Here is a 45,931-nt window from a genome sequence, read left to right as displayed (position 1 = left end):
GTGTCGCCCTGGAACCCCTGGAAGCCCTGGAGGCCCTGGGTGCCGGTGTCGCCCTGGAACCCCTGGAACCCCTGGAGGCCCTGGGTGCCGGTGTCGCCCTGGAACCCCTGGAACCCCTGGAGGCCCTGGGTGCCGGTGTCACCCTGGAACCCCTGGAACCCCTGAAGGCCCTGGGTGCCGGTGTCACCCTGGAACCCCTGGAACCCCTGAAGGCCCTGGGTGCCGGTGTCACCCTGGAACCCCTGGAAGCCCTGGGTGCCGGTGTCACCCTGGAACCCCTGGAAGCCCTGGGTGCCGGTGTCACCCTGGAAGCCCTGGAACCCCTGAAGGCCCTGGTTGCCGGTGTCGCCCTGGAACCCCTGGGTGCCCTGGTTGCCCTGGTTGCCCTGGGTGCCCTGGGTGCCGGTGTTGCCCTGGAACCCCTGGTTGCCCTGGAAGCCCTGAAGGCCCTGGGTGCCGGTGTTGCCCTGGGTGCCCTGGTTGCCCTGGTTGCCCTGGAAGCCCTGAAGGCCCTGGGTGCCGGTGTTGCCCTGGAAGCCCTGGTTGCCCTGGTTGCCCTGGAAGCCCTGGGAGCCCTGGAAGCCTTGCGTGCCCTGGAAGCCCTGCGTGCCCTGTGGGCCCTGGGGGCCCGGGTGCTCATGACGCCCGTCGTCGTCCGCACGACTGGCCAGCCGCCATGTAGCGGTATTGAAGTGATCACTCACAGCGCCATTCGGACCCGGAACTCCGTGCGCGTAATCGACGTGGGACCTCTCGATCGCGTTGGCCACAGCGACCGTCGTCGAAGCCATGTTGACGACCATGGCAAGGGCACTTGCCGCCGAGAACATGGTGGCGGCCTTGAGACGAGATCTTCGGAGTGAATGAATCTTCATACTGGAAACCTCCTGCAGAACTGAGAGCGAACGCGCAGACAGTACGTCAACTTGCAAGCAAGGACGGGTGCATCACTCGGCCCGCCGAGTTTCACAACTATGTACTCACACCAATGGAACCGTCATCGACTTCCCTCGGCGGCGCCCAAATATCACCCAGCTGGCCTTGGTTCGTCAGACTGTTCGTCCGCCGACCGGCTCAACTGCTCTCCCTGTCTGTGCTCCTCGCGGCGAGAAGGTCTGGCGCGCTGCTGCGGATCTGCCGGGTTTCGCATTCCAGTGTGCAGAAAGTTGACGGTGTGTCATTAGTCTGGCCTTCATTTGTAGGATAAATGTCCGTCGGGTGATGAGTGCAAGGAGCACGATCAAGTGGCGCCACCGGATGGTGGCTTCCTGAGTCGAAGGGCAGGTTCCGTCTATTCGCGGCAGTGGCGAGACTGTGGAAGGGCCTCTCTGGCAAAGAAGATGAGTCAGGAATACTTGATGATTCATTGAGTCAAGGGTGGAGAGGGGGCGGTCCCGGTGGCCGGCACCAGCGATCACGGGGTTCCGGATCCGCAGGTGGAACCATGTTCGGAGAAGCGCCGCTTCTCGGCGGCATGCAAGCAGAGGACAGTGCCGAGTACGAGACTCTGGACAGGCGTTGTCAACCTGTCTGCCGTTCAGTTGCGTCGGGGCGTGTCGGGGTCGGTGCCGACGTCACTCACTGATTCCCAATCGGGTTTGTGAAGGACGAGCGTGACGGATGGTGAGCAGGTCACGCCGCTGCGAGACCGCGTTGGGGTGGCTCGGTCGTGAAGGTGCGGCGGTCGCGTATGAGGGCCCGGAGGGCGTCGAGGCGGCGCCTGGCGAGGGCGAGGACGGCCTGCTTGTGGGACTTGCCCTCGCTCCTCGTGCGTTCGTAGAACGCCCTGGAGACGGGGCAGCAGCGGGCGGCGGCCTGGGCGGAGAGGTAGAAGATCCGCAGGAGGCGACGGTGGTAGCGGTGGGGCCGGCGCATGTTGCCGCTGATGCGTCCGGAGTCCCTGGGAACCGGTGCCAGGCCGGCGACTCCGGCCAGACGGCCGGAGCTGCCGAAGGCGTCCATGTCGCCGCCCGGTGCAGGCGATGAACTCGGCGCCGACCAGGGTGCCGATGCCGGGCATGCTGGTGATGGCCTCGGCGTGCTCGTGCTCGCGGAACCTGGCTTCGATCAGGGCGTCGGTGGCGGCGATCTCCTCGTCCAGGGCCATCACCGCCCTGGCCAGGGTGTGCACCGTGACTCCTGCCCCGGCTGAAGCCGGGGGCTTCTCGCCAAGCCGGGCAGGGCGGCGCCGTTCAGCCCGGCCCGTAGAACGTTGGTGGCTCCCACTGTGTCAGCGTGCGCCGTGTGGCCGCACGCGACGCAATGGAATTTCTCCTGTGCCGGCCGGTTCTCCCCGGATAGGTGCCCGCATTCGGGGCAGGCCCGGGAGGTGTTGCGGGGGTCCACGGCGATGACTTCCCATCCGGCGCTCTCAGCCTTGGCGTGCAGGATCGTCAGGAACACCCCCCAACCAGCGTCAGCTATCGAACGGTTGAGTCCGGCCTTGGCTGCCGCGCCGTTGGGCAGGAAGACGCCCGGCCGGCCGGGGTCGGGCTTCGGCACGGGGGACCTGCTCATGTTGCGGATCCTGCGGTCTTCGTGCGCGATGAAGTCGCGCGCGGGCCAGGCCAAGGGCGGTCTTGTGGGCGTGGTCGAGCCGCTGCCGGCAGGCCTTGCGATGCACGGCGGCGACGCGTTGCACGGCTTCGCGACAACGGCTGGACCGGCGCCTGCACCGGGACAGGGCCTGTTGCGCGGCTTCGAGGTTCGCGGCAGCCTTCCGCCCGTGGCGGGGATCGGGTACGAACTCGCCGTTGGAGCCGGCGAGGAAGCCGGCTATGCCCATGTCGATGCCCACCACGCTGCCGGTCGCGGGAAGCGGCTCCGGCGCGGTCTGCCCGGCGGTGAGCACCACGAACCGCTTGCGGCCCTCGCGCTTGACCGGGATCGTCTTGACCTTGCCGACTGCCGGGCGGTGCCGGTTGACCTCGACGTGCCCAACCCCCTGGAACCGGACACGGGTCACCGGGTCGTGCGGGGTGGAGTCCCACCGGCAGCCGTCCCCGTCCCTGGGGAAGTCCACCGTGCCAGACCAGTTCACCCCCCGGAAGCGCGGATATCCGGGCGTCCGGCCGGACTTGACCCGACGGAAGAACACCGCGAACGCCTTGTCCAGCCGTCGGAGCGTGGCCTGCCGGCCGGAGAACGACCAGCGGCCCTGCCACTGCGGGTCGAACGAGCGGATCTCCTTGAACTGCGCTGACTGCATCCCGTACTTGATGCCGGTCTTCGAGACGTGCCGGTACGCGTCGCGGCGCTCCTGGAGAGCGCCGTTGTAGAGCGAGCAGTGATCCCGCAGCATCTTGGTCAGCGCTCGTGTCCGGCCCACGGCGGGCCGCATGAGGAACCTGTACGCACGGATCACCCGGCCCACCCCCCTTCCTGGCTGACGCGCGGTCAACATGCCACAGGTCACGGACGATGCGCACGATCACTCCGGCGCTCCGCGCCTCCGGACCGGGGATCGCATGCCCGCCCGGCCTGAAGGCCGGGATTCCCTGCGAAGATCAAGGGGTGGACGCCTTCACCAGCCCCGGGTCGCCGCCTCCTGCGGGTGTTCTATCTCTCCGTGCTCAGGTCGCCGCCCGCTGCTGCCCCACCCCCTAAACGTTCTACGAACGGAGAGAGTGGAGGGGAAGAGCCGCAAGCAGTCGCCCTCGCCAGGCGCTGCCTCGACGTGCTGTGGGCCCTCGTACGAGACCAGCGCGCCTTCACAACCGAGCCGCCAACGCGCGATATCGCACCGATGCGACTTGCCCGCCGCGCGTCACCAGAGTGCTTGACAAGCACCATTGGGAATCACTGGTCCTCGTCCTGGCCTTGGCCATCTGCGCGGTCCTGGCCGGAGTCAAGTCACTTGTGGCGATGGCGGAATGGTCCGCCGACGCCTCACTCCCGCCGCTCTGCGCAACCTCGCCATCGGCGCACTCGGACTCACCGGCCACACCGACATCGCCGCGGGCCGGCGGCACCACGCCCGCGACATCGCCCGCCCACTCGCTGTCCTGGGCATCACGTGATCAACCCGGAGGCACCGCGAGAACGACGCAGCCCCGAGGACGGGCCGCTCGCCGTTGCACGGAAGGTAGCCATCCGCCCGTCGACCGCGAAAATTCCTCCGGCCGGGGACGAAGAGCAACTTTCCGACACTGGTCACCGGATCCTGCACCAGGGGTGGTGAAGTCATCTGCTGGCGTATTGAACTCATGTCTCATCAACGAACGGCGTCCCACCCGGCATGTGCGGCAGACACGCGTCGTTCCATATTGAACGCACCTGATGCTCATCGAAATTACCCAGTGGCGTGCAGGGTAGGATTTTATTGATTCAATCCTCCTGCCTAGAGATTCTGTCGCAAATCGCTGCCAGGGGGTGCTCGTTGAAATTTCTCAGGGGCGCACAGCGAGCTGGCAGGTTGATTGGCAGGCTGGGGAAGAGCAGCCATTATCCGGGATCGAAGATCGGCGCGCAGATGGTGGGTGCTGTCAAATGTGAGCCTCCCTGCCGTGCCCATGCCAGAAGATCCCTTTGTGCCCCCGAAAAATGGAGCAGATGGTCTCATGTGAAGTAATTTCCGGGCAAGCGGAAGGGCTTGCTGGCATGTGCATGCAATGGATGCTCAAGTTGACAACACCCTCGGTGCAGCTCGTGCCGAACATACTGTTCATACCGGCCAGCCGGATCAGCCGCACGACCGACAGCCTTTGAGCGCGCCCGGCCCGCGGATGTACAGGGAGGGCCCCGCGGTCCAGGGTGGATTGTCGGCGCCCCCCATTTGGCGTACATACCGGGCGGGGGAGTACGTCGTTGTGGTCGTATGCATGAATTGACTATGCCAGATGCATGTGCACCGGAGGCGCGCAGCTGCAGGTTGCTGGGGATATGGGTCTTCAGCGAGTCGTCCTGCGGAACTGCTCGGACCTGTCGGCGGACCTCGTGCGGACGATCTCCGATCGACAACGACTTCCACCAGCGATGCGGCGCCCTTCCAGTACCGGCTGGAATGTGAACCCCGCATGAGAGCAGCGAGATCCGGACCAGACACGATCGTGGGCGTGGGGCATGCGGGGTCGGAGATGCGCCGGCCGAGTTCTTTCCCTCATTCGGTCCTGTGATGTACGAGGGGTGTGAGGACCACCTGTGGGCCGTCACCTGCCAGCAGGACGGCCGGCAGCTCGGGAAGGCCGGGTTCAGGAGTCCACCGTTGCCCTGTCCGGACACCGACTCACTCGACCCGTCGGAGCCCGTGGGGCCCTTCACTCCGCGCCCGCGTGAGCCGGGCGACGGGTCCGCGCAGCCCGAGGTCGCTTTCGATGCGGCCGTTCGCCGTTCGCCTGCTCTTCACCGGCGCCCCCCGGTGGTGTTGTGGCCGCAAGTGGTGGGCGCGCTGGCCAGGCTGCTGACCGTGCTCACCGTCACCTCGGTGTGCCTGCTGGGCGGAATGCTCTCCTACGATCCCTTGCGGGACCTGTCGCTGTCCCGGGTGCCGCCCGGCGTTGCCCACCTGTGGCCGGCCGTCGTCTACGGACCGTGGCTGGCGGGTTCCCTGTCGATCCTGCGTGCCGCCATGGGCGGACGCCGGATCGCGCATGCCTGGGTCGTGGTTGTGGTGTTCTCCGCTGTAGCCACCGCGCTCTGCATCGCCCACACCGCCCCGACGATGCCCGACTTGATCATCGCCGGCCTGCCCCCGTTCACATCCCTCACCGCCCTGCACCAACTCGTCCGCCAGATCACCGCCACCCGTCGCGCCCGCCCGGCCCCCTCGCACAAGGCACCCACTCCAAAAACCCCACGACACAGATCCCCGCACTGAGCCAACCCCGGACCCGGCGGGCAACGACGTTGCCCAAGCCTCCGCTCGGCACAGCCCGGCCGGTGGCGGCGGCACAGCGGGGGGCAGGCACGTGGAGGCGCCCCAGGCACCGGGTCGCCACCCGGGCGGAAGCGGGCTGGGTCCGTTGCTGCGCTTGATGCCCGTCGGCGACCGCCGTCGCGCCGCGCGCGTGCAGCCTGTCCTGCGGTGTGGCGGCGTGTAAGGCTCCTGATTGCAGTAAGTTGTCCGACCCGTTCCTGTTGGTGAGGCATTTGACCGGCCTGTCGAGATACACGAGGAGTGTCTTGGTGCACCTGCGGATCGCCGCCACCTGGTCCTGGCCCCACGAACTGACCACCGCGTTCGCCCGCCTCGCGGCGCTGTCCCGCCCGGCAACCTGACCCGGCGACACCGTTGCCGGCCTCCCATGACCCGAGGTCCGAGGAGGACCTGACCGCGCGTCGCACCCTCGGCGTACCCACGCCACCCGCCTGGGCCACCTGAAGTTCCACGCTGCGGTTGGACACCTGGAGACTGGGACGTGTGAACCCGGGGAAGCAGTTTCAGGTGGGAACCAGGAGCGACATGACCTTCTAAGCTCTCTCGAAGGTAAGGACCAGTAACAAGCGGTGGCCCGGGAACGTTCCAGTTCCCGGGCCACCGCTGGTCTGATCAGTCCTGGTCAATCGGTGTTCAGCTCATTGCCCCGCTCTGTTAGGCAGCGTCCGACCGGCGCCTGCGGGCGCTGCCGCAACGGACCAGGAACGCGCCAAGGCCCAGCAGGGCGCTTGCGGAGAGTCCGGCGGCCTTGATCGGAACTCCAGCCCCGGTGTGGGGCAGGGAGCCTCCGCTGTGACCGGATGCGTGCTCCGGAGGCCGGGGGTGCGAGATCTGCCCGTTCTCGTGGCCGTTCTCGTGGCCGTGCTCGTGCTCGTTCCCGGGTTCACCGCCCTGGCCGTGCTCGTGCCCGTGTTCGTGGCCGTGCTCGTGCTCGTTCCCGGATTCACCGCCGTGGCCGTGCTCGTGGTAGCTCGCGGGCTCACCGCCGTGCCCGTGCTCGTGGCCGTGCTCGTGGCCGTGCTCGTGTTCGTGCTCGTTCCCGGGATCACCGCCGTCGCCGTGTTCGTGGCCCGAGGGATGGTCGCCTGTGCAGCCGCCGTGGTCGTGGTCCTCGCACGGGGTGCACGCGACGATGGTGAGCGTGTTGCTGGTGGCAGTCACGGTACCGCCGTCGGGGGTGGTACCGGTGACCGTCGCGGTGTCGGTGATCCTTCCGGCCGCGACGTCTTCGCGGGTGGTGGTGTACGTGGCGGTGCAGATGGTGGAGGCGCCCGGCGCCAGCGTGGTCATCGGGCACGATACCGTCGGCGAGCCGGGGAGCGTGTCCGTGACGGCGAGCGAACTCAGCGGCTGTCCACCGGTGTTGGTGACGGTGAAGGTGAAGTGCAGCAGCTGGCCGGGGGCCGAGAACGCAGTCTCCTCGACAGCTTTGACGACCTTGAAGCCGGCGAACGGCGTCGTCGTGACACCCTGAGTGGTGGTGGTGATTACCTCGCCGGACGGCGTCGTGCCCGACACTGTCGCCGTGTCGGCGACCTTGCCTGCGGCCACGTCCGCGTCGGTGGTGGTGTAGGTGGCGGTGCAGTTCTCCGAGGCGCCGGGTGCCAGCGGGCCTGTGGGGCAGGTGACCGTCGGCGCACCGGGGCCGGTGTCCGTCACCGTGATGTTGGTAAGCGGCGTGGAGCCGTTGTTGGTCACGGTGTAGGTGTAGTGGATCGTCTGCCCCGCCGCGGTGAACCGGGCCGGGGTGGCGGTCTTGACCACCGACAGTGCTGCCAACGGGGTGGTGACCGTGTTGCTGGTCGCCGTCACCGTCTGCCCGTTCGAGTCGGTGGCGGTGGCGGTGCCCTGGTCGGTGATCGTCTTGGCTGCGACGTCGGCTGCTGTCGTGGTGTAGGTGGCGTGACAGGTCGTGGACTCGCCGGGCGCCAGCTGGTTGGTGCCGCAGCCGGAGACGACGACACCAGCCGTCGCATCGGTCACGTGCACGTTGGTCAGCGGCGCCTGGCCGGTGTTGGTGACGGTGTAGGTGTAGTGGACCGTCTCGCCGGGGGCCTGGAAGGCCGGGTCGATTGCCGACTTCGTGATGGACAGCGCCCTGAGCGGGATGGTCAGCTGGCCACTGGTGCCGGTCACGGTGCCCTCCTCGTCGGGGAGGGTGGCGGTGATCGTCGCGGTGTCCGTGATCCTCCCCGCCGCCGCGTCCGCGGCGGTCGCGGTGTAGGTGGCGGTGCAGTTCTCCGAGGCGCCGGGCAGCAGCGGGCCTGTGGGGCAGGTGACCGTCGGCGTACCCGGGCCGTTGTCCGTCACCGCGATGTTGGCCAGCGGCTGGGTGCCGTTGTTCTTCACGGCGTACGTGTAGTGGATCGTCTGTCCCGCGACGAACGAACTCTCAGCCGCCGTCTTGGTGATGGACGGGGCAGGAGCCGAGCCTCCGCACTCGACGTGCCCGACGATGACATTGGCTGCGTTGAAGGTCGGCAGCAGCACCAGGTGCACGGCGTTGACCGTGAGCACCCCGTTGGCGTCCGTCGACTGCTCGTTGAGCGTGAGTTGGCCCAGGCCGGCGATGGTCACGCTGGTATTGGGTGCCGCGTGTGCCTGGAGGGTGAGCGGGGGGAGGCTGTCGACGGTGACGGTGCCGCTGGCGATCACTCCGGACCCGGTCGCCCCGCTGGGGGTCGCGTTGCAACTGGAGTTGATACCGGTGAGGTCCAGGGAGCCGATGGGGCCGAAGTTGGCCGCGAGGTGCTCCACCGTGGCGGAGGCGCTGGAGGTCCCGGCTGCGGGGTTCCCGGCAGTGGTGGCGGTCAGGGTCGAGCTCGTGACGAACGGCCCGGCGGTGAGGCCGACCTGGGTCGTCGTACCACCGGGCGGGTAGTTCGAGACCGGCACGGGCGCCACGGCGACGATCGTCCCGATGGCATCAGCCGAGGCGACATACGCATTCGCGATCGGCGATGGAAGGGCGGCATAGGCCGGTGTGGCGAAGCACATCGCACCGACGAGGCCCGAGAGCGCGGTGATGCTGGTGCCGCGCCTAGTGTATGAACCCATAGGAGATCCCTTGTGTGGCGGAGTGGGCGAGCCGGTCGTGTCTTGACGGCCACCGACGGCAGGAGAGACGACGCGGTCCTGTGGCGGGGTCGGGAAGCTGACCGCGAGCCCGGCCCGGCTTATCTTCGCCATACGGACCGGTGACTCCTGAGCATCCGCCTCAAGAAATCTGGCGCGTCACCCGAGAAATCACTTGAGCGGCCTAATAATCCAACAACACTTCACTATCAGCACAGGTCACAGGCCATGTGAAGCCCGTCAGCCACTCGCGCCCGCACAGTACGCCGGCCCGGGTGAACCTATCGCCCGGGCCGGATGCGTCCAACGCCGGCAGACGCGGCTGCGCGACGGCTGCACCGGACTCGAACTCCGCGGCCTGATGCCGCTTCCACAAGGCCGCCCGCATCCGCACGGCCGGTGACCAGCAACAGGACGACTCGACCATGAGGCACCAGTCCGTGCCGCTGGCGATGTTGGTGGACCTGTCTTGATCGTCGATCAGCCACACCTCGACCGGGCCGTCGGCGGGTCGCCCGTCGTGCGTGTGCCACGACGCCGGCACTTGGACAAGCCGGCTGCCGACCAGAGACGAGGGGCCGATGCCGGGTCCGTGCAGTGAGCAGGCCCGGTCCAAGAGCTCCGTCCGAGGACCGTACCGCGTCCGTCAGCGCCGCCTCACCTGCTTAAACGGGACAGCCCTTAGCCAGGACCAGGCGATGCTGGACGTGTTCCGCCGGATCCCGTTCCACAACGTCCGCAAGCGCCGCTCAACGCTCGGCCATCTCAGCCCGATCCAGGTCGAACATCAGACAGCGATGTCCCGCAGGATCACGCTCGCCGCATAAAGCTCCGGTGCCCACGTCCCCGGGGGAGGGACCAGTCAGCAGAGGCCGACCGTGATGGTTTTTCAGTGTGCTCGTCGAAATGGGCCGACCAGCAGTCTCACGACTATGCGGAGTGAGGTTGCACGTCCTGCGTAGAGCGAGTCAGCACCGGATATTTCGGGCTGTATCTGATTATTTGTTCCCAGACCGATATTGACTGGACTGCGGAGCCAAGAACGGAGATGAGCCGATGGGCGCTGTGCACCACGCGGGAATGGCGGGGGTCCGCCTCCTGCGGGCGCGGGTAGCACCGCGATGTTGCGTGGCACTCACGGTCGCCGCGCTGCTGCTTCCGCTGGCTGCCCGGAGTGCGGACGCTGCACCTGAGCCGAACCCGACCGCAGCTCCCGGCTCCGACCCGCCGGCCGACTCCAAGACAACCCTCGCCCTGCTCGGTCAGGTCCAGCAGCTTTACCAGAACTCCGAGACTGCCACGGAGCAGTACAACGCCACAGTCAGCAGACTCGCCGAGCAGCAGAGCAGGGTCGACGACCTCAAGAGCAAGGTGGAGCGCCAACAGCGGTCGGTGGACGCCGGAATCGATGTCGCGGCACAGCTCGCCGCCGCCCAGTACCGCAACGGCGACGCCTCAGCCTATGCGGGTCTGCTGTTCTCCAAGAACCCGTACGAGACGGTTGAGATCGCACAGCTGCTGGCCGAAGCCAGTCGTTCCCAGTCGGCCCTTCTGGCCCGGTTGAGGTCGGAGCGGTCGGCCTTGGACTCACTGAAGAAACAGGCCGAGGACGCCCTCGAGCAGTCACGGACGCTGGCCGCCCAGCAGGAGCAGGCGAAGGCCGAGGCCGCGAAGCAGCTGGCGGCGGCCGAGCGCCTGGTCTCTTCCCTGACCAGCGCGCAGCGCGCCGACCTGGAGCGTTTGGAGAAAGCCGAGGCAGACCAAGCACAGATGGCTCTTCTGGCCTCGGGCGTGCTCGGCGAGGGCGAACGCACCCCCTCACAGGCGGGACGCGCGGCTGTGGCCTACGCGCTGGCACAGATCGGCAAACCATATGTGTGGGGTGGCGCGGGCCCGGATGGGTACGACTGCTCCGGGCTCACCTCGCAGGCATGGTCGCACGCCGGCCGGCCGATCCCGCGCACCAGCCAGGAGCAATGGGCGCAGCTCCAGCACGTACCGCTGAACCAGCTGCGGCCGGGCGATCTGGTCGTCTACTTCTCCGGGGCGACGCACGTTGCGATGTACATCGGCGACGGCCTGGTCGTACAGGCCCCGCACACCGGGGCGTTCGTCAAATTGTCGCCAATCGGCGGGATGCCGATCCTGGGTCCGGTCCGTCCCGATCCCAAAGCTGCGGTGGACGACAAGGACGGGACGTGGGAGGTCCCCGACATCCCACAGGACACCGGCGAGTGACCCCGAATCGTCGCGGTCACGCCCGGTGGAGTGGTGCAAGAGTCGGCCACTCGGTGATCCCTCGACAGCCCGTGCGGTGAGGGAAATTGGGGTCAGGCCGGCGTCGGTTTCCTCCTCGATGAGGTGAACGCGGCAGCGGCCGAAGGCCTCGGGACCCATGTAGCGGCGCTGTTCGGCCCATTCGTCGCTCCGCCCGGCGAGCGCGGCCCAACGAGAGGGATGATGGCGGCGCGGTCGGGGAAGACGCCGACGACGTCGATGCGTTGGCGGATCTCCTTGTTCGGTCGTTCGTGGGGTTGGAGGACCGGATCGTGGCGACGGCTTTGGCCATCCGGGTTCTCCTTCAGGAGCGCGGCGAACGGCAGACTGTCAGGTACGGTCGTCGTGCAGGTCTCCTCCCTTCGTGACGTCGGACATCTCGAAGGATCAACCGGCGGCCGTCTCGCTTGCAGACGCCACACACCGAACCGGGACCAAACCCCCGGAACGCGCGGAACCCGTACACCACTTCCCTGGACGCAGCCCCGACCTGACACACCACTACTGGACGTCGGTGTCGAGTCGGTCGTCGGCTGGTGGCCGCCTGGCAGGTCGGCGGCCGCGGAGCGATGGTCTCCAGAACGCGGGATCGGCGTGCGGGCGAGCGCCAGGTGCTCGATCCGAACCAGCGGCAGTGCGCCCGGCAGGTGCTGCGCGACCACCGTCCGCAGCGGTCCGGCGTCCACCCGGTCAGGGTGGACGCCGGACCTGTGGTGTTCCGGTGCGCGGGGGTCAGTCCGTCATGACACGTTCAGAGCTGTGTCGTCGATGACGAAGCTGGTCTGCAGTGAGGCGTCTTCCACACCGGTGAATCTCAGAGTGATCGTCTTGCCGATGTACGGGCACAGGCTGAAAGACCGCTGGGTGTAGCCGGCGACGGCGTTGAGGTTGGAGTAGGTGGCCAGGGTCGAGACGGTGGTGCCGTCGATGAGCTCGACCTTGAGCGTGTCGTGGGCGGTGGTGCCGGTGTCGGCAGTGTCGATGTGCAGCCAGAAGGACAGGTTCGCCGTGGTGCAGGCAGGTCCGATGGACACCTGCTGCGCCAGTGTGTCGGTGTGGGTGGTGCCGTAGCCGTCGAGCCACGCCTTCCAGGAACCGGAGTGCGGGGGTTCGCCCGTGGAGTTGTCGACCACTCCGGGGGTGGCTGTCCAGGGCGCGGTGTCGTTCTCGAAGCCCGGGTTGCCGAGGAGTTGCTGCGCGGTGCACGGGGTGCCTCCGCCGGAGCCGACGAAGGCGGCGGTTCCGTGGGGGGTGCCAAGACCGGTCGGGCCGTCGTAGCCGGCCCGGGCCGTGCACAGGTAGGTGCCGCAGCTGCCGTTGGCTCCGCTGGTCACGTCGTACAGCGAGGACAGGTGGGTGTAGGGATAGGCCGACGGATAGGTGCTCGCGGTCGGGGTGCCGGCCAACGCGTATACGCCGGCGATGAGTGGGGCCGAGACGCTGGTGCCGCCGTACACCTGCCAGCCGGGTGCGCTGTACGTGTCGTACACCGCTACTCCGGTCGCCGGATCCGCGACGGCGGAGACGTCTGCCACGGTGCGCCTGGGACAGCCGCTGTCGCTCTGCCAGGACGGCTTGGCATCGTAGGCCGAGCAGCCCGATCCGGTGCCGACTCCACCGAGGGGCGTGCCCCAGACCGTCTCGCTCCAGCCCCGGGTGGTGGCGGAGCGGATCAGCGAGGTGCCGCCGACGGCGGTGACGTACCTCGACGCCGCGGGGTATTCCACCCCGTAGCCGGCGTCGCCGGCCGAGACGGTGATCGCCACACCCGGATGGTTGAAATACTGGCTGTCGAACGTGGGGTCGTACGAACTCTCGGAGCCGCCGTAACTGTTTGATACGTATTTGGCGCCGAGCCTCACCGCGGTGTTCACCGCCGTGCCCAGGTCGCTCAGCGAGCTGCTGTTGGCCTCCACCAGAAGGATCTTGCAGCTCGGGCACACCGCGCTGACCGTGTCCAGATCCAGCGATGTCTCGCCCGCCCATGCGGCGTTCGGCGCGGGCAACGGCGACGTCGAGCCATTCTCGTTGATCTTGCTGAAGCAGCCGTTTGCGGTGGTGCAGGGGGCGAGACCGTATTGTGCACGGTAAACCGCCAGGTCTGCCTCGGCATTGGGATCGTCGTACGCGTCGACCACGGCGACCGTCGCCCCGGCACCGCCGGTGGCCGGCAGGCTGTAGGCACTGCGCAGGTCTGATGGGCCGTAACCTGGCGGAACAATGTTCGGTGCCGACGCGAGTGGAGAGATGTCGGTGCGCACGAGTGCATGGCATCGCATCGCCTCGGGCTGTGTGGGTGCGGCGCACAAGTGTCTGAACTGCACGGAGTCCGGGGGCGGAGCTGCTGCGGCGGCAGGGGCGGCAACGGCAGGGGAAGCACCGGCGACAGCCATGGCGCCCACCAGCAGCGCGTGCAACCACCGTTGTAGCAAAGCCGTCTGCGGTAGGGCGGTCAATTTCATCTCCCTCCAACGGGGGTGGATTGGAAGGCGGCCGGATGGCAGCGGGCGGTTCCGGTGGAGATTCCAACCCGGGTGAACGCGTGAGCGTCGGCGCCGAATCCTCTAAGGCGGTCACCGGCCTCGCAACGGGCTTGCCTGAGACGAATGAAGCGAACTGGCCTGTCGCAGAAGCTGATCAGGGCATTAGAGGGAGGGTGCGGAGGCGAACGGATTATAGGTGCGACCATAGCTGTTCGATGGTTTGCCGGCGAGAATTTCTCGGTAAACTCGCATCGTGTCGCGCAATATCCGCCAGATGGCGCGGTCACACTCAAACTGCAGGGGGACGAGGGACAGCGATCCGGACGATGCGGCCGGGGTCGGCCGGCGTGGTCTCAGCCAGCGCCGCTTTACGGATTGTCCTGGCTCAGTACGCCCGGCACCACAGCGGGCGCAGGCCGTCATGAACGACGGCAGCGTCCGTCCGGGGAGCGGTTGACGCGCTGTCTGCCGAGCTCCCGACGAGCCGTCCAGGGCGGCTGGTCCGCGAACTGTTCGGCGCAGCAGAGCGCGGTGCAGTCCGGCAGCTGAGGGTAGCTTCGTGGATGAATGCAGTCGTCGAGTCGCCCAGCTCGCGCTATTCCTGTTGGAGCCCCCCATGCGGATCCCCATGACCCTCGTGCCGGCCGTGACGGCCGCCCTGGCGACCGTCGTCCCGATCGGCGCCCAGACGGCCGGTGCGGCCCAGTCGCCGCTGCCGCCCGCCCGCAACCTGACCGTGGCCGTAACCCCGCCGAGTCCGCCTGCCGCACCCGGCGCCAGCGTGCCGTTCACCGTCAGGGTGTGCAATCAGGGCACCGAGACTCCGGCCTCCGCCACGCTTGTGGTCAACGGGCCGGCGGACGAGGGCATGGAGCTCTCACCCGACCCGGCGGAGTCCGGCCCGGTGGACCGCGGCTGGAACTGGATCCGCTTCCCCGTCGCCAAGAGTCTGGCCCCGTCCGGCTGTGAGACCCACACGATCTACTCCCGTACGCTCTCCACCTTGGCTGGGCCGCACAGCTACTCCGGCGGCACCGCCGTGGTGACCTGGGACGACCCGGTGAATCCGGTGGACTCCCGTGCCACCTGGGACTCCGACATCTCCGCCCCCGTCACCGGCGCCTACCTGAAACTGGTCCGTGCGCCGCTGCCGACCGCGCCGGGCAACCCGGCCGACTTCGAGGTGGAGGAGCACAACGGCGGCCCGTCCACCGACTACCCCTGGCGCGGCCGACTGATCGCCCAACTCCCGCCGGGGTCCAAATTCCTGAGCTCGGCGCCGACCTATGCGGAGTGCACTTTCTCCGCCGACGGCACCACCGCGACCTGCCCCGACACGGTCAGCAACACCTGGTCCTGGGCCAACCGGGGCTTCGCCGTCCAGGTCGCCCGCGACGCCAGCCCGGGCACCACCCTCCCGGTCACCCTCACCTGGGATGTCCCCGCCAATCCGGAACCCCACACCTTCGTCCTTCACCTGGGCATCCCCGTCTGCTGATCCCCCGCCAGCGCCGGCCTGACCGACTCCCACCCGGGCAGGCCCGCACCCTCTCCGAACCCGCCATCCCTTGATCTTCGCAGGGAATCCCGGCCTTCAGGCCGGGCGGGCATGCGATCCCTGGTCCGGAGGCGCGGAGCGCCGGAGTGATCGTGCGCATTGTCCGTGACCTGTGGCATGTTGGCCGCGCGTCAGCCAGGAGGGGGGTGGGCCGGGTGATCCGTGCGTACAGGTTCCTCATGCGGCCCGCCGTGGGCCGGACACGAGCGCTGACCAAGATGCTGCGGAAGCGGCCGCTGCCGGATTCGGCCCGTGGACGGAGTGGAGCCCGTCGGTGTGGTCCCGGGCACGCCCGGCACCACACCGACGCGGTGTCTCCTCACCTGGAAGTCAGACTGTTCTGATGGCGAATTTCACGGTGCGGACTTTGGCGTCCGGGTCGTCGGGGTTGGTCACGGTCACCGAGCCGTCGCGCAGCTTGGAGTTCGGGGGCGCGCTCGCTGAGATCTGCGCCGGGATGTTCACGATCGCGGTTCTCAGGTAGTTGAGGCCCCCGGGGAACGTGCAGGTGACGGTGAGGCCGAGCGGGTCGGCCAGGCACGAGTCGGGGAAGAACGGGCCCGTGGCGGTGGTGTTGTCGGGCAGGGCGACTGTGACCGTGAACGGTGTGACCGTCCGGTCGGGTCCCCGGTTGGCCAGCAGGATGTGCACCGTGACGTTGCCGCCCACGGGTGCAGGATCCGGATCGGGATCCACGTGCGCCACCGGCACCCGTGCCTGGGCGGGGGCGCGCGTGGCCACGTGGTCGCCCGGAGCGGCGGCGCCGGCTGCCGGAGCCGCGCTCAGTGCGCAGGCCGCCAGGACGGTCCACAGGGCTCGTCCGCGACGTGGGGGGCCCGACCTACGAGACATGACCATCACCTGACTTGGAGAGGAGTTCGCACGCCGGCCGCGAGCGAGGGTTGCGGGAGTGAGGGGCGGGACGCGCGACGCAGGCGCAGGAGGAGGCCGGTGTTCTCATCGCCACACGTGCACGTAGTCGGCGGAGAAGCTGATCGGGTTCGAGTTCGAGGGCGCGGGGTGCCAGGTCCCGGCGTCGACGGAGAGATTCAGGATGATGTACGCCGAGAACGACGTCCCCACACCCTTGCCGTCGGAGAAGACCTTGACGCCGTTGACATACCAGTCGACCGACGTGGCGCCGTAGACCGCCCCGATCTTCACAAAGCAATTGGGGCCCACTGCACCGGAGTTGGTGTAGTAGTCCTGGGCTGCGTTGACGTGGTTGGTCAGCTCCAGGAGGTTCGGGTTGTCGGGGTGGTACTCGAACTTGTCGACCTCGGTGTCACCGTTCTTCCAGCTCCAGAGCGCGGGCCACGCTCCCAGGCCCGAGGGCATACTGACCGACGTCTCGATGTAGTCGCCCGTCTTGATCTGGAAACCCTGGGTCGAGCCTTCCGTGGTGAGCAGGCCGGTGTTCCACGCCTGCTTGCCGTTCTCCAGGGTGTGGGTGCTGGGCTGGGCGGTGAAGGAGGCCAGTCCGTTGGCGTAGGTGATGTTGGCGGGATTCAGCCAGTCGAGCTTGTCGTCGTTCGGATTGTGGGTGCCGTACTGGTAGGCGCTGGTCGTACCGGCCACCCACCGGCTGCCGTAGGTGATCGGGGAGTTGAACTCCTCCGCGAAGGTGAGAGTCTTTCCCCTGGTGGGATCCCCCGGGGTCCCTGACGAGGCCACGGTCAGGGTGACCTGAGTGAGGTTGTGGTAGCCGGTCGCGTCCAGATAGAAGCCGGACTCGGTGTAGGTGCCGGCAGGGAAGGTGCGCGATCCGGTGGTGAGCGTGTAACCGCTCGGGCAGATCAGCGGGTTGGCGATCGCTCCCGGGAAGTCGTAGTTGTTCCCCGCCGAATCCCGCACCGCCACGCCGACCTGCAGCACCGTGATACAAGCGGACGAGTGCAACTTCAAAGTGGCCGTCGTGGGGGAGCCCGGCACGGCCGTCGTGGGCGTGAGGCTGTCCTGGGTGACGGTGACCGCCGAAATTGCGGTGGCTTGGTAAGGAAGCGCGAGTGCGAAGAGAGCGGCGACCGCCAGCATGGCGATCCTGATCCTTGCATGCATACATATGTCCTTCCGCCCAGCACGGCCGTCTCCGGGCCAGCAGAGCTCGGCCCCAGAATTCACGGAGATGAATGTCGCGAGAACCAGATGCGGTCGCATTCAATCTATCGAATGCCAACCTCCAATGATGCAACGTCAGTCAGCGTGTCACGTCGGAGTATCCGCCCAGCAGCTGCCGTGTTTTCAGGAGTCAGTGTCCTGCCTTGGTTTGGGCAGGGTGAACACCTCCAGGAGTCGGAGTAGTTCGCGGCTGCTCAGCGGGACATGGGGAAGTCGGCCGGTTCGCTGACCGGCGAGACGGTCGGGGCGTCAGGATTTCCCGATGCCACTGAGGAGTCAACCCACAGGAGCAGGGCCGTGGTTGAGACGCCGGCGGTCAGTGGCCGCTGTCATGAGCGGCGGCCACGCACCCCGGCAATATTTCTTCTCGTATAGGTATCTACGCATATTGTTATCGCCGTTCATGATGGAGCGAGACTTGGGGGACGGTATGGCGCTCCTCATCGATACCAGCGGCACACCCGACAATGTCTTCTCCGACCTCTGCGGACTCGCAGATCAGTAACCCGTAGCTTCCTGCTCTGCGGCTCGTTGGGGTGGTATGAGCGCGCCGGAGGGGCAACAGGCTTTGTTGGCGGCGAATTCAATGCGGTCTTGCCGCATCTCGACGAGCCTCGTTGTTTCACCGCGCTCGCTGGCCGAGTGTGTGCCCGTGATGTCGCTTTCGCCGGTTCCCGGGGGTGGTGTCGGGCAGGGCTGCGCGTCGGCTCCCGTGCCGGGGACGCCGGGTTCCACGGGCCCGGGGACTGTCGGGGTCCTCCTCTCGGTGCTCGGCGGGGTGGTTCGTGCAGGTCAAGTAGGCCTGGGCAAGGCCTGGATCCGGTGAAAGGCCCGGACGATGGCGTCGGCCCTGGCCACGGCGGCCTGCTCGCGAGCGGTGAACGCCCAGCCGATCGAGTACTCCCAGCGGAAGGTCGGGCTCCGGCGTCCGCCGGCCGAGGCGATCCACTGCAGCAGCTTGCGCGAGAACCCGGCCCCGTCCACCCGAATCAGGACCTTCTGCCTGCGCCACCAAGGAAGTTGGGCCACCGCTCGCACAAGCAGAGTGAACTCGCATCCGGCAGGGCCCCGTTGGGGTGTGTCTGCAGGACGGGCGGTGGCCGCAGGCGTGCGTCGACCTGAACCCGCCGCCCACTCATGGAAGCCCACGGCTACCGCATCACCGCATCCACCGCACGCTTTTGATGTTCGAGGCCCTGCACCGTGTGCTTCTGGCCGAGCTGAACGCTGCCCGGTGGTAGCCGAGGCTGCGTCGGCTCAACGCGGCTGCCATGCCCGTCAAGCCCTGGTGCGTGGCCGCAGCCTCCCGACTGCCGGGAATGGCCTCCATCCGCCGCCCGCGCTCTTGAGGCGCATCGCCGGTGCTTCCACCAGGTGCCACGAGAGCATGGCCATGCCCAAGGCGCAGAGAGTGGAGAGTGCGAGGTAGGGCAGGTGCCCCCAGCGGTTGACCCCGAGTGCGGCGAGGGACTGCTGGGTGATGAAGGCGTAGATGTAGAGGCCGTAGGAGTAGTCGTGGCGGCTTCCGACCCGCTGGAGAGCGGGCGGCATCCGCATCGCGGTCCAGATCAGCAGGTACGCCCATGCGGGCAGTCCTACCACGACGAAGCCTCCGCCAAGGAGTGATCCCACCAGCATGGCGGCCGCAACTGCAGCGGCCACGCCGTTGACCGGCAGCCGGTCGCGGTACAGCTCGGCCAGTGCGCCGAACAGGAAACAGGTCAGGAGCGGAACCAGGTTTGCGAGCCACATGCCGCCGAATACCGGCAAGTCGAAGCTGACCGTCGGTAGCAGTCCGTAGGTCGGCGCGCGGAGCCACTCGTGCCCGGCTGCCAGTACGGGGAGGACGGTGGCGCAGAGGAACGCGAGCACGGCAACCGTCCAGCGTGCGCGGCGTAGCACTCCCGAGATCGAGAGGATTGCGAGCAGCAGGTACATCAGTACCTCGTACCGGAGCGACCAGAGCGATCCGTTGATCGTTCCCGCGTAGGGCACGTCGGTCAGCACGCCCCTGATGCCGGGCAGCTCACCGGCCAACGGCCAGCTGGCGGACAGATAGGTGCCAGGACCGCCTTTGTGCAGCCACCAATCCGAGAGTCCGTGGCCCGCGTGCAGCCTGAGCAGTGGCGCCGCCACCAGAGCGGTCACCAGAAGACAGCACCACAGACCCGGCAGAATCCGCAGAGCGCGGTGCCATAGGAATCGGCCCAGGGGCAGCCTGCCGACGCTACGGGTGATCAGCAGGCCGGACAGGACGAAGAACCCGCACACCGCGAGGGTGCCGACATCTGCCTGGCCGTGGGTGAGCGCCGTTCCCGGGTTCGGCTGCCGGTAGCCGAGCGGAAAGGTGTGCGACACCATCACTGCCCATGCCAGGAGCAGGCGCAGCATGCCGAAGCCGTTCTGCCGCGACCAAACCGACGCAAGGCTGCTGGGCCGAAGTCGACTACTACCTGTCATCTCGTCCTCGCCCCTGGAGAGATCGCCCACGTTACGAAAGAACGATCCACAGGAGCAGAAGGAAACCGCTCGTAATACGACTATGGGGACGGGATGTTGAGCCGTCGCCAGTAGATGAGTACGCAGGTGAGTGGGACGAAAGCGTTGTGAAGGCCGAGGTGTCGATCCCAGCGGAGCGCCTGGACGTCCGGCGTGCGGGTAGCTGCTCCCGCTCGTTGGACAAGGAGCAACACCGCCTGCTCCGAGGGGACTACCTCTGTGGGGTGGACACCCCGTCAGCTCGGCTGGGGCCCAGGAAGATGATCACCGTGAGTACCCTCCAAGCGGCAGACGAACCGGTCCTGCACCTGCGCCCGGCGTCCCTGTCTGCACCGAGCTGGCCGCCGCTTGGCAGGCGATGGGCCGCACGGTCCCGGGCCAGCCTGACGCCCAGTGGGCCGCCCTGGTCGAAGGCGGCCTCGGACGTCACTCGCGGGGCGGTCTTCACCCCTGGTGGAAGTGCGAACGGCGGTGTGAGGCGGCGTCGGCGCTAACGTGAGTAGCAGGATGATGCGTGCCGACCAGGGCAGTACCGCTCGGCTTGTACGGTCGGCAGAACCCCGTCGGCCGTACGCCCTCCCGCCCGTCGTTGTCCGGCGTGCCGACACTTCGATCGCCCTCGTTCCCGGGATCCTTGACCGGTGACAACAGGACGACGAGATCGGCGCCGCTCGCGGCCCCGCGCCCTGGGGGTGCCCCTGGACGAGCTCGGCCTCCGCCCGGCCGTCCCCGCTCCGCGCCGGGCGGCCGCTCGATGCTGTGACACCACCTGGGCCGAGCGCCTCAGCCCGGGTGCTATCAGAACGGTGACGGCCTTCCATGCGCCGGACCGTCCGGTTTGGGTCGCCCGCTGAACGGCTCCGAAGAGTCAACCAGTTGACCCGTTCACACCCACCGGGGCGCACCCCTGTCTGACGATGTGATCGATGCTGAGCGGGCTTTGGCGCGCTCTGGATAGGGCATGGGGGCTGCGTGGACAAGATCGTGACAGGGCTGACCGGGCAGGCATGGCCGGAATTAGTGGCGGGCCGACCCGCCGTTCTCTACCCGCAGGCATCGGCACCGGACGTGCCCGCCCTGCTCGGTGACGGCTGGTCCCAGCAGGACGATCTCGATGGCTGGGCCCAGCCGAATCCCGACTGGTCCGCCGTGCTGGATGCGCGGAGACTGCGAATCGCCCGGCTCGGTGACCTGCGGTTCGATGGGGAGCTGCCCATTGGTTGGGAGTGGCGGCGGGCAGCGCGCACTCATCGGGGTGTCCTGCAGATCACCGGCCCGTTCACGCATCCTGGCGAGTTCGCCGCAGCCGTCTGCGACAAGGCCCTGCACCTGCTGGTTGCGCCCCTGACCTTCACCGCCGACACGTGGTGACCGCGCTGACGGAGCGGACCCGAGTCAGACGGCGGCGCGTAGTGGCCCAATCCGCAGGAGGGCAACGCCAACGCGTGGGAGCGCGGGGCCGCCTGCGCCGCCGCCTTCCACCGCCAGCACGGGCACCTGGCGATCCCCGCGACCGTCAAGCTGGACGACTACGCGGTGGGGGCGTGGATGCGCCGCCAGCGCAAGGCCGCGGGCCTGACCGAGGACCAGGCCGCCAAGCTCACCGCGCTGGACGAACTGCGGCGCCTGGAGCCGGACCACCAAGCCGTGCCTGGTCCGGGTGGACATGCAGTGGCAGCGCGGCCTGCTCACCGAGTGGCGGAGCGGTGCCGACGGCCGTTGGAGCGGGGTGGTCTCGTCCGTCGTCAACCGGAGCGGGTCACGATCTGGCATGGCGAAGGCCACCCAGGGCCTGCCCGGGGACGCGCTGACCAGCGCGCAGTCCTATCTCACCCTCAAGCAGGCGTTCTCCGCCTCGGCCGACGCCTACCTGCCGTTCATGACGGTCTTCGGCGCGCTCGGCCTGGTGGTCGCCGTGCTGATCGTCGGCAACGTGGTCAGCGGCGCGGTGGTGTCCGGCTACCGGCACATCGGCGTGCTCAAGGCGCTCGGCTTCACCCCGCGTCAGGCCGTGACCGTCTACGTCACCATGGTCTCGGTGCCGGCGCTCGCCGGCAGCGTCCTCGGCACGGTCGCCGGCTGGGCGCTGACCGGTCCGATCGTGCACACCGCCTTCAACGGGATCGAGACCGGCACCGCCGCGCTCGCGCCCCCGGCCTGGCTGCCGGTCGCCTGCCTGGTCGCCGTGCCCCTGCTGGTCGCCCTCGCCGCGTTCCTGCCGGCCTCCCGCGCCCACCGGATCTCCGCGGCCGAGGCGATCACCGCCGGCAGCGCGCCGCGCACCGGGCGCGGCCTGCGGGTCCAGCGCTGGCTCAGCGGCACCCGGCTGCCGCGCGCGGTCAGCCTCGGCCTCGGCCAGCCCTTCGCCCGCCCGGCCCGGACGGCGCTCACCATGGCGTCCATCGTCCTGGGCGTGGTCACGGTGACCTTCGCCACCGGCCTGACCGGCACGCTGCTCGCCTCCATGGAGCCACCGGACGGGTTCAACGGCCGTACCTTCGTCCACGTGCAGGTCGGCGCCGAAGACGCCCACCAGACCGTGCCGAAGTTGACCGACGCCCAGATCGAGGCCGTGCTGCGCGCCACGCCCGGATCCGACCAGCTGACCTCGCGCGCGTTCGAACGGGTCGGCCTGGTCGGCTACACCCAGCCGGTGTTCGCCGACTTCTACGGCGGCGACGCCCTCGAGCGGCCACTGCACGTGATCAAGGGGCGCCCGGCGACCGGGCTGGGCGAGGTGGTTGCCGGACCGGCGTTCCTTGACCAGCACGGACTCAAGCTCGGTGACCGGATCACCCTGGACGTCAGTGGCCGGCTCCTGCCCGTGACCATCGTCGGCGAGCCCATCGAGGGCAACGCCCGGGCGGTGGCGTCCAACGCGGCGACGCTGGCCGGGACCGGAGTGCGACTGCACGTGGTCGAGTACGTCGTGCGGCTCGCCCCCGGCGCGGACGCCGACGCCTACGTCAAGGCGATCAAGGACGCCGACCCCGGCCTCTACCCGAACGTGGTGACGCACGACGGGATCGGCCCGTTCGCCTCGGTGATCAGCTTCTCGACGATCTTCACCGTGCTGCTGTCGGTGGTCGCCGCGCTCGGCGTCTTCAACACCGTGCTGCTGAACATCCGCGAGCGCCGCCGGGACCTCGGCATGCTGAAGTCGATCGGCATGACGCCGCGTCAGGTGGTCGCGATGACGGTGGCCTCGGTCGCCGGGCTGGGTCTGGTCAGCGGGATCATCGGCGTCCCGCTCGGGATGGCCGCGCACCGGCTGATCGTCGAGAACATCACCATCATGGTGTTCGCGGACTCGATGATCAACGTGTGGCACGCCCCGCAGCTGATCGCCGTCGCGCTGGCGGGCATCCTCATCGCCGTCCTCGGTGCACTGCTCCCCTCCCGCACGGCGGCCCGGCTGCCGATCGCCGAGGTGCTGCACAACGAGTGACGCCTCGGGATGGGCGGTTGCCAGGGGCCGGGTGGCGGACGGGGGTCGCCACCCGGCCCCGCCGGCGTGTGCAACCGCTGCACTGTCGGCGCCAGCCCCACCCGGCCGGCTGGCCCAAGGCGATCGGGTGCCGGCTGCTGGGTGGCCGGCGGCCGGCTCGGGATGATGTCCGAGGCCCCGCCTACGATCGGGCCATGACCACCCGGGACTGGATCTGGCAGGCAGTCCCGAACAGTGGCCCACTCCTCGTCCGTCATGTCCGACGTGTACCGCCGCTGCCTGTCCGGACGATCGGCCGCATTCCCGTACACGTGCGCGAGGCAATCACGCGATGGGGAAGCCGAGTTGCACTCCGCGGGCGCTGGCGCGTAGAACTGCAGCAACAGGGCCTCCTGTCACTCGTATGGATTCGCATCCACGAGCTGCCAGGAGGCCCTGATCCCTTGTGAAGGCGGTTCCAAAGCGCCCCGGCCCGGGGCTTCTGGACTGTCTGCCGTGACGGCCACCTGGAACACACAGGACCCACCGAGGCCTTGCGGAAGAGCGGTGCTGTCACAGTGGTGGGTTTCGCGGTGGTCGCGTAGGCACCGGGCTGACGCCCAACCGGCGCCCGACTGGTTGGCAGGGGGCTGACGGGCCGTTACCGCCTCCGGGGGCCTGCTGGGCTCGGCGCAGGCCGCCCAGGCTCCGGGCGCTCGTGCGGATCGCGTCCTTGGCCGCACGGACCGGGCGGACCGGTGCGCATGGCGAGGGCATGGCCTGTGATCGCAGGCGTCGGCAGGCAGGGCTCTCCCCTTGAGGCGTCTCATCCCCTGATGGCGACTCACCTCATCGCGTCGGCAGTTCCAGGCGCCCCGCAGCCGAAGGTGTGAGTAGGCGTCACGTTCAACCAGAAGAATCAATCCCCCTGCCAACCTCCCTATTTTTTCTATGATCTGACGTTCTGTCAGATATTCGAAACCTTGCGCTGATACCCCGTTCGGCTCCCAGTGCCGACCCTTCGACATGCGCGATATGACCGCCGTCAGTACGTTCAAATCACGCGTCGGCGGCCCAGCCGACCGCTCAGAAACAGGAGAAATTCCATGAAGATCACCCGCGCCACCGCTATCACCGCGGCCGTCGGCGCCGCCGCGGCCCTGGCCGCGACCGGCCTCACCTACGCCTCGGCTGCCTCCCAGCCGGTGACTCAGGCAGCCCCGGCCGTCCAGCAGGTGGCTGCTCCCGCGCAGGCGTCCTTCAACAGCGACGGAAAGGGCAAGGACAACAACAACGAGAGCAAGGGCAACGAGGGCAGGGGCAACGAGGAGCGGGAGCACGGGGAGCACCGCGGGCACAGGGAGCACCACGAGGAGGGCCGGATCCAGATCAACGAGCGGTCGTACTCCTCCCACCCGGGCGAGTGCGTCACCGTGCTCAGCGGCCTGGGCGCCAGGAGTCTGAACATCCGCAACGAAACCCACAAGACCGTCGAGGTCTTCCGCGGGGCGGTCTGTGACAACGGCGCTCCCATCGCCACCGTCGGGCCCCACAGCTCCGCCGACGGCGTGGACCCGCGCTGCGTCGACGGTGTCTTCGTCGAGGACGGAGTGGTGGCCAGCTTCCGGGTGATCCGACACCACGAGGGCCACGAGGGCCACGAGGGCGGCCGCGACCACGAGGATGATCGGGATTGATCCGGCCTTCTTTAGAAGGCCGGAGCGATGATGGTCTTGACGATCGCGGGACGGCGCTTGAGGGGCCGTGGACACCTCGATGGATCGGGAACGTGCTCGGTCAAGACCTTCTCCGTGACCGGTAACAGCGTGGTCCAGCGTCGCGATACGGTGGCCTGACTGACACCGAAACATCGCCGGGAGAACTGGATCACGCCGCGGTCGGCGTTCTACTGCCTCACGGACGCCCCCGCCTGGCTCTTGCCGGGCGGGGCGTCCGGGGCCGCGGTCCCCAGGACTGTCTCCAGCTCCCGAGCATCGAATACTGCCGGGTTCCCTGGAACTCCAGAACATACAGTACACCCAGTTCCGCCTCGCCGGGCCGATCGCCGCCGACCATCGCGAGCCCTGGGAGAAGCCGGACCGCTCCGGAGCACTGACCCCGACCCGCGTCCGGCGTGTCAGTCTTCTGCGTAGTTACGACATTGCTGCAACCCTGACCTGCTGTGCCCAGAGTGCAGAATATGAAGTCACAAGCTCTGGTGGTATGGCCTATGAACTGGGATGGTTCATCAAGTCTCTTCTGAGGCTGCGGAGTTGCGAAAGCTCTGACCTGCAGTGCTGTAGATAGGCAGAGGATGTTGTAACTAATGGATAGATATCTTGCTTGAGCGTGTGCAGAGAGGGCCGGGCTGTTACTGATCTTGAGGTGAAGGGTCAGGCTCCGGCGTTGGGATTGTGTGGCCCGGACCGACCCGACAGCCAGGGCGCAGGCAATGCGCGGGTCCAGCCAAGATAGACCACTGCGTCCAGCCGCTCCTTGAACGTCGTGCGGATGATGGCCGTTCCGCCGGCACGCAGCACGCGTGCAAGTTCGCCGGCGGCTGCGGGACGGTCGGGAAGGTGATGGATCACCCGGGAGAGCAAGGCCATGTCGAAGGCGTCGGCCGGAGCGGGCAGGGACTCTGCGGATCCGGACACGTACGGCACTGCTGGATGCGGGTGGTGCTGGCGCGCTTGGGACAGCATCGGTTTAGATGGGTCCACTGCAAGGACGCTGGAGCCCGTAATCCAGCGCGCCATTGCCGCGGAGAACATCCCGGTCCCGGCTCCGACCTCGATGATGGCGGGCGAGGGACGGTCCAGGTATGAGGCGATCAGCTCGACCCAGGCCCGGAGCGCGCTTCGGGCATGTCATTGCCGCGTTCGTAGGAGTTGGCCAGTCGCTCGTCGTCGTAGGCACAGCTCATGCGAACCGATCTTTGCCGACCGATCAGACTTCGACAAGAGCGGGCCGGGTCGCGCATCCCTCAGGCGCACCGTCACGACGTCGAACTGCGATCCGACATGCTGTGGTTCCAACAACCGTGGCCCGGTTCCAAACAACGTGTCACGGCTCATCAGACTGGCCAACAAGCCGGGAAAGATTGGCCAGCTGGCCTGCAAAGTGGCCAACTGTCGTGCACAGGGTGCGACACGAGGTCGCTCCCGATAAGTGAGTACAACCGTACGAAGGAGGAAGGAACCTGGTTGGACTTCGGGCCAGTATCCCGGCCCGTCCCCGCGCAGACGGGGGTGTGCCCCACACCTGGCACCTGGTGGCCTCCGACGGCACGTCAGCCCCGCGCGGACGGGGTGTGCCCAGCACGCACAGATCAATGGCCATCCGGCGAATGAGGCCTCGCGTGGACGGGGGTGTGCCCGGCATCGAGCTGGTCCTCCAGCTGCGCTCGGCGCCGCTGCTCCGTATCCCCTCGCTGTCCGGGTCGGCTGGCTGGACGGCACCTGCGGTAGGGGCCTTGGCCGTTGGGCGGTTCGGACGGGGTGTCGTCGGCGCCGACCTGCGGCGGGCTTGGGGGCCCGGGCGGTAGATGGCCGGTTCGCGATGGGTCTTCAGCGACGGGAGGCGGGACGGGCCGTCACCGTGTCCTGGTGACGGCCCGTTGCAGTTGGGTGTTCATGCGGTCAGGCTGGTCAGGGCCTGGCGGGCGCGCTGGGCGGCGCGCTCGGCGCGGTTCTTGAGCTGGACCGCGCGGACGAGGCGGTACTCCCGGGCCTCTCGCAGGCGCTCGTCGATCGTCGCCCGGATTGCTTCGAGTTGGTAAGTCATGGTGTTCTCCCCCTGGGTTGGGTGATCCGTCGGCATCACCGCGATGCCAGTCCCGGAGGCCCCCTTAGGCTTCAGATTGTACACCAGGACATGTGTATCGCCTTTCATTTATCCCCAGCTTCGCAGAAACTTCCTTCTGATCGAAGGGTTCGGCTCGCCCGGTTGAGTCCGAGTTGGGCGGGTGCTGTCGACCAGCATGCTCGGCTGGGGCGGGCCCTGGGGCGCCACCTACGACGACGACCACGCGTACGTGCTGGACGTGACGAGCGGCGCCACACTGCTGTCGATCCCCTTCGGGCACTCGGTCGACGCACTGGCCATGGTGCTCGGCGAGTTCCGCGAGGTATCGGCTCACATCGAGAACCTGCGTCCCGAGGTCACCCACGTGACCAGCGGGGCGGTCGCGGCCAAGAGCACCGAGGGCCAGATCGCCGTGACCGGTCTGCTCGAATCGGGGGCCGTGGCCGCGATGCACTTCCGCGGCGGCACATCCCGCGCCACCGGGTTCCACTGGGAGATCAACGGCACCCGGGGCGACCTCGTCGTGAAGGCCGACCACGACCTGTGGTGGATGGGGCGGCTGCGGCTGTACGGCGCCCGAGGAAACGACGGCGGCTTGACCGAACTTCCGGTTCCCGACCGTTACCGGCGGTCGCTGACGCAGTGGACCGGGCGGTCCGCCGAGCCCGCCTACAACGTCGCCCACGAGTACGCGCTTCTGCGCGAGCAGATCACCGCGAGCCTCCCGCCGGATACGGACGGCGTTCCCGACTTCCGGCACGCCGTCCGGCGGCACCGCATGCTCGAGCAGATCCGAGAGGCGGCACGGACCGGCCGGAAGGTCACGCTCGCGCAACAGGGCTCGTAAGAGCGTGCCCTCCATGCTTGTGCTGACACACGGCTGGCCGAGTTCCTACGCCGAATTGCTGAAGGTCGTCCCGCTTCTTACCGATCCTGGTGCGCACGGTGGTGACGAACGCGACAGCTTCGACGTCGTCGACTCACCCGTCGGCCTGGCGGCGTGGATCGTGGACAGGTTCCGCGCCTGGAGCGACTGCGACGGCGATGCGGAGCGCCGGTTGGGCAAGGACGAACTGCTGACGCAGATCACCGTCTACTGGGCCACCGGCTTAGATCGCCGAAGTCACGTTCACCGGTGCGGGCCAGCCGGGACGTGATCCACGGCTTCAGCACCGTTTCCTCGTGGGAATGTCAGTCTGCGCGGACGGTGAGCTCGGCGCGCGCTCGTATGTCCGTGGCGGTCAGGTAGTACTCCTCGACAGCGCGCCAGCGTGTGAGCCACGCATCGCGCTGCGGCCCCCGGCCGCGGCCGTCGCGGGCGTGCAGACGGCGTAGACACAGCTCGCTCGGGGTGTCGACGAAGACGGTCAGGTCGTAGAACCCGGCCAGCTCCGGCCGGGCGGTCAGCACCCCTTCGACGATCACCACGCCCACAGGCATCACGGTGCGCGGTTCGCCGACCCGAAGAGCGTTCGTCTCCCGATCGAACTGCTCGTAGCGAGCCGGCCGGCCGTCGCGAAGCGGGAGAAGGACCTGATCGCGCAGCCGCTGCCACTCGAAGAGCCAGTGGTACCCCTCTTCCGGTTCCATGGTCAGGCGTTCACGGAAGGGCATCGGATGGAAGAAGTCGTCACCGTGCACCACGGCCGCGTGCCCTGGCCCGCCCAGGTACGCGGCCACCGCGGCCGCAAGCGTCGACTTGCCCGCCCCTGCCCGGCCGTCGAGGGTCACCAGCACGCGGCAGACTCTCGCGCGTGCGGCGGCGGCCGCCGCGACCCGCTCGACCGGTCCTTGGGCCGGCGGCGGGTTGGACGGGCGGCCGGCCGCCCGGGGCATGGGGAAGTGCGGTACCGCGGTCGACGGTGCACCGATGCCGGATGCCGGGATGGTGCTCATGGTTCTCCGCCTTTCGGAAGTCCGTTGCCATGCGGGGGCAGGCCCGGGACCGGAACCCGGCGCGCGCGGGGCGCGACCGGGCACCGGAGCAGGTCTCGCCCGTTCCTTCGTTGAGCTGGTCGGTTGGTCTGTTGCGGTGCTGCTCCGGCGGCCGCGCAGCGCGGAGGCGCAGGCGGCCACCAGGGCCATCACCGCGGCCACGCTGAAGACGATGACGAGTCCGTGGTGGAAGGGGCCGGAGATGAGTTCGGGGAAGAACCGCGTCCCGGTCAGGGTCTGGGCGTTGTGGGCGGGAAGCGTGCTCAGGACACCGCTGGGCCCCAGTAGGTGGCCGATCGGGTTGCTGCCGAGGAACGTGGCGAACAGTGTGCTCACCGGCGGCAGCCCGGCCAGGCGGCCGGCCGCCTCGGCGGGCACCTCCTGCGCCCGCAGACCGCTGTCGAGTGCGTGCGGAAGCGTCGTGGCCAGGCCGGTGATCATCAGGGAGAAGAACAGCCCGATCGACAGGGCGGTGCCCGAGTTCTGGAACGTCGAGCGCATGCCGGAGGCCACGCCGCGCTGCTCCGGCGGCACGCTCCCCATGATCGACGAGGTGTTCGGTGCCGAGAACATGCCCTGGCCGAGCCCGCTGAGCAGTAGCAGGCCCGCGAACGCCGGGTACGGGAATTCCACCGGCAGGGCGAGCAGGCCGACGAAGGCGGTGGCTACCAGAATCAGCCCGGTGGTGGCGAACAGCCGGGGGCCGAAGCGGTCCGACAGACAGCCGGAGGCCGGGCCGCCGAGAAGAAACCCGACGGTCAGCGGCAGCATGAAGATGCCGGCCCACAGCGGGGTGCGGTCGAAGGCGTAGCCGTGCAGGGGCAACCAGATGCCCTGCAGCCAGATGACGAGCATGAACTGCAGGCCGCCGCGGGCGATCGCGGTGAGCAGTGCCGCCAGGTTTCCGGCGGCGAACGCGCGGATCCGAAACAGGCCGAGCTGGAACATCGGGTCGGCGGCCTTCGTCTCCGCGACGCAGAACGCGACGAGCAGCACGACGCCCGTTCCCAGGCCACCGAGCACGTAGGGGTTGGTCCAGCCGGTCGAACTGCCGCCGTAGGGCTGGATGCCGTAGGTGATCGAGGCGAGGAGGGCACCGGCTCCCGCGGTGAAGGTGAGGTTGCCGAGCCAGTCGATGCGCCCGGGTTTGCGGCGGCCGATCTCGCGCAGACTGCGGTACGACCAGACGGTGCCGGCCACACCGATCGGGACGCTCACCCAGAAGACCGCACGCCAGTCGATGGTGGCCAGCAGGCCACCGGCGAGCAGCCCCAGGAACTGGCCCGCGAGCGCGGTGATCTGGTTGACACCCAGGGCCATCCCTCGCTGACGGGCGGGGAAGGCATCGGTGAGGATCGCCGCCGAGTTCGCCATCAGCATGGACCCGCCGACAGCCTGGACGATGCGGAAGCCGATGAGCCACAGGGCGCCGGAGCCGCCGCGCAGCGGGTCGAGGGAGAGGGCGAGCGAGGCGCCCGCGAAGACCGCGAAGCCGAGGTTGTACATCCGGACCCGGCCGAACATGTCGCCGAGCCGGCCGAAGGCGACCACGAGCACCGCGGTGACCAGGAGATAGCCCAGGATCATCCACAGCAGGTAGCCGATGTTGCCCGGGGCGAGCGGGTCCAGACCGATGCCGCGAAAGATCGCGGGCAGCGAGATGATCACGATCGAGGCATCGACGGTCGCGATCAGCACACCCGTCGTCGTGTTCGACAGCGCGACCCACTTGTACCGTCCGCCCATCACGGGTGCGGTGGCGTCGGGGGCTCGTGCGGCGCTCATGGTCGCTCCCAAAGTCGGTCGAGCGACGGCAGCACGGTATGCAGTTCGCTGTGCCCGGCGGCCGTCAGCTTCCGCTCGACGGCAAGCCGCCGCACGGTCGGCGATCGCTGATCGGACCCCGCCCTGCGGCCCGCCTTCGTGATCGTCGTCACGGCGCGGCGGCCGTGGGCGGGCTCGCGTGCGCGGTTCATCGGGCCGCTCTGCTCCAAGGCGGCGAGCGTGATCGGCCTGGCGGGCGGGCGCGCCCCTTCCAGGACTGCCGGCGTTCCGGGGGAGCCCGGTTCGTCCTGGTCCGGTCGAGCCGGGACGGACTCCTCGGACAGCGGAACGGTCGCTGTGGAGCCCTTCGTCTGCCGCCCTTTGCGCACGCTGCGGCCCACGCTCAGGCGGAGTGTCGCTTCGACCGCGGCCGCGTCGTGCGCGGGCTGCCTGGTTCCGTTCACGGTTTCGTGTGCTCCTTGTCGACAGCAGCGCTTGCCCGCGTCCGGCGCAGCCCGCCGCCGCGCGGTCGGGTCAGGCCGCGGTGGTGACGTCGGCCCAGTGGATGGCGTGTCCGGGCTCCTGGCGGCCGCCGTGCGCGGTGGTGAGCTGATCGATGATCTCCAGCCCGCGGCCGTGCTCGCCGTCCGTGCAGCTGGCCGCCCAGTCGCCGTCCGTGGCGGCAGGGCCTCCGTCGGAAACCTCGATGTGCACCCGCCGGCTGCCGGGGTCGCGGCTGAGCTCGAAGCTCACTGGGGGCCGGGCGTGTTCCACGGCGTTGGTGACGAGTTCGGAGACGGTCAGCAGTACCGAGTCGGCAGCGTCGTCGGCGACTCTCCACCGGGCGAGGAGCTCTTTGGTGATCTTGCGAGCCTCTCCGGCGGCGTCCGGGCGGTGCGCCAGGGACCAGGCGCTGCCCGAGGCCCGCGGGGTCCGGGGGGCAGCCTGCGACGGGGAGAGGGCTGGGGCGTGGGTGTAGGTCACAGTCGTCACCTTCTTCCGGCGCCGCGGTGGCGCCTTGGCTCTGACCAGAACGGTCCCAGAACCATCTATAGCACTCTCTATATAGACAATCAATATAGATAGTGCTATGGATGGAGACATGGATGAGACGCCCGAAGAGGGCCCCCAGGAGGTGGCAGCGGCGCTGGACGAGCTGGTCACCGGGATGGCCACGGACTTCCTGTCGGACTGGCGGGGCATGAGCCTGACCACGGCCGCGACACTGGCCAGGCTGGAGCGGGAGGGCCCGATCCGGCTGACCGTGCTGGCCGCGGCGGAGGGTGTGACCCAGCCGTCGATGACCGTGCTGGTGCAGCGACTGGAAGCCCAGGGCCTGGCATCGCGAGTCGGCGATCCCCAAGACGGGCGGGTCCGCCTCGTCGCCATCACGGATGCCGGGCGCGAGCTGCTGGCCGAGCGCCGCCGGGCGAGGGATACCCGGGTGGCCGGCCTGCTGGCCGCGTTGCCCGAGCAGGACGTGCGGGCGCTGAGCGAGGCCATGCACACGGCCCTGCCCATCGTCCGGCGCATGCTCCGGGAAACTCCGCGGCCCCGCACCAGCCGTGGCGGTGCGACTTCCTGACCCCCCAGGGGTGTGCTCTTCGGTGTCTCCTCCTGCAGGCAGGACCTGCCCCGTCGCGCCTCACGCGTGCCGGGCCCCGGTCCTGGCATTGCCGCTTACCAGATTTCCGGAGAGGGCGGAGAACCATGAACACCACCTCGGCACCCGGCACCGACGCGCCGTCGGCGGATCTACCGGACTACCCCATGACCCGGGCGGCCGGCTGCCCGTTCGACCCACCGCCGGCCCTGTACACCCTGCAGGCCCAGGCCCCGATCAGCCGGGTACGGCTGTGGGACGGCAGCACCCCGTGGCTGGTCACCCGCTACGAGGACCAGCGGGCGCTGCTGGCCGATCCGCGGATCAGCGCGGACAGCACCCACCCGCACTACCCCCATCCAGGCCCGGGCCAAAAGGAGCGCCGGACGCAGTCGCGGGCCTTCATCGCGATGGACGATCCGGAGCACGCCCGGCTGCGCCGGATGGCCACCGCGGCCTTTGCCATCAAGCACGTGGAGGCGCTGCGGCCGGCGATCCAGAAGATCGTCGACGGCCTGATCGACGCCATGCTCGCCGGACCGAAGCCGGTGGACTTCGTCCAGGCGTTCGCGTTGCCGGTGCCGTCACTGGTGATCTGCGAGCTGCTGGGCGTCCCGTATGCCGACCACGACTTCTTCCAGTCCAACAGCAAGACGCTGACCAAGCGCACCATCACGCGTGAGCAGGCGCGGGCGGCCACCCAGCGGCTGGTCGACTACCTGGACGGGATGATCGGCGACAAGCTCGCCCACCCGGCCCACGACCTGCTCTCCACGCTGGCCGAACGGGTCCGCGCCGGCGAACTCTCCCGGCATGAAGCGGCCAACACGGGAGTGCTGCTGCTGACCGCCGGACACGAGACGACGGCGAACATGATCGCGCTGGGCACCCTGACCCTGCTGCAGCACCCGGATCAGCTGACCCGGCTACGCGAAAGCCGCGATCCGCAGCTGGTCGCCTCGGCGGTCGAGGAACTCCTGCGCTACCTGAACATCGTGCACAGCGGACGGCGCCGCGTGGCCTTGGAGGACATCGAGATCGGCGGGGTGACCATCCGCGCCGGCGACGGCGTCATCCTCGCCAACGACATCGGCAACCGCGATCCCGCCGCCTTCCCCGACCCCGACCGGCTGGACGTCGGCCGCAACCCCCGCCACCACGTGGCCTTCGGCTTCGGCGTCCACCAGTGCCTGGGCCAGCCGCTGGCCCGGGTGGAACTGCAGGCCGTCTACAGCACCCTCTACCGCCGCATCCCGACCCTGCAGGTGGCGGTGGACCTCGACGACATCCCGTTCAAGCACGACGGGCTCGTCTACGGCGTCTACGAGCTGCCCATCACCTGGTGAGCGCGGCCAAGCGCCGCGCAGGAAAGGAGGATCCCGATGAAGGTGATCGTCGACCAGAACAAGTGTGTCGCCTCCGGCCAGTGCGTGCTGGCCACACCGGAGGTGTTCGACCAGCGCGAGGAGGACGGCATCGTCGTCCTGCTCACCGAGACCCCGCCCGAACACCTGGCGGACGACGTCCGGCAGGCCGCCGCCCTCTGCCCGGCCCAGGCGATCTGGGTGGAAGAACAGGAGAAGAAGGAGTGAAGCGGATCGTCATCATCGGAGCCTCGGCCGCGGGCCTGACCGCGGCCGAGACCCTCCGCCGCCGAGGCTGGAGCGGTGACCTCACCCTGATCGGTGAGGAGCCACATCCGCCCTACGACCGGCCGCCGCTGTCCAAGCAGATCCTCACCGGCGCCTGGAAGCCCGAACGGGCCACCCTGCGCTCCCTACCGGACCTGGCGCGGCTGGAGGCCGACCTGCGGCTCGGACAGCGCGCCACCGCCCTCGACGTGGAGGGCCGCCAGGTGCGCCTGGACAACGGCGAGAGCATCGGCTTCGACGCACTCATCATCGCCACCGGCGTAGCCCCCCGGCGCCTTCCCGACAGCGATCTGGCCGGGGTCCACGTCCTGCGCACGCTCGACGACGCTCTCGCCCTACGCGCCGCGCTGCTCACCGGGACCCGAGTGGTCGTGGTCGGCGCCGGATTCCTCGGCACCGAAGTCGCCGCGGCAGCCCGGACCATGGGCCTGACGGTGACCGTGGTCGAGCCGGAGCCCGTACCGGTGCGGCGCCCGTTCGGCGACCGCATCGGCGAGCTCGTCGCCGAACTGCACCGCGACCACGGAACGCGCCTGCGCTGCGGGATACCCGTGCGCCGGCTGCGCGGCGCAGGCGGCCGGGTGACCGGGGTGGAACTCGGCGACGGCACCACGCTGCCGGCCGACGTCGTCGTCCTGGCCCTCGGCTCCACGCCCGCGACCCGCTGGCTGACCGGCTCGGGCCTGCGACTGGGGGACGGGGTGGTGTGCGACGCGCTGTGCCGGGCCGCTCCCGGCATCTACGCCGCCGGCGATGTCGCCTCCTGGCACAACCCGCACTTCGGCACCCGCATGCGACTGGAACACCGGCTGAACGCCACCGAACAGGCCATGGCCGCGGCCGGCAACCTGCTCGGCGACGCCACCCCGTTCGCCCCCGTGCCCTACTTCTGGACGGACCAGTACGACACCAGGATCCAGGCGTACGGCATCTTCCCACCCGACGCGGACATGCGGATCGTCCACGGCGACCCGGTCGACGGCTACTTCGCCGCCGCCTACGGCCACCACGGGAGGGTGGTCGGCATACTCGGCTGGAACACCCCCCGCCAGGTACGCACGCTGCGCCGCCTGGTCGTCGAACGCGCGTCGTGGACAGCCTTCACGGTCACACCCGCACTCCGCCCGGCAACCGTGAACTAACCCCCGGCTGTCTTCACGTGGGCACGGAGCGGGCGGCACCACGCCGACAGACTCGCTCAGCTCCTCTGACCTGGGGCGGTCCAACTTCGCTGTCACGAACTGCCGTCGGTCCAACTTCGATGACAACTGGTCGGCTCTATACACGGGTCAGCTGTACACGGGTTTGGGAGGCACCCGGATCCACGGTTGGGTGATGTTCACGAGTTTTGACGTCACCGGGCTCCCTGCCGCGGGAGCATCGGAGTGCTCCCGGTGAAAGACCCTGCTCATGCCGCGGATGTCGAAGGTCGAGCTGTACGCCGCGATCCGGCGCGACCACCTGGCCAGCCGCCTCACCGGCGAATCCGCACCGACCTGGCGAGGCGCCTGAACCAGAATCAAGAGCCTGTTCCGGGATGAAACATCAGGAGGAAACGCCCTCTCAGTCGGCTCTCCGGGCGGTTCGGCTGACACCCATCACGACAGGAGGGCGCGCCAGCGGTCGGCCGACTCGGTCATGTCCTGGACGACCCGCTCCAGGAACGTGCCTGCCTTGGCTAGCCGCAGCCCCACGGGGCTGTCGGGCCCGAAGGTCTCCGCCGCCGCCGTCGCGGCCTGCGCCGTCCCGAGCGTCTGCTGTGAGCTGATCACGATCGAGTGGTACCAGGCCTCGTCGTCGAGCACGTAGACGTCGTGGCGCCGCTGCGGATCGCGCTCGCGGCGGACGTACCCGTGCTGGACCAGGTAGTTCACGGCCACGGAGACGGAGGCCGGGCCGACCTGCAGCCTGCGGGTCAGCTCGGCTGCGGTGCGCCTGCCGTCCTCGGACAGCAACAGGTCGACGTGCACGCGCGCTGTCATGCTCGGCAGCCCCGTCCTGACCGCCATCTCGACGATCTCCTCTGCCATCGCGTCGACCGGCGGTGTGGCCGCGCGTGGGGTGTCGGTGTGCCGCGCCGCGCCCGCTGGGACGTCGCCTGGTGCGCCTGCTGGGGCCGGTAGTCGGCGGGGCCGCCGTTGCGTGCGACCTCTCGGCTGATCGTCGAGGTCGGCCTCTCGAGCCGCCTGGCGATCTCGGCGTAGGAGAGCCCGTCGGCGAGTCCGGCCGCGATGCGCTGGCGGTCCTGCTGGGTCAAGCGTCCTCCTGGCATGCCGTCAGCAGACCGCGCCGGAGCCGCTTGAGAGCGCCGGACGGGAAGTCATCGCCGTGGACCCCGCAACACCTCCCGGACCTGCCCCGAATGCGGGCACGTATCCGGGGAGAACCGGCCGGCACAGGAGAAATTCCATTGCGTTAGCTGCGGCCACACGGCGCACGCCGACACAGTGGGAGCCACCAACGTTCTACGGGCCGGGCCGGTCCGCCGCGACGCCAACCCGGCTTGGCGAGAAGCCCCCGGCTTCAGCCGGGGGAGGAGCCACGTCGGTTGGTGTTGCGAGCGCCCCTGTCACAGTGAGCAGTTCAAAACCGGCGGAGAGCATGTCGATCAGGTGGCGTGCTGCCGCGAGGCCGTCCTGGTGGAACGAGTCGTATGCGGAGAGCGGGGTACTGCCATCAGACGGTCTGTCATGTAAAGCCCCCTTCATGCTGTTCCGTCGGGCGCCGGAACACGACCGTAGGGGGGCGGAATGGGGAGGCGCAAATGCGGAGCGGAGCGGATTGGATTTGAGCCCCGGACTGCTCCGTTATGTCCGTCTCTCAGTCGTCAGCTCCCTGGGCTCGGTGCCGGCTCCGGCTCGGAGGCAAGCGCTGCCGCGCGGCGGGGGAGCAGCAGCGGGGTCGCCAGCAGGAGCACGCCGGCCAGGCCGATGGCCGTGCGCGGGCCGAGCAGGCCGCCCAGCACGCCCCAGACGGCCGTCAGGAGCGCGGTCGAGGCCTTGGTCGTCACCGCCCAGGCGGACAGCGTGCGGGCGACCCGGTCGGTCGCGGTGCGCTCGAGGCGGTAGGTGGCGTAGACGGGGTTGAAGACCCCGCAGCAGAAGATGAGCCCGAGCTCGACGCCCATCACCAGCAGCAGCCCTCCGGTGCCCGGCCGCAGGAAGGCCAGGCCGACGGGCCAGAGCGCGCGCAGCGCCCCGACCGCGACCAGGACCTGGTGCTGTCCGAACCGGGTGACGAGCGGTCGGGCCAGCCGCGAACCGAGCAGCCCGCCGATCGAGGGCGCGGCGAAGGCGAGGCCGTACTGCCACGGTGCGAACCCGAGTCGGCCGAGCATCAGGACGGCCAGCAGCGGTTCGGCGGCCATCACCAGGCCGTTGAACAAGGCGGTGTTGAAGAACAGCGGACGCAGCGCCTGGTCGGCGAGGATGTACCGCCAGCCGTCGAGCAGGTCCCCGGCCCGCATGCGCGCGGCCTCCCGGCGCTCGGGCCGCGGCTCGTGCCCGCCCGTCGCGCGGATGCCCAGGGCCGAGAGCAGGTAGCTGACCGCGTCGGCCACCACCGTCGCCACCGGACCGAGGAGCCCGATCGCGGCGCCGCCCAGCGGCGGTCCGATGATCGTGGTCGTCCAGGCCGTGGACTCGAACCGGGCGCCTGCGACGAGCAGGTCCTCGGCCGGCAGCAGCGTCTTCAGGTACGCGCCGGAGGCGGCGCGGAAGGTGATGTCGGCCGCCGCGACGACGGCCGAGACCAGCAGGAGCTGAAGGAAGGTGAGCACGCCGAACGCGAACGCGGTGGGGATCGTCAGCAGCGCCGCGAACCGTACCAGGTCCATCGCGATCAGCACCGGCCGCTTGCGGCGGAACTCCGCCCACGGGCCGAGCGGCACCGCCACGGCCGCGCCCACCGCAGCCCCCACGCAGGAGAGCGCGGCGACCTCGGCCGGCCCGGCGTGCAGCACCCGGATGGCGATCAGCGGGAACGCGCCGAAGGCGAGCCACGTGCCGAGCGCGCTGGTCCCGTACGCTCCCCAGAGCCACCCGAACCGCCGCCCCAGCCGATGTCCGAGCAGATGTCCCAGCCGGTGTCCGCTGCTCATGCCCCACGCCCCTCGCCACTCACCCGCACAACCAATCCGCGATCGGAAGCATCAAAGCGAGCACCACACCCGGGGATCAAACAACCACAGGACCGCCTGGCCACAACCAACGGTTGTGCCTATAGGGTGCCGACATGGACCTCGACACCGTCCGGACCTTCGTCGCCGCCGCCGACGCGGGGCAGTTCCAGGAGGCCGCCGCCGAGCTGGCGGTCACCCAGCAGGCCGTCTCCAAGCGCATCGCCGCGCTGGAGCGCAACCTCGGCGTGCGGCTGTTCACCCGCACCGCGCGCGGCGCCGAACTCACCATCGACGGGCAGGCGTTCCTGCCCCACGCGCGCGAGCTGCTGCGCGCCGCCGAGCGCGCGGGTGCGTCCGTGCGCCCCGGCCGCCGTCCGCTGCGCGTCGACGTGCTCACCTCGCGCAGCGCGCAGTCGGGCCTGATGCGCGGCTTCCACCGCGCACACCCCGACATCGAGCTCGACGTGCTGATGCTGTTCGACATCGAGACGGCCGTCGCCGCCATCCGCTCCGGTGCGATCGACGCGTCCTTCCGCGCCGTCGCCGCACCCGGCCGGCCCCTGCCCGAGGACATCGAGTCCGTCCGGGTCCTCGACGAGCCGCTCCAACTCCTCACCGGCCCCGCCCACGCGCTGGCGGCCGCCCGGTCGGTGACCCTCGCTCAGCTCACCGGGCACCGGATCTGGATGCCCGGCATCGTCCCCGGCACCGAGTGGACCGCCTACTACGACGACCTCGTCACCGAGTTCGGCCTCACCATCGAGGCGACCGGCCCCAACTTCGGCTCCGACGCACTCCTCGACACCATCGCCGACACCCCGGCCCTGGCCACCTTCATGGGCGAGCACACCCGCCTCATCTGGCCCGCCGACCACGGCCTGCGCCGCATCCCGGTGACCGACCCGACACCCGTCTACCCGCACTCGCTCCTCTGGCACCGCGACAACCCCCACCCGGCGCTGGCCACCCTCCGCGCCCACCTCGCCGCCACAACGGCCGGCCACGACGCCGCCGGGACCTGGGCACCGCGCTGGGTGATCCCGCGCTGAACGCCGCGCCCACGATCACCGTGGCCGGATCGACGGACGGTGACTCCGGGCAGACATGGCCATCGGCACACTCCGGCTCCCCCCTCCGTATGCCTCATATGCCTTGACGGTGATCAAGGCTGTGAACTGCCGATTCAGCTCAGGAACCCCAGACAACTCGCCTTATCTCGTGCCGCCAAAAGGCTTCAGGGCATGTGTGTCGACGTACAGGGCAAAGTTCTGGAGTACGCCGGCAATGTAAGGCAACTGCCCCGTCCGGAACTTGCCTCGCAGATGTCCGAGTGCTTTTTTCGGGCACATGAGTCATGGTCCGGCTATTTGGCAGGCATAAGCGCATCCTGGCCTACGAGGCCGGGCTGGCCGACACCTGCGTCTGGCCGAGGAGTTGGGACGCCAACTCCTCGGCCAGCCGTGCGGCGGGGCCGCGGCGGCGGCGGGAGAGGGCCAGGCCCAGGTGGCGACGCGGGCTCGGCTCGGCCAGCGGGAGCGCGACCAGCTCCGGGTGCCGGGTCAGGCCGATCTCGGGGATCAGTGCGATGCCGACGCCGGCTCGGACGAGTGACTGGGCGAAGTCGTAGTCCGCCGCGGTGCAGGAGATCCGCAGCTCGACGCCGGCCAGGTCGGCGTGGCGGGCGAACTGTGCGGCGGATTTGTGGCAGCCCAGGATCCAGCGCTGGTCGGCGAGTTCGGCCAGATGCGGCGGTTCGGGCCGGGTTCGGTAGCGGGCCGCGGCCGGGTGGCGGCGCGGTAGCACGACCCGCAGCGGGTCCACACCGAGGGGCGTCCAGTCCAGGCCGGACCGGTCGCCGGGCCGGGCGGGCGGCGGGCCGTCGAAGTGGTAGGCGAGGGCGAGGTCGGCCCGTCCCTCGCGGACGGCGGGCAGGCTCTCCTCCGGCTCCGCCTCCAGGATCGTCAGCTCCACCTGCGGGTGGTCGGCGACGAAACCGGCCAGGGCGGTGGGCAGCAGCCGCCGGCCCGCACTGGCGAAGGTGGCGACGGTGAGCGTGGTTTGCTCGGCGGTCAGCCGGTCGAGGCGCTGCTGGGTGTCGGCCAGTTCGGCGGCGATCGCGTCTGCGGCCTCCACCAGCAGGCGGCCCGCGTCCGTCAGCGTGACGCCGCGGGTGGAGCGTTCGACCGCGCGTGCACCGAGACTTCGCTCCAGCGCGGCGATCTGCTGCGAGACGGCCGAGGGTGTGCAGTGCAGCGCCAAGGCTGCCTGGTTGAAGCTGCCGTGGCGGGCGACCTCGCGCAGCACGGCCAGCCGCTGGACGTCAATCAACAGTTCTCCTGATAACGAGGCATCGTGATGGACACTACCGCTGTTGATCACTGTCGAGCAGACTGATCGCCGAGGACGCAAAGAGACGGACCGGGAAGGGGCCGCGGTATGGACGTGTGCGTGATCGGTGGGAGCCGCTACTTCGGGCGGCGGCTGATCGGGGAACTGCGGGACGCGGGCGCGGCGGTGACCGTCATCAACCGAGGTTCGACGCCTGCACCGCAGGGCGTGACCCGGCTGTGCGCCGACCGCGACGACGAGGCCGCAATGCGCGCCGTGCTCGCCGACCGGTGCTTCGACGTCGTGGTCGACCAGGTCTGCTACACGCCGCTCCAGGCGGCCGTCGCCGCCCGGGTCTTCGCCGGCCGCACCCGGCGCTACGTGGTGACCTCCACGGTCGAGGTCTACGCCGAGCTCGGCCGGCCGGGCGGGGCGGCCGTCCCGGAGGAGGCCGTCGATGCATCGACCTGGCCGGTGGACCTGGAACTTCCCTGGCAGGATCAGCGGTTCAGGGCGGACCACTACGGCGAGGGCAAGCGCCAGGCGGAGGCACTGCTCACCCGGGAGGCGCACTTCGACGTCGCCGCCGTCCGCACCGCGCACGTCCTCGGCGGCGCCGACTTCACCGGGCGGCTCGCCCACTATGTCGAGCGGATCGAGCGCGGCCTGCCGGTGGTGGTCCACGCCTCGCCGCAGCCCGCGTCCTTCGTCCATGAGCCGGAAATCGCCCGCTTCCTGGCCTGGGCCGCGGTGGCGGACTTCACCGGTCCCGTCAACGCGGCATCGCACGGAACGCTGGACGCAGGCGAGTTGTGCGCGGCGATCGGCCGCGCGGTCGGCACGGAGCCGACGCTGGTCGTCGGGACGGGCGAGCCCGTCTCGCCGTTCTCCTTCGACCGTTGCTACGCGATGGACAACGGCCGGGCGGCGCGCTTGGGCTTCCGGTTCTCGTCGGTCGCCGACTGGCTGCCGCTGGTCCTCAAGGAGGCCCGGGGATGAGGCAGACTCCGGCTGCGCACGCCCGCACCATCGGCGGCGTTGCGGTGGGCGCCATCGGCCTCGGCGCGATGCCGCTCTCCGTCGAAGAACGCCCGCACGAGGAGCAGGCGGTCGCTGTGATCCACGCCGCGCTGGACGCGGGCGTGCGGCTGATCGACACCGCCGACTGCTACCACTGGCACGCCGGCGAACTCGGCCACAACGAACGGCTCATCGCCCGAGCGCTGGCCGCCTACGGCAGCGGTTCGGACGAGGTACTGGTGGCGACCAAGGGCGGCCGGGGTCGTCCCGGCGACGGATCGTGGACGGTCGACGGCGACCCGCGCCACCTGCGCCGCGCGGCCGAGGCCTCGGCGGCCCGGCTCGGCGTGGAGGCGATCGGCCTCTACCAGTTGCACAAGCCGGACCCGGCCGTCCCGTTCGCCGACTCGGTCGGCGCGCTGCGGGACCTGGCCGACGCCGGCACGATCCGGATGGTCGGCCTCTCCAACGTGGACCGCGGCCAGATCCGAACGGCGCGGGAGATCCTCGGCCCACGTCTGGTCTCGGTGCAGAACCGCTTCTCCCCGGCACACCCGTCCACCCGGGACACCCTCGACCTGTGCACCGAGCTCGGCCTGGCCTTCCTGCCGTGGAGCCCGCTCGGCGGGATCTCACTCAGTGCTGTCGACGATCCGGGATCCACTGCACCGATGCCGGACACGCCCTTCCACGCCCTCGCCCGCGCCCGCGGCGTCAGCCCGCAACAGGTCTGCCTCGCCTGGCATCTGGCGCAGTCGCCGGTCGTGGTCCCGATCCCGGGCGCACGTCGGCCGGCCTCCATCCGCGACTCGGCCGCGGTGGCCGGGCTCACACTGTCGGCGGCAGAGGTGGCGAGGCTGCACCTTTAGCCTGCGCGTTTCAGCTGGTGCTGGGCCGGATTGTGGGCGGTAACGCGAAAGCGCCTTCTGAACCGGGACGATGAGGCTTGTCCAAGGTCTCCGTCGTACCAGCAGGAAGGGTCTTTCTGCGTGCACACCACCCGGTCACGCCCCAAGCTCGTCGTCAGCGCCGACGGGCACGGGGTCGTCAGCCGCGCCGGATCGCCTGCTGGCGGATCTGGCCGACGCCACCACACTGACCAGCACCTTCTCCGACGCTCTGCGGCGGCTGCGGCCGCGCGGCACCGGGCACGATCCAGTGGCTCGCTGCGTCCGTGCCCAGTACGAGCCGGCCCCGCCCTACCCCGCCGACGAGCCGGTTGCCGACGCCGACTGAGCAGTGGGGCGGAGCGGCCCGGCGGGCGGCCGACCTGATCGGGGGACAGGTCGGCCGCCGTGCACTGGTCGTCATCGAAGGGACAGCCACCGGTGCCGGTCCAGGGCCGAGGACTCGCGCCGCTGGGAGGCGGGTGACACCCCCTGACCCCAGGGCGGTCAGCGGGCCGCCCGTGCGGCCGCCCTTTCCGTCGAACCGAACGCAGTCGGCCTCGGCCACCACATGGTGACCACCGGGGCCGGTTGCTGCCTTCTCGGGTTGAACGTGTCGGGCCGCGCGGGTCAGGTGGTGGTGCCGAGTTGCTTGAGTTCCTTCTCCACGAGGGCCCGCCAGCTGGCCATCCAGGACTCGCGTGCGGCGGAGTCCTGTTCTGTTTTCGGCAAGGCGTCGGCGTTTTGGAGCCACTCGGGCAACGTGAATGAGAGCCATGGTGCTCCGTTCGTGGAGGCAAAGGACACTTACACAGGTCCATGATCGGCAACGAGGCGAGAGCCACCCCTGTCGAGTGACGCCCGTGGACGTCCGCGCACAATTGGTGGTGCGGCGCTGCCGCCCGAGCGCAGTGCCACAACGGGGAGTTGACATGCAGAGTACGAACGGCGCCCTCGTCATGGCCGTGCTGGTCGTCGGGCTGGTGGTGCGACAGCAGTTACGCACCCGTCCGGTGCGGCGCATCGGCTCGCTGATCACCCCGGCGGTCCTCGGTGTCCTGGGCGTCTCGGGGATTGCCTTCGGTGTGGCCTCAGTCGCCAAGGACCGCCCGCTGACCGCGATGCCTGCCGTCCTCCTGGTGGCGAGCCTGGTCGTCGCGGCGGGCTTCGGCGTGGCCAGGGCGCGAACCGTACGAGTCTGGCGCGGCCCCCAGGGCAAGGTGCTGCGCAAGGGGACGGCGGCCACTACCGGGCTGTGGCTGGCCTCGGTGGGCGTGCACCTCGCCCTGGGCCTGTGGATCGACCACGCGGCCGGGGCCGGGGTGCTGGGGACCGTGTCGCTGTACGCGTACCTGGCGATCGGCCTGGGGACGCAGAACCTCCTTGTGCGCGGGCGGGCCGCCGCGCTGTGACCTCAGCTTGACGCGGCCAATCGGCTCAACTCCGGCTCGTACCTCCGACAGCGGTATGTCTCACCCCAATGAGCAAGGTGGCCCTTGATCCCGTTGTCGAAGGTGTGGCCCTCGTTCACGTTGCCGCAGTGGCTCCCATCCACGGCTCTGGCTCAACTTCTACTTCTGTGAGCCGGTCACGCACAGTCAGATTATTGGAGCCAGACCATGCTGGCCTGCTGATCACGGAGTCGTGGTGAGGTGAGTGCGAGGACTCGTTTGTCCAGCTCGACTGCCATGCGGTCGAACCGTCGTTCGCACCGGTGAACGGAGCCGAACCGCGATGCGGGTCCACGACCGGCTTCAAGGACTCTCGTGCCGGTCCGCCGATGACGACGGCAGTCGGCGAATCGCAACCCGCCCGGACTCGAGGTCGATCCGGCGATCGAGCGGCGCGCCCGACTCCTCGTCGTCACGCAGCACCAGTCGGCGCTCCTTCTCCTCCGTCACGTACCGTTGGCTCGGGGAGAGGAGAGTCTGGATCTCGTTGATCACGCTGAGCATCGACGCTGCGCCGATTTCAGACTCACGTTTGCGCCAGTAGATCCAGCCGCGCCGCTCCATCCACAGAAGGGCCCGATCGGCGAGGAATAACGTTGGCACGGATGCGGCCGCCCAGAGGAATATGTTCATCGCCTACCCCCATGTGAAGATGCAAGTCTGCCGGGTTGCTCCACTGCCGCCGGGACAGCGTCCATCCCGATCCTGACAACGCAACGGTCGGCACCAACGTGCCCGGTCACCCAGCATGTGCAAGCTACGGAAGTTGGGTCAGAACCCCGTTCACCCTGCCGAAAACACCTGTTCCTCCGGCATGACGGTGAGGTGGTCGGGGAGGGTGACTTCGGCGGCGTCGTAGAGCTCCTGGTCGGCGACGGCGGCCCAGACACAGCGGCCGGTCGAGTCGGCGACGACGGCGGCGACTTCGCCGTTGGTGTGGCTCAGTCCTTGCTGGACGGCTTCCGGGCCGCGGTTGATGGCCTGCTCGCCGCTGCGGGTGGAGGCGCTGACGACTTTGCGCGCGTCGGGCCGGCCGAGCTGTGCGACGGGTTCCAGGTCGGCGGTCCACCGGTAGCCGGCGGCTACCAGTACTCGCCAGGTCCGCTCGGTCCAGCGGCCGCGGCACGGGTCGCTGCTGCTGCCCCCCCAACGAGGCCGCGAGGTTGACCCAGGAGCTGCTCGACCAGGGCTACAGCAAGCGGCAGGTGGCGAGGTCGTGGAACATGGCCGCGACGTAGAGCAGTTCGGGGTCGAAGCTGAGGTCGCGGTTGCGCCCCTGGAGGCAGCCGAAGAAGTACACGCGGCGCGAGTGGTCGTAGATCAGTTCACTCGTGCTGTCCCGTACGACCTCGGTCGCCTCACGCGCGAGCTTCGAGTCCGGCACGCGCACCCCGGCCGGTGCGGAGAAGTCGCCAGTCACTGCAATCACCTGTATCCGATCGGTCCGCCGGTTCCTCCGGCCGCGCCCCAGTCCGCGAACCACCAGATCGCTGCGCCATGGCTGTGAGGCTGTGTAGCCCACAGATGCGGACGGCTGCCCTGGGAAGCTCGGAAGTGCCGCAGGCCCTCCCCGCGAAGGGCGGGGAGGGCCTGCGGGATCAGGTACCGGGTCAGATGCGGATGATCGCCGAGATGGGCATAAGAGTGGCGTCCAGGTATTGAACGGATTTGCCGGGGCGCGGGGCGTGGATGATCTGGCCGCCTCCCACGTACATGCCGACGTGGTGCGCGTCGTTGAAGTAGATGATCAGGTCGCCGGGGCGGGCGTTGGAGATGTCGGTCCCGATGTCGGTCCCGGCCGAGGCCTGTTCCTCCGAGGTGCGCGGCAGTGAGATGCCGGCCTTGGCGTAGGCCCAGACCATGAGGCCTGAGCAGTCGAAGGAATCCGGGCCGTTGCCGCCCCGTACGTAGGGCTTGCCCTCCTGGGCCTCGGCCGCGGCGACCGCGGCCGCCGCGTACGAACCGGAAGTGGCGCCGGCGCCGCCGGCGGCCTTGCTGCCACCGCCGCCGCTTCCGCCCTTGAGGCCGGTGCGGCCGTCGCTGCGCGAGGCA

34 protein-coding genes and 10 pseudogenes are annotated in these 45,931 nt (G+C 69.2%); 20 read left to right on the top strand and 24 right to left on the bottom strand.

From position 1 onward, the window contains the following. From P3T39_RS32100 to P3T39_RS32090, 3 genes and pseudogenes are all read right to left on the bottom strand, one after another. Positions 1-704: hypothetical protein (locus tag P3T39_RS32100; RefSeq protein WP_280702757.1), on the bottom strand; the 704-nt coding region annotated here is incomplete at its 3' end. Between the two features lie 928 nt (positions 705-1,632). Continuing rightward, positions 1,633-2,122, bottom strand: a pseudogene (locus P3T39_RS32095) (transposase); the annotation flags it as partial. Positions 2,123-2,193: 71 nt separating this feature from the next. Further along, positions 2,194-3,364 (bottom strand): annotated as a pseudogene (locus P3T39_RS32090) (transposase); the annotation flags it as partial. Positions 3,365-3,872: 508 nt separating this feature from the next. Between P3T39_RS32090 and P3T39_RS32085 the strand changes: the two are divergent. Beyond that, on the top strand, positions 3,873-4,019 hold the full coding sequence (locus tag P3T39_RS32085) for a hypothetical protein (protein ID WP_280702756.1): 147 nt from the start codon (positions 3,873-3,875) through the stop codon (positions 4,017-4,019). A gap of 1,340 nt (positions 4,020-5,359) precedes the next feature. Further along, entirely contained in the window at positions 5,360-5,815 is a 456-nt protein-coding gene (locus P3T39_RS32080) for a DUF2637 domain-containing protein (protein ID WP_280702755.1), read from the top strand. 714 nt (positions 5,816-6,529) lie between these two features. Here P3T39_RS32080 and P3T39_RS32075 read toward each other — a convergent pair. Beyond that, positions 6,530-8,932, bottom strand: a complete 2,403-nt coding sequence (locus tag P3T39_RS32075) for a choice-of-anchor P family protein (RefSeq protein WP_280702754.1) — start codon at positions 8,930-8,932, stop codon at positions 6,530-6,532. Positions 8,933-9,648: 716 nt separating this feature from the next. Here P3T39_RS32075 and P3T39_RS32070 point away from each other — a divergent pair. Together P3T39_RS32070 and P3T39_RS32065 are read left to right on the top strand one after the other, a co-directional pair. Then, the gene (locus P3T39_RS32070; RefSeq protein ID WP_280702753.1) at positions 9,649-9,777 is read left to right on the top strand and encodes a hypothetical protein; all 129 of its coding nucleotides are present in this window, start codon (positions 9,649-9,651) and stop codon (positions 9,775-9,777) included. A 301-nt stretch (positions 9,778-10,078) separates the two neighbouring features. Next, on the top strand, positions 10,079-11,188 hold the full coding sequence (locus tag P3T39_RS32065; protein WP_280702751.1) for an NlpC/P60 family protein: 1,110 nt from the start codon (positions 10,079-10,081) through the stop codon (positions 11,186-11,188). 153 nt (positions 11,189-11,341) lie between these two features. Here P3T39_RS32065 and P3T39_RS32060 read toward each other — a convergent pair. Next, positions 11,342-11,484 (bottom strand): annotated as a pseudogene (locus P3T39_RS32060) (transposase); the annotation flags it as partial. Positions 11,485-11,967: 483 nt separating this feature from the next. Continuing rightward, positions 11,968-13,620: a S53 family peptidase gene (locus P3T39_RS32055; RefSeq protein WP_280702750.1), complete on the bottom strand. Its 1,653-nt coding sequence runs from the start codon at positions 13,618-13,620 to the stop codon at positions 11,968-11,970. A gap of 706 nt (positions 13,621-14,326) precedes the next feature. Between P3T39_RS32055 and P3T39_RS32050 the strand changes: the two genes are divergently transcribed. Beyond that, positions 14,327-15,208, top strand: a complete 882-nt coding sequence (locus tag P3T39_RS32050) for a hypothetical protein (protein ID WP_280702749.1) — start codon at positions 14,327-14,329, stop codon at positions 15,206-15,208. 390 nt (positions 15,209-15,598) lie between these two features. Here P3T39_RS32050 and P3T39_RS32045 read toward each other — a convergent pair whose 3' ends face one another. The 4 genes from P3T39_RS32045 to P3T39_RS32030 all read right to left on the bottom strand — a co-directional run bounded on the left by P3T39_RS32045 (position 15,599) and on the right by P3T39_RS32030 (position 19,777). After that, positions 15,599-16,120 (bottom strand): hypothetical protein, encoded by a 522-nt coding sequence (locus tag P3T39_RS32045; RefSeq protein ID WP_280702748.1) that lies wholly within the window; start codon positions 16,118-16,120, stop codon positions 15,599-15,601. 105 nt (positions 16,121-16,225) lie between these two features. Then, the gene (locus P3T39_RS32040; protein ID WP_280702747.1) at positions 16,226-17,326 is read right to left on the bottom strand and encodes a hypothetical protein; all 1,101 of its coding nucleotides are present in this window, start codon (positions 17,324-17,326) and stop codon (positions 16,226-16,228) included. 852 nt (positions 17,327-18,178) lie between these two features. Continuing rightward, on the bottom strand, positions 18,179-18,415 hold the full coding sequence (locus tag P3T39_RS32035; protein ID WP_280702746.1) for a hypothetical protein: 237 nt from the start codon (positions 18,413-18,415) through the stop codon (positions 18,179-18,181). Positions 18,416-18,664: 249 nt separating this feature from the next. After that, complete coding sequence (locus P3T39_RS32030; RefSeq protein ID WP_280702745.1) at positions 18,665-19,777, bottom strand: acyltransferase; 1,113 nt, start codon at positions 19,775-19,777, stop codon at positions 18,665-18,667. 1,080 nt (positions 19,778-20,857) lie between these two features. Here P3T39_RS32030 and P3T39_RS32025 point away from each other — a divergent pair. From P3T39_RS32025 to P3T39_RS32015, 3 genes are all read left to right on the top strand, one after another. Next, positions 20,858-21,256: a hypothetical protein gene (locus tag P3T39_RS32025; RefSeq protein ID WP_280702744.1), complete on the top strand. Its 399-nt coding sequence runs from the start codon at positions 20,858-20,860 to the stop codon at positions 21,254-21,256. Between the two features lie 295 nt (positions 21,257-21,551). After that, on the top strand, positions 21,552-23,333 hold the full coding sequence (locus tag P3T39_RS32020; protein WP_280702761.1) for an ABC transporter permease: 1,782 nt from the start codon (positions 21,552-21,554) through the stop codon (positions 23,331-23,333). Positions 23,334-24,418: 1,085 nt separating this feature from the next. Beyond that, positions 24,419-25,009 carry a hypothetical protein gene (locus P3T39_RS32015; RefSeq protein ID WP_280702743.1) on the top strand — a complete coding sequence of 197 codons (591 nt, stop codon included), beginning with the start codon at positions 24,419-24,421 and terminating at the stop codon, positions 25,007-25,009. A 696-nt stretch (positions 25,010-25,705) separates the two neighbouring features. Here the strand turns inward: P3T39_RS32015 and P3T39_RS32010 are convergent. Next, a complete protein-coding gene (locus tag P3T39_RS32010) occupies positions 25,706-26,134 on the bottom strand; it encodes a class I SAM-dependent methyltransferase (RefSeq protein ID WP_348534412.1) in 429 nt (142 codons plus the stop codon). Between the two features lie 811 nt (positions 26,135-26,945). Then, on the bottom strand, positions 26,946-27,098 hold the full coding sequence (locus tag P3T39_RS32005) for a hypothetical protein (RefSeq protein WP_280702742.1): 153 nt from the start codon (positions 27,096-27,098) through the stop codon (positions 26,946-26,948). Positions 27,099-27,279: 181 nt separating this feature from the next. On the opposite strand from P3T39_RS32005, the gene P3T39_RS32000 reads away from it, so the two are divergent. Beyond that, positions 27,280-27,966 carry a Gfo/Idh/MocA family oxidoreductase gene (locus P3T39_RS32000; RefSeq protein ID WP_280702741.1) on the top strand — a complete coding sequence of 229 codons (687 nt, stop codon included), beginning with the start codon at positions 27,280-27,282 and terminating at the stop codon, positions 27,964-27,966. A gap of 7 nt (positions 27,967-27,973) precedes the next feature. Then, positions 27,974-28,228, top strand: a pseudogene (locus P3T39_RS31995) (hypothetical protein); the annotation flags it as partial. Between the two features lie 82 nt (positions 28,229-28,310). Here P3T39_RS31995 and P3T39_RS31990 read toward each other — a convergent pair. From P3T39_RS31990 to P3T39_RS31975, 4 genes and pseudogenes are all read right to left on the bottom strand, one after another. Continuing rightward, the gene (locus tag P3T39_RS31990; protein ID WP_280702758.1) at positions 28,311-28,955 is read right to left on the bottom strand and encodes a hypothetical protein; all 645 of its coding nucleotides are present in this window, start codon (positions 28,953-28,955) and stop codon (positions 28,311-28,313) included. A gap of 204 nt (positions 28,956-29,159) precedes the next feature. Then, a pseudogene (locus P3T39_RS31985) lies at positions 29,160-30,839 on the bottom strand (MFS transporter); the annotation flags it as partial. Next, positions 30,836-31,282 (bottom strand): MarR family transcriptional regulator, encoded by a 447-nt coding sequence (locus tag P3T39_RS31980; protein ID WP_280702740.1) that lies wholly within the window; start codon positions 31,280-31,282, stop codon positions 30,836-30,838. The pseudogene P3T39_RS31985 and the gene P3T39_RS31980, both read right to left, overlap by 4 nt. 70 nt (positions 31,283-31,352) lie before the next feature. Further along, positions 31,353-31,802: an ATP-binding protein gene (locus tag P3T39_RS31975; RefSeq protein ID WP_280702739.1), complete on the bottom strand. Its 450-nt coding sequence runs from the start codon at positions 31,800-31,802 to the stop codon at positions 31,353-31,355. A gap of 118 nt (positions 31,803-31,920) precedes the next feature. Between P3T39_RS31975 and P3T39_RS31970 the strand changes: the two genes are divergently transcribed. From P3T39_RS31970 to P3T39_RS31955, 4 genes are all read left to right on the top strand, one after another. Then, positions 31,921-32,403 (top strand): MarR family winged helix-turn-helix transcriptional regulator, encoded by a 483-nt coding sequence (locus P3T39_RS31970; protein WP_280702738.1) that lies wholly within the window; start codon positions 31,921-31,923, stop codon positions 32,401-32,403. 125 nt (positions 32,404-32,528) lie between these two features. Then, positions 32,529-33,767, top strand: coding sequence for a cytochrome P450 (locus P3T39_RS31965; RefSeq protein ID WP_280702737.1), 1,239 nt, complete (start codon positions 32,529-32,531; stop codon positions 33,765-33,767). A 36-nt stretch (positions 33,768-33,803) separates the two neighbouring features. Further along, positions 33,804-34,013, top strand: coding sequence for a ferredoxin (locus P3T39_RS31960; RefSeq protein WP_280702736.1), 210 nt, complete (start codon positions 33,804-33,806; stop codon positions 34,011-34,013). Beyond that, entirely contained in the window at positions 34,010-35,215 is a 1,206-nt protein-coding gene (locus P3T39_RS31955; RefSeq protein WP_280702735.1) for an FAD/NAD(P)-binding oxidoreductase, read from the top strand. Before P3T39_RS31960 ends, P3T39_RS31955 begins: the two co-directional genes overlap by 4 nt. A gap of 456 nt (positions 35,216-35,671) precedes the next feature. On the opposite strand, the gene P3T39_RS31950 is transcribed toward P3T39_RS31955, so the two are convergent. The 3 genes and pseudogenes from P3T39_RS31950 to P3T39_RS31940 all read right to left on the bottom strand — a co-directional run. Continuing rightward, positions 35,672-36,103, bottom strand: coding sequence for a helix-turn-helix domain-containing protein (locus tag P3T39_RS31950; RefSeq protein WP_280702734.1), 432 nt, complete (start codon positions 36,101-36,103; stop codon positions 35,672-35,674). A 44-nt stretch (positions 36,104-36,147) separates the two neighbouring features. Further along, a pseudogene (locus P3T39_RS31945) lies at positions 36,148-36,267 on the bottom strand (helix-turn-helix domain-containing protein); the annotation flags it as partial. 1 nt (position 36,268) lies between these two features. Further along, positions 36,269-36,345: pseudogene (locus P3T39_RS31940) on the bottom strand (MarR family transcriptional regulator); the annotation flags it as partial. A gap of 29 nt (positions 36,346-36,374) precedes the next feature. Here P3T39_RS31940 and P3T39_RS31935 point away from each other — a divergent pair. Next, positions 36,375-36,556, top strand: a pseudogene (locus tag P3T39_RS31935) (zinc ribbon domain-containing protein); the annotation flags it as partial. Between the two features lie 344 nt (positions 36,557-36,900). On the opposite strand, the gene P3T39_RS31930 reads toward P3T39_RS31935, so the two are convergent. Continuing rightward, complete coding sequence (locus tag P3T39_RS31930) at positions 36,901-38,172, bottom strand: MFS transporter (protein ID WP_280702733.1); 1,272 nt, start codon at positions 38,170-38,172, stop codon at positions 36,901-36,903. 134 nt (positions 38,173-38,306) lie between these two features. Here P3T39_RS31930 and P3T39_RS31925 point away from each other — a divergent pair, with 134 nt between their 5' ends. Next, the gene (locus P3T39_RS31925) at positions 38,307-39,242 is read left to right on the top strand and encodes a LysR family transcriptional regulator (protein WP_280702732.1); all 936 of its coding nucleotides are present in this window, start codon (positions 38,307-38,309) and stop codon (positions 39,240-39,242) included. A 343-nt stretch (positions 39,243-39,585) separates the two neighbouring features. Here the strand turns inward: P3T39_RS31925 and P3T39_RS31920 are convergent, their stop codons facing one another. Then, the gene (locus P3T39_RS31920; RefSeq protein WP_280702731.1) at positions 39,586-40,521 is read right to left on the bottom strand and encodes a LysR family transcriptional regulator; all 936 of its coding nucleotides are present in this window, start codon (positions 40,519-40,521) and stop codon (positions 39,586-39,588) included. Between the two features lie 108 nt (positions 40,522-40,629). Between P3T39_RS31920 and P3T39_RS31915 the strand changes: the two genes are divergently transcribed. The 4 genes and pseudogenes from P3T39_RS31915 to P3T39_RS31900 all read left to right on the top strand — a co-directional run bounded on the left by P3T39_RS31915 (position 40,630) and on the right by P3T39_RS31900 (position 43,840). After that, positions 40,630-41,520 carry an NAD-dependent epimerase/dehydratase family protein gene (locus tag P3T39_RS31915; RefSeq protein WP_280702730.1) on the top strand — a complete coding sequence of 297 codons (891 nt, stop codon included), beginning with the start codon at positions 40,630-40,632 and terminating at the stop codon, positions 41,518-41,520. Then, positions 41,517-42,410 (top strand): aldo/keto reductase, encoded by an 894-nt coding sequence (locus P3T39_RS31910; protein WP_280702729.1) that lies wholly within the window; start codon positions 41,517-41,519, stop codon positions 42,408-42,410. Before P3T39_RS31915 ends, P3T39_RS31910 begins: the two co-directional genes overlap by 4 nt. 57 nt (positions 42,411-42,467) lie before the next feature. After that, positions 42,468-42,699: pseudogene (locus P3T39_RS31905) on the top strand (hypothetical protein); the annotation flags it as partial. A gap of 661 nt (positions 42,700-43,360) precedes the next feature. Next, complete coding sequence (locus P3T39_RS31900; protein ID WP_280702728.1) at positions 43,361-43,840, top strand: hypothetical protein; 480 nt, start codon at positions 43,361-43,363, stop codon at positions 43,838-43,840. A 342-nt stretch (positions 43,841-44,182) separates the two neighbouring features. Here P3T39_RS31900 and P3T39_RS31895 read toward each other — a convergent pair whose 3' ends face one another. From P3T39_RS31895 to P3T39_RS31885, 3 genes and pseudogenes are all read right to left on the bottom strand, one after another. Beyond that, a complete protein-coding gene (locus tag P3T39_RS31895) occupies positions 44,183-44,512 on the bottom strand; it encodes a DUF6191 domain-containing protein (RefSeq protein ID WP_280702727.1) in 330 nt (109 codons plus the stop codon). Positions 44,513-45,089: 577 nt separating this feature from the next. Beyond that, positions 45,090-45,299 (bottom strand): annotated as a pseudogene (locus P3T39_RS31890) (HD domain-containing protein); the annotation flags it as partial. A 190-nt stretch (positions 45,300-45,489) separates the two neighbouring features. Beyond that, positions 45,490-45,931: C40 family peptidase (locus P3T39_RS31885; protein WP_280702726.1), on the bottom strand; the 442-nt coding region annotated here is incomplete at its 5' end.

It is taken from the genome of Kitasatospora sp. GP82 (assembly GCF_029892105.1).
In the GTDB taxonomy this organism is placed as follows: Bacteria; Actinomycetota; Actinomycetes; order Streptomycetales; family Streptomycetaceae; genus Kitasatospora.
Note: the sequence above shows the minus strand (reverse complement) of the source record. Positions and strands in the feature narration are given on the sequence as shown.

What these genes read in the sequence shown, in the direction of transcription:
- P3T39_RS31970 (WP_280702738.1), top strand. Translation starts at nt 31,921, where the DNA reads ATGGATGAGACGCCCGAAGAGGGCCCCCAGGAGGTGGCAGCGGCGCTG.
- P3T39_RS32015 (WP_280702743.1), top strand. Translation starts at nt 24,419, where the DNA reads ATGAAGATCACCCGCGCCACCGCTATCACCGCGGCCGTCGGCGCCGCC.
- P3T39_RS32040 (WP_280702747.1), bottom strand. Translation starts at nt 17,326, where the DNA reads ATGCATGCAAGGATCAGGATCGCCATGCTGGCGGTCGCCGCTCTCTTC.
- P3T39_RS32050 (WP_280702749.1), top strand. Translation starts at nt 14,327, where the DNA reads ATGCGGATCCCCATGACCCTCGTGCCGGCCGTGACGGCCGCCCTGGCG.
- P3T39_RS31910 (WP_280702729.1), top strand. Translation starts at nt 41,517, where the DNA reads ATGAGGCAGACTCCGGCTGCGCACGCCCGCACCATCGGCGGCGTTGCG.
- P3T39_RS32005 (WP_280702742.1), bottom strand. Translation starts at nt 27,098, where the DNA reads ATGACTTACCAACTCGAAGCAATCCGGGCGACGATCGACGAGCGCCTG.
- P3T39_RS31915 (WP_280702730.1), top strand. Translation starts at nt 40,630, where the DNA reads ATGGACGTGTGCGTGATCGGTGGGAGCCGCTACTTCGGGCGGCGGCTG.
- P3T39_RS32030 (WP_280702745.1), bottom strand. Translation starts at nt 19,777, where the DNA reads ATGCTGCGCCTGCTCCTGGCATGGGCAGTGATGGTGTCGCACACCTTT.
- P3T39_RS31950 (WP_280702734.1), bottom strand. Translation starts at nt 36,103, where the DNA reads ATGGCAGAGGAGATCGTCGAGATGGCGGTCAGGACGGGGCTGCCGAGC.
- P3T39_RS31965 (WP_280702737.1), top strand. Translation starts at nt 32,529, where the DNA reads ATGAACACCACCTCGGCACCCGGCACCGACGCGCCGTCGGCGGATCTA.
- P3T39_RS32070 (WP_280702753.1), top strand. Translation starts at nt 9,649, where the DNA reads ATGCTGGACGTGTTCCGCCGGATCCCGTTCCACAACGTCCGCAAGCGC.
- P3T39_RS32045 (WP_280702748.1), bottom strand. Translation starts at nt 16,120, where the DNA reads ATGTCTCGTAGGTCGGGCCCCCCACGTCGCGGACGAGCCCTGTGGACC.
- P3T39_RS31960 (WP_280702736.1), top strand. Translation starts at nt 33,804, where the DNA reads ATGAAGGTGATCGTCGACCAGAACAAGTGTGTCGCCTCCGGCCAGTGC.
- P3T39_RS32085 (WP_280702756.1), top strand. Translation starts at nt 3,873, where the DNA reads ATGGTCCGCCGACGCCTCACTCCCGCCGCTCTGCGCAACCTCGCCATC.
- P3T39_RS31895 (WP_280702727.1), bottom strand. Translation starts at nt 44,512, where the DNA reads ATGAACATATTCCTCTGGGCGGCCGCATCCGTGCCAACGTTATTCCTC.
- P3T39_RS31900 (WP_280702728.1), top strand. Translation starts at nt 43,361, where the DNA reads ATGCAGAGTACGAACGGCGCCCTCGTCATGGCCGTGCTGGTCGTCGGG.
- P3T39_RS32055 (WP_280702750.1), bottom strand. Translation starts at nt 13,620, where the DNA reads ATGGCTGTCGCCGGTGCTTCCCCTGCCGTTGCCGCCCCTGCCGCCGCA.
- P3T39_RS32075 (WP_280702754.1), bottom strand. Translation starts at nt 8,932, where the DNA reads ATGGGTTCATACACTAGGCGCGGCACCAGCATCACCGCGCTCTCGGGC.
- P3T39_RS31990 (WP_280702758.1), bottom strand. Translation starts at nt 28,955, where the DNA reads ATGCCCCGGGCGGCCGGCCGCCCGTCCAACCCGCCGCCGGCCCAAGGA.
- P3T39_RS31930 (WP_280702733.1), bottom strand. Translation starts at nt 38,172, where the DNA reads ATGAGCAGCGGACACCGGCTGGGACATCTGCTCGGACATCGGCTGGGG.
- P3T39_RS32020 (WP_280702761.1), top strand. Translation starts at nt 21,552, where the DNA reads ATGCAGTGGCAGCGCGGCCTGCTCACCGAGTGGCGGAGCGGTGCCGAC.
- P3T39_RS31925 (WP_280702732.1), top strand. Translation starts at nt 38,307, where the DNA reads ATGGACCTCGACACCGTCCGGACCTTCGTCGCCGCCGCCGACGCGGGG.